The organism is uncultured Actinomyces sp., from assembly GCF_963526355.1.
Lineage (GTDB): Bacteria > Actinomycetota > Actinomycetes > Actinomycetales > Actinomycetaceae > Actinomyces.
The window spans coordinates 1-57,671 of the sequence record NZ_CAUROW010000009.1 but is presented as its reverse complement, the minus strand read 5'-3'; the positions used below and the strand labels follow the sequence as shown (position 1 = coordinate 57,671).

Here is a 57,671-nt window from a genome sequence, read left to right as displayed (position 1 = left end):
ATCTCCCAGATCGACGCCCTCCTGTCCGACGGTGACGCCGTCCTGGTCAAGGGCTCCAACGGTTCAGGCGCCTGGCGTCTGGCCGATCACCTCAAGGAGGTTCGTCCCCGATGACCGCCATCCTCATCTCCGGCATGGTCGGACTGGTGGGCACCCTGCTGGGAACCCCTCTGCTCATCCGCTACCTCCATGTCAAGGAGTACGGGCAGTTTATCCGGCAGGACGGGCCGCAGGGTCACTTCACCAAGCGCGGCACACCCACCATGGGTGGCCTCGTCATCATCATCTCCACCGTTCTGGGCTACTCCTTGGCCAACCTCGCCGAGTTGCGTACGCCGCGCGCCTCCGGGGTCCTGCTGCTCTTCCTCATCGTCGGACTGGGACTCATCGGCTTCCTCGACGATTTCGAGAAGATCTCCAAGCAACGCTCTCTGGGGCTGCGGGCTTGGCAGAAGATCGTGGGGCAGGCGCTCATCGGTGTCGGCTTCTCGGCAGCGGCCCTGAACTTCGCCGACCGCAATGGACTCACCCCGGGATCCACACGGATCTCCTTCGCTCGGGACTCGGTGATCAACCTGGCCTTCGCCGGCAGTGTCGTGGGGCTCATTCTGTTCGTCCTGTGGGCAAACTTCCTCATCACGGCCTGGTCCAACGCTGTCAACCTCACCGACGGTCTTGACGGACTGGCTGCCGGCGCCTCGGCCATGGTGTTCGGCGCCTACACGCTCATCGGCGTGTGGCAGACCAACCAGTCCTGCAACTACGGCCATGAAACCATGGTCCCCACCACCTGCTACCAGGTCAGGGATCCGCGCGACCTGGCGATGATCGCCGCCGCCCTGATGGGTGCCTGCTTCGGGTTCCTGTGGTGGAACGCATCACCTGCCAAGATCTTCATGGGGGACACCGGATCCCTCGCCCTGGGCGGCGCCGTTGCGGGACTGTCGATCCTGACCCGCACCGAGTTCCTCGCCGTCATCCTGGGCGGCCTCTTCCTGGCAGAGGTCATGAGCGACATCATCCAGATCGTCTCGTTCAAGTCGACCGGCCGACGCGTCTTCCGCATGGCTCCACTGCATCACCACTTCGAACTGGGAGGATGGACCGAGGTCAACGTGGTGATCCGCTTCTGGATCATCGCCGGCCTGTGCGTCATCGCGGGACTGGGACTCTTCTATGCCGAGTACCTGCGCCAGCTCACCTTCGGATGAGCCGGGACGTCCAGGTCTCTCCCGCCTGAGCAACCAATGATGCAGAGTCTCTCCACCGGCGAGCCGGTGAGGAGCAGTGAAGAACCAGGAGCGTGAACCCGCACCGTGACCAGTCTGACTGAAGTCCCCGGTGAGTCGACTCGCAGTGCCGGTCCGACCGAGGCACCCGGATGCGCCGCACCCGGTACCGTCACCGGTTCCATCGGATCCTTGTACGACCAGCTCGATGGCGCTCATGTGGCGGTCGTCGGGCTGGGACGCACCGGGCGTGCCGTCGTCGACGCCTTGGCGACCCTGGGGGCCCGCATTCATGTCTTCGATGGCAACGAGGCGTCCATCGAGGCGCTGGACGCTTTTACGCACGCCGCGATGGCCACGTCGGTGGTCTCGACGACTGTGGCCGGTGGTGAGGCGACGGCGGCCGCTCTGGCCCAGTCCCCGGCGCGACTGCTCATCGTCTCCCCCGGGGTTCCGGCCACCGGTCCGGTCCTACGCGCTGCCGAGGCGACCGGTATCGAGACCTGGAGCGAGATCGAGCTGGCCTGGAGACTCCAGCAGGACTCCTCCCGCCCGGACGTCCCCTGGCTCTCTTTGACCGGCACGGACGGCAAGACCACCACCGTCGGTATGCTTTCGGCCATCCTCCAGGCTCAGGGGCTCACGGCTCCAGCAGTCGGTAACATCGGTACCCCTGTCATCGAGGCGGTGCTGGCAGGTAGTGCCGACGTCCTGGCCGTGGAGCTGTCCAGCTTTCAGCTCCACACCACTCGGACCCTCTCGCCGCTGGCATCGGCCTGCCTCAATCTTGCAGCCGATCACCTCGACTGGCACGGTGGCCTGGAGGCCTATGCCGCGGACAAGGCCCGTGTCTACTCCCGCACTCAGGCCGCCGCCGTCTACAACCTCGATGACATCGCCACTGAGAGCATGGTCCGCCGGGCCGACGTCGTCGAGGGGTGCCGCGCCGTCGGCTTCACTCTGGCCGCGCCGGGTCTGGGGCAGGTCGGCATGATCGAGGACCTGCTGGTGGACCGCGCCTTCCACGCCGAGCGCCGCTCCAGCGGTGTCGAGCTCGCCACCACTGCCGACCTGGCGCATCTGGCTCCGGGACGGCGCGCTGAGAACCTGCCTGCCCACCTGCTCGCCGACGCCCTGGCGGCAGCAGCACTGGCCCGGGCTGCGGGCGTGGGTGCCGAGGCGGTCTCAGCGGGTCTGTGCGCCTACAGCCCCGGTGCCCACCGCATTGTCACGGTTGCAGAGGCGAACGGCGTCACCTGGGTCGACGACTCCAAAGCCACCAACCCGCACTCCGCCGAGGCGGCGCTGACCTCTCTGCCGCGAGGAACCGGCGTGTGGATCTGTGGCGGAGACACCAAGGGATCCCAGTTCTTCGACCTGGTCCGTGCAGTGCACCCCCACCTGCGCGGTGCCGTTGTCATCGGCGAGGACCAGAAAGATATTCTGGCCGCACTGGAGCGGGAGGCCCCGGGGCTGCCGGTGACCCGTGTCGGTGATGGCCTGCCTGAGCAGGTCAGCGCTGCTGCGGTCGAGGCCGCTGGCGCCATGGCCCGCAGCGGTGACACCGTCATGTTGGCCCCGGCCTGCGCCTCCTGGGATCAGTTCACCTCCTACGCCCAGCGCGGTGACCTGTTCGCCGCCGAAGCCCAGGCCTACGTCGCCCGTACCACCCGAGCTGCGGACGTCGCACGTCCTTCAGACGCCTCCGGTGTCCAGGAGCGGCTGTGAAGACCCGGCCCACCTCGGCTACCGCTCCTCGCTCGCCGGTATCCGCCTCATCCGGCTCCTCGACGCCGGCCGGACTCGACTCGAACCGGAGCGCGACCAGCGGCGGAAACGGGCGGGCAACAGACCGGACCGAGCGATCCGCCCGGCCCGAACCGGTGAGGAAGCAGCCGAAGCAGTCCGCTCCTCAGACCTCGCAGTCACCGCGTCCATCGGGGCGACAGAAGGGCAGTACTTCGTCCCAGACCGCCTCATCGTCCCCATCGAGGACATCGCTGAGAACCGGCAGTGCAGACGCTGGCGGCTCACGGTCGATGAGCCGGATTGCTCAACTGCGCTCCGCCTGGGGTGGCCGTCTGTCCCGTTGGGGCAAGCGCTTGTCCCGCCCATGGGAGGGTGCGGCGGACTCCAGGTCCCACGGCGCCTCACCGGGGAATCGTCGCGCTTACCGGCCCGAGGACGTGGGCGACCCCGTACGGACCTCCGAGCAGGCGACCCTGACCTATTACAGCCTCCTCGTGTCTACCTTGGTGCTGGAGACCTTCGGACTCATCATGGTCTTCTCCGTGCAGTCGGTAACTGTCGCCGCCAACGGTGGCAACGCCTTCACCGATTTCGCCAAATACCTCATCTTCGCGGTGGTGGGGACCCTGGGCATGGTAGGGGTCTCCCGCATGCCCTTGTCCTGGTTCCCCCGGGTCTCCTGGGTGGTCCTCGGACTGACGATTGCGATGCAGTGCCTGGTTTTCAGCCCCATTGGTGTCAACGTCTACGGCAACCGCAACTGGATCCTGGTACCCGGGATCGGCACGGCACAGCCCTCGGAGTTCATCAAGGTTGCTCTCGCCCTGGTCCTGGGAACACTGGTGACCTGGTACATGGCCAGGCGCAGGGGCCGAGCCGTGGCAGCGGGCTGGGGCGGCGTCGCCACTGCGATCCTGGCGGTTCTCGGGGGCCAGGACTTGGGGACCGTCATCATCCTGGTCCTCATTGTCGCCGGCGCCCTGTGGGTGGGGAGTCTACGAAAACGGTGGTTCGCACTTCTGGGGGCCGGTGGCATACTCCTATTTGCAGCAGCCTCTATGCTCAGCGCCAACCGGCGCGCCCGCATCATCGCCTGGCTCCATCCCGAGGGAGCGGATCCCACCGGCGTGGGCTACCAGCCCAAACATGGCATGTGGGCGCTGGGCACTGGTGGCTGGTTCGGTGTGGGGCCGGGCTCGTCTCGCCAGAAGTGGGGCTACCTCACCCAGGCCGACTCCGACTACATCTTCGCCGTGCTTGGTGAGGAGTTCGGATTGGTGGGAGCCCTCGTCGTCATCATTCTGTTCGCTGTCATCGGCGGCTGCTGCCTGCGCATCATGAGGCGTCACTCCTCCACATACGTCGTCGCCACGACCTCGGCCATCGGCGCCTGGATCGTGGGACAGGCAATTATCAACATGGCGGTCGTCACCGGTGCCCTTCCGGTGCTGGGCGTCCCGCTTCCCCTGGTCAGCCGTGGAGGAACCGCCCTGGTCTCGGTCCTCCTGGCCATCGGGGTGCTTCTAGCCTTCGCCCGTCATGAGCCCGGCGCGCAGGAGGCCCTGTCCACCAGTCCTGGGGCTCTACGTCGTTCCCTGGCCGTGATTGTCCCAAGGAGGAACCGTGCCCGAGACAAGTGACAGCGTCGGCTCGCCCCAGGAAGCGCAACCTGTTCAGCGGAGGCAGCCCCGGCCGTTACGGGTACTGCTGGCCGGTGGCGGTACTGCCGGCCATGTCAACCCGCTGCTGGCCACCGCCGCAGCCCTCCAGGATCCGACCCTGGGTGGGGACCCTCGCACACGGGTCCTCGTCCTGGGGACGGCCGAGGGGCTGGAGAACCGCCTGGTACCCGAGGCCGGTTTCGAGCTGGCTCTCGTTCCGCGCGTCCCCCTGCCCCGGCATCCCAGCGGCGACCTGCTACGTCTGCCGCACCGGTTGGGCAAGGCGATCAGCGCAGCCACTGAAGCCATCGAGACCGTCGAGGCCGACGTCGTCGTAGGCTTCGGCGGATACGTCTCCACCCCCGCCTACCTGGCTGCTCGGAAGGCCGATGTGCCAGTGGTCATCCACGAGCAGAACGCCCGCCCCGGCCTGGCCAACCGGCTGGGCGCCTCGTGGGCCCGCGCGGTCGCCCTGACCTTCACCTCCACCCGCCTCAAGGCGTCCAAGGGGATCACCGAGGTGACCGGGCTGCCACTGCGTCCGGCCATCGCCGAGCTGGTGATACAGCGCTCCACCGCTGAGGGGACTCAACGCGCCCGCGTCGACGGTGCCCAGGCGCTGGGACTCGACCCCGACATGCCCACGCTCCTGGTGACGGGCGGCTCTCTGGGGGCCCAGCACCTCAATGAGGTCCTTGGCGAGTCGCTCAGCTCCCTGCCCCTAGGCCTGCAGGTGCTGCATCTGACCGGTAAGGACAAAGACGCACCGGTGCGCTCCGCCCTGGAGGCGGCGGTGGCCGCCGGAGCGCCTGAGGACCTTACCGAGCGCTACCACGTGCTGGACTACCTGAACACCATGGAGCAGGCGTACGCCTGCGCCGACGGGGTCCTGTGCCGCTCCGGCGCCGGTACGGTCGCTGAGATCACGGCCCTGGGGCTGCCGGCGCTCTACGTGCCTCTGCCCATCGGTAACGGGGAGCAGCGTCTGAATGCCGCCGACGTCCTGGCCTCAGGAGGTGGACGCATGGTGCTCGATGCCGACCTCAAGCCCTCCGACATCCTCGACTTCACGGTGCTCATCTCCGAGCCCGAGCGCCAGGCGGCCATGGCCCGGGCCGCGGCCTCCACCGGCGTCCAGGACGCCGCGACCCGACTGGCCGCTCTCATCCAGCAGTGCGCCTTCACGAATGGCACTCCTACCGATGAGGAGAACGCGGCATGACCGACACCACCACTACGCCACCTTCAGCTCTGCCCGTCTCCCGGACCGGGTCCCGGCAGGACGGTGTGTCCGGCGGCACGCTGGCGGGTGCCTCCTTTCACCTCATCGGCATCGGCGGAGCGGGTATGAGCGTCGTCGCCCAGCTGCTGGCGGCCCGTGGCGCCCGGGTCTCGGGCTCCGACGCTCACGGTGGCCCCGCCTTCGACCACCTGGCCGACCTGGACATCACGACCCACCTGGGCCACGACGCCGCGCAGCTTCCCGCCGAGAGCACCGTCGTGGTCTCCACTGCGATCAAGGAGACCAACCCCGAGCTCATTGAGGCCCGCCGTCGGGGCCAGGAGGTCATCCACCGTTCACAGGCCCTCGCGCTGGCCGCCCGTGGGCTCGATTTCGTCGCCGTGGCCGGTGCGCACGGCAAGACGACGACCTCGGGCATGCTCGCCGAGGCCCTGACGGTCGCCGGGGCCGACCCCTCCTTCGCCATCGGCGGGGTCGTGCGGGCCCTGGGCACCGGGGCCCACCTGGGCGGTGGCTCCGCCCTGGTGGCTGAGGCCGACGAGTCCGACCGCTCCTTTCTCAACTACACGCCCCGCGTGGAGATCGTCACCAACGTCGAGCCCGACCACCTCGACACTTACGGCACCGCCGAGGCCTTCGAGGCGGCCTTCGTCGACTTCGCCCACCGCCTGGTCCCCGGGGGCCTCCTGGTCGCCTGCGCCGCCGATCCCGGTTCGCTGCGCCTGGCACGCACCGCAGCCGCAGAAGGGCTACGCGTGGTCACCTACTCCTTCGGAGGCCTCAACACCCTGCCCGGCGGGATGCTGGTGGGGGAGGGGCACGTCCACCTGACGATCCAGGAACGCGGTGCCGCCTCCACCCGCGCACGGCTGACCCTGATCAGGGCGGCGGACCAGAAGCGCAGCGGCAGCGCCCGCGCGGGGGAACCGGCCCAGAATCAGGTCGAGCTGGTGCTTGCCGTGCCCGGCGACCATGTGGCCCTCAACGCGGCCGGCGCTTGGGCCGCTGGTATCGAGCTCGGTGTCGAGCCGGCTGAGATGGCCCGTGCCCTGGGCTCCTTCGGGGGGACGGGGCGGCGCTTCGAGGACCGGGGACAAGCTGACGGTGTCCGCGTCGTTGACGACTACGCCCACCACCCCACCGAGATCGAGGTGCTGCTGCGCACGGCGCGGGAGGTCGCCCAGGAGCGCGCTGGCCGGGTCCTGGTGCTCTTCCAACCGCACCTGTTCTCCCGCACCCGGGCCTTCGCCGACCGCTTCGGCCAGGCACTGTCCCTGGCTGACGTCGTCGTCATCGCGGATGTCTACCCTGCCAGAGAGGTCCGGGCGGACTTCCCCGATGTCACTGGAGACACGGTCGCTCGACGCGTTCCCGGCGGCAGAGCCACCTTCATCGCGGATCGTCTGGAGGCCGCCCACGCGCTGGCCGCGCAGGCCCGTCCCGGTGACCTGCTGCTGACGGTCGGGGCCGGTGATGTCACCGAGCTCGCTACGACCGTCCTGTCCGACCTGGTGACCCGCGAGGGTGGTGCAGCTGGCTCGCCCACGCAGCGAGGCGGGCACGTATGAGAAAGCCCTCGGCGCCACGCCCCGAGCCGTCCAACCGTTCTGAGGGGACCCCGGCCAGCATTCCCCCGCGCCGCTCAGGCAACTGGCACTCGCGTTCTGCTCGCTCGGTGCAGGGCGGAGCCGGGCGGAATGGCGCGAGGAGATCCCCGCAGGACGCGCAGACTCAGCGCGAGACCGAGCCGCCCGGGGCGGTCGGCCCGGCCCGTCGACCTCGATCGCCGGGTGCCGGTGCGACAGCGGGCTCTCCCGGGGCCGCTGGGAGACCGGCCTCCTCCAAGACCGGCTCACGCCCGGTCGTCTCCAGGAAGCAGGCTGGTGATGACTCGCCTGATGTCCCGTCCACGTCGAGTCGAGGTTCCGAGACGACCGCCGGTCCCGAGAGCGCGCCCGGTGCCGAGCTGACCGTTTTCGGTCGTCGGCAGGTCGCACTGCCTCATGGAGATGACCGGGTCGTCTCCACCGGGCTCGCCGACCGTCTCAAGGAGCGTCAGCAGGCTCTGCGCCGGCTGCGTCTGCGCCGAGTGGCGACGGCCGCCATCGTCGTGCTCGTCGTCGTTCTGGCGACCTGGGCCCTGCTCTTCTCGCCTCTTCTGGGTCTGCAGTCCCAGAGGATCTCTGTCGTCGGATCGGACGGCAGTGTCTCGGACAAGCAGGTTCGTGACGTTCTGTCCCCCTATGCGGGTGACTCGTTACTGCGTCTGGACACCAGCCGGCTCTCCACCCAGGTGAGCGACAAACTGGTCCGGGTGCGTCAGGCACAGGTGACCAGGTCCTGGCCTCGGGGACTGCGGGTGCAGCTGACGATGAGGGTTCCGGTGGCCACCGTTCAAGGATCGGACGGCTACCAGATCCTTGACAACGAAGCCGTGGTGCTCGAGCGGGTCCAAGAGGCGCCAACGGGGCTGGTGACCATCATGCCTGACTCCTCCAACGGTGATGGGGCGACTCAACCCCAGGAAATCTCCGCCAAGCAGGTCGCCGCCGTCACTCAGGTAGTGGGTTCTCTCGCGCCGGAGACTCTGGCTCAGGTCGCCAGCGGTAGCGCCACGGCCTCCGGGCAGGTCACTCTCGCCCTGAACAGCGGAGCCAGTGTGATCTGGGGGGATACCCAGGATAATGCGCTCAAGGCGCAGGTTCTGGCGACCCTCATGGCGACCAGCGCCTCCGTCTACGATGTGTCCTCTCCCCATCGGCCCACGACGCGGTCCCCCGACGCCTCCTCCTCGGAGGTTCCGACGTCGACCCCAACGTCGTGAACATTGCCGGTTGCCGAGTCGGACTCGTACGCAGGACCCGATCGGGCCGCCCGTCTCACGGCGGAACGGGTACTGCGGCGGGTTCGTGGGACGTATGCCGGACCTTCAGGTGGATTGCAGACGGGTTGCATTGACATAGCAGGAAATCCGCAGGCAACTGCACACAAACACGCCGGGCTTCAATACTTCGTGACGTCCGGGAAGTCTCATAGCGTTAAGCCAGTCGTTCGGAGAATGACATAAGTATAGACCTTAACTTGAGGTTGAGGTTTGAGGGGAGTCCTCGACCGGGGGCTCATGACGAAATTCGCGGAGGGACGCCAGTGGTCGAGAGCATGGCTGTGGACGACGCACAGCACTACCAGGCAGAGATCAAGGTCGTCGGAGTCGGCGGCGGCGGTGTCAACGCAGTCAACCGCATGATCGAGGCCGATCTGCGTGGCGTCGAGTTCATCGCCGTGAACACTGACGCCCAGGCCCTGCTCATGTCCGACGCCGATGTCAAGCTCGATGTCGGACGGGACCTGACCCGAGGGCTGGGGGCGGGGGCCGACCCGGCCATCGGCCGCAAGGCTGCCGAGGACCACGAGTCGGAGATCCGTGAGGCTCTTGACGGTTCGGATATGGTGTTCGTCACGGCCGGAGAGGGCGGCGGTACCGGAACCGGGGCCGCCCCTGTGGTCGCCCGCCTGGCCAAGAGCATTGGCGCACTGACCATTGGCGTGGTCACCCGGCCCTTCTCCTTCGAGGGGCGTCGCCGTTCGGCTCAGGCCGAGGATGGTGTCCAGGCGCTGCGTGAGGAGGTCGACACCCTCATCGTCATCCCCAACGACCGTCTTCTGCAGATCGCCGACAAGAACATCTCCGTCGTGGACGCCTTCAAGCAGGCGGATCAGGTGCTCCTCCAGGGCGTTCAGGGCATCACTGAGCTCATCACCACCCCGGGTCTCATCAACGTGGACTTCAACGATGTCAAGTCGGTCATGCAGGGCGCCGGCAGCGCTCTCATGGGTATCGGCTCGGCCACCGGTGAGGGGCGTGCCATCACGGCAACCGAGGAAGCCATCGCCTCGCCGCTGCTGGAGACCTCGATCGACGGCGCTCACGGCGTGCTGCTCTTCTTCCAGGGCGGCTCCGACCTGGGCCTGTTCGAGATGAACGAGGCGGCCAACCTCGTGCGTGAGGCCGTTCATCCTGAGGCGAATATCATTGTCGGCAACGTTGTCGACGGAGCCTTGGGTGACGAGGTGCGCGTGACGGTCATCGCAGCCGGCTTCGACTCCGAGCCGGTGGTCGGTGGCCTTGCTGACCCGGTGACTCGGCTGTCGAGAGTGGTCGCCGCGACACCGGTGCCCCCCTCCTCGATTGAGGATCTGCCGCCTGCGCCGGCTCCTCGTGGCGGTGCCCACGCCGCGCAGAATCCGGTGACTCGTCCTGTCCCGCTGGCTTCGTCGCCGTCAGCTGCGCCTCACCTGTCGGAGGCGGGAGCGGCTGACGCCCTGACATCCGGAAGCATGCCCGCCTATGTCGATGACTCCCGTAGCTCCTACGACGCTGTTGCGGATCAGCAATCGGTCTCCGAACTCGAGGTGCCGCAGGTCATCGGTGTCGATGCCGATGACGACGGCATCGACCTGCCGGACTTCCTGCGCTGAGCGCCACCGATTGAGACCGATTAGAGACCATTGGGAATACAGCAGTACCTCGAGAACAGCGAACCAGTGACGCGTGAGACAAGTATCGCCCAGGCCTCAGACCTGATCGAGGTGGATCTGGGGCCTGGGGCTCGTGGGTACTTCACCACTCGCGGCCAGCAGGGCGGCTCCGTGCCCAGTGGGGGTGAAGGCGGCGCGGAGCCGCAGTCGGAGCGCGGCGATGCGGTCGGCGCCTACGGCGGATGGAACCTTGCGCTCCACGTCGGTGACAACCCCCGGCGCGTTCATGAGCACCGTTGTCGGCTCGAGGAGCTGCTGGGGCTCAGGCAAGGACAGCACCTGGCCTGGATGAACCAGGTCCACTCCAGTGTCGTGGCGGTTGCCCAGGCTGAACGGACTCCCACCGCTGACGCGCTCGTTCTGGATGTACGTGAGACGCGGGCTCCAGCCGGCTGTTGCGTCCTTGTGGCCGATTGCGTGCCCCTCCTGCTCGCCTCTGAGGATGGCTCGCTGGTGGCGGCTGTGCACGCCGGACGACGAGGCATGCTCGACGGCATCGTCCCCGCGACGATCCAGACCCTCCGACGTGCGGGCGCCGCGTCCGCCAACCTCTGGGCCGCCGTCGGACCGGCGATCTGCGGTGCCTGTTACGAGATCCCTGAGCATATGCGCACGTTGTCCGCGCAGCGCGAACCCGCCTGTGCCTCGCGCACGTCCTGGGGTTCTGCCGGCCTCGATGTGGTCTCCGGTGTCGTCGCCCAGCTCGAACGTGCGGGGGTGGGGCACATCGGTGTCGGTCGGTGGTGCACCTACGAGGATCGGCGCTTCTACTCCTATCGACGGGACGGAATCACCGGGCGGCTTGCAGGTGTTGCGGTCCCACGATGATGCGCAGGCTGCTGAATACTTCCTGGGCGTGACCTACCTGAAACCTGAGGTTGGTGACACGCCGGGTTGAGGTCCCCGTGCGGTGTTGCGGGGGCGGATACCGTCGCAGCACATCCGGAACGCAGGGGACCGGACGAACCAAGGAGCGATAGATGGGCGCGTTGCGCAGTATGACCAGCTTCCTCGGCTACTCGGAGCCGGAGGAGGAGACCTACCAGGACAGCTACGAGGCTGCCGACGCCGGTTACGCCGTGCAGGAGCACGAGCAGGACTTCGTTGATGAGGACTACGAGGACTTCGCCGCCCCGGCCACGCCCGAGCCCGCCGCCGTTGCTCCGGACCTTCGCCGTATCGTCACCGTGCACCCCTCGACCTACAACGAGGCTCGGATCATCGGTGAGTCCTTCCGTGACGGTGTGCCCGTCATCATTAACCTCACCGGTATGAGCGAGTCCGATGCGCGTCGCATGGTCGACTTCTCCGCGGGGCTGGTGTTTGGTCTGCACGGCGCCATTGAGCGAGTCACTCCTCGAGTGTTCCTGCTGACCCCCGCCAGTGTTGAGATCGATGGCGGTGAGGTCGCCGAGGCCCGCGGCCGGTTCTTCAACCAGAGCTGAGCTGGTTAGCACGTGGCTCTTGTCTCTGTACTTGCCTGGATCCTGTCGAGCATTCTGAGTCTGTACTTCCTCGTCCTCCTGGTCAGGGTCGTGCTCGACTGGATTCAGGTCTTCGCCCGCCAGTGGCGCCCCAGGGGGCTTGTCCTGGTGATGGCTAATCTTGTGTACGCTCTGACGGACCCGCCTCTGCGGCTGATCCGTCAGAAGGTTCCCATGGCACGCCTGGGAGGGGTCGGCATCGACCTGAGCTTCCTGGTCCTGGTCTTCGGGATCTGGATTTTCCGTTGGTTTCTCGGGCTTCTTTACTGAGCGGGTGTGAAGCCGCGAACGAACCGCTAGAGTGCTGTCCTCACGTCAGCGTGAGATAGCGCTCTTGATGTGGCCTGAACCTTGAGTTCAGGTACTCTGTCCGCATGAGTGACCGGATGCCCGGTGCTCGTGACCTTATCCGTAACGACACCGAGGTGACGACCCATGACGCTGCTGACAGCAGACGACGTCCTCAATAAGAAGTTCCAGGCGACCAAGTTCCGTGAGGGCTACGAGCAGGACGAGGTCGACGAGTTCCTCGACGAGGTAGTCGAGGCAATGCGTCAGCTGGAGGCCGAGAACGCTGACCTCAAGGCCAAGCTCGAGGCCGCCAATCGCCGGGTGGCGCAGCTCGGTGAGGGAGCTGCGATTCCTGCCGCCCCTGTATCCTCAGTCTCTCCGGTGCAGGCCGAGCCGGCTGTATCCGTACCTGCCGTCGCCGGCGAGTCCGGTGGCCAGGGCCCTGCTGCTGCATCCGGCATGCTCGAGCTGGCCCAGCGCCTTCACGATGAGCACGTCGCCAACGGCAAGGCCGAGGGTGAGCGCATCGTCACCGAGGCCCGCTCCACTGGTGAGCAGATCGTGCGCGAGGCCGAGGATCAGCGCAACCGCACCCTCGCCCAGCTGGAGAAGGAGCGTGCCAACCTCGAGCACAAGATCGACGAGCTGCGGCGCTTCGAGTCCGACTACCGCACTCGCCTCAAGAGCTACCTGCAGAACCTACTGGCCAACGTCGAGGACGGCGGCGAGAGCTCGATCTCCGGTCTGTGAACCTCCCTAGCTGACCATCTTCCGGTGCTAGGCCCGGTTAATACTTCGGGGGCTGCCGGCGCAGTTCCTTGTCTCCATCCATAAAGGGTGCTTCGGCTCCTCCAGCCGTTTCTGGCACGGCCTACCGTGAAGGGCGGCGACCCGTGCGGGTCGTCGCCCTTCTCTCGGTGCGCACCGCCCTTCCCGCATCCTTCCTCCCACTGAGTGCAATGCGAGAAAACCTCATGCCAGATCACGTGGAACCGGCGTCCTCCTCCGCGGACGGCGCCGACAACATCGTTTCACTCCCTGTAGACAGTCCGTTCAGTGCCATGGAGAGGACTCTGAGTTCTCAGGACGGCGGCGACGGGGAAGGACGTCGCTCCGGACATCTTCCGGTGGCAGTCCTATGGGCGGTGGCGGTCGTTATCGTCATCGTCGACCAGATCAGCAAGCAGTGGGCGCTCTCGGCTCTGACCGATGGACGGCACATAGCCCTGCTGGGCCAGGTTCTGGGGCTCGTCCTGGTGCGCAATCCTGGAGCCGCCTTCTCCTTCGCGACCGGTCAGACCTGGATCTTCGCGGTCATCGCCTCCTTCGTGGTGGTTATTATCATTCGTGTCTCCCGGCGTCTGTCCTCCTGCTCGTGGGCGGTGGCCCTTGGTCTAGTGCTCGGTGGCGCGGTCGGAAATCTCATCGACCGTCTTTTGCGCGAACCCGGGTTGTTCAGGGGGCACGTCATCGACTTCATCAACTATGGCGGCTATTTTGTGGGGAATGTCGCGGACATCGCGATCGTGCTCGCCGCCATGGGCATCATCGTCCTGTCTCTGGGAGGGTGGGAAATCGATGGAACGCGTGCCGGTGCTAGTGACATCCGGGGCTCGAGGGAGTCTAGGAGCGCAAAGGCCCGACGTAGGGACGATACTGAGCCGTCTTCGTCGACCATGACCACGGACATGACCACGGAGCCGCAGTGAGCCTACGACTTCTGCCGGTCCCCGACGGCTTCGACGGCGATAGAGTCGATGCAGCACTTGCCCGAATGCTCGGCTTGTCCCGCAACCGGATCGGTGAACTGTGCGAGACCGGCTACGTGCGTAGAAACGGCGAGAAACTTGCCAAGTCAGCTCGTCTTCGTGCGGGTGAGCTCCTTGAAATCGACCTGCCCGACCCCGGCCCCGCCGAGCCCCTCCCCACTCCGGTTGAGGGAATGGGGCTGCTCTATGAGGACGAGGACATCGTCGTCGTCGACAAGCCGGCAGGCGTGGCCGCCCATCCCTCCATGGGGTGGGACGGCCCCGACGTCCTCGGCGCTCTCAAGGCCATGCACGTCCGGGTGGCCACCTCCGGTGCCGCCGAGCGTCAGGGTATCGTCTCGCGCCTGGACGTGGGCACCTCGGGCGTCATGATCGTGGCCAAGGGGGAGCGGGCCTACTCGGTGCTCAAACGTGCCTTCCGGGAGCACGCGGTGAACAAGGTCTACCACGCCCTGGTGCAGGGCCACCTCGATCCCTCCAGCGGCACCATCGACGCACCCATCGGCCGCCACCCCAGCCGGGAGTGGAAGATGGCCATCATCGACGGCGGCCGGGAGTCCATCACCCACTACGACGTCATCGAGGCGATGCCCGGGGCCTGCCTGGCCGAGATCCACCTGGAGACGGGGCGCACCCACCAGATCCGCGTCCACATGGCGGCGGTCGGCCATCCCTGCGTCGGAGACGCCACCTATGGTGCCGACCTGGCCATGACAGCGCGCACCGGTCTGATCCGCCAGTGGCTCCACGCCCGTGAGCTCGGCATCGCCCACCCCATCACCGGTGAGCACATGGTTTTCACCTCCGACTACCCCGACGACCTCGTCCATGCCCTCGATATCCTGCGCCTGCCGTGAACAGGATCACCGTGGAGATGAGCGAGCACAGTGACTGATCACCCGCATCGCCCGGCCATGGGCTTCTACGAGCGCTGCGGATACCGGGTCCTCAGCGGCCACCGCTACCTCGACGCAGGCATCTGGCGCCAGGACATGGCCCGCACCGCCAGCGGCATCAGCGCTGGTGACGGTTCCGGCCGCACCACCTAGGGCCGGCCACAGGACACCCGCGCGCATGTGCTCGTGCGGAGAACAGCAGGACCGAGAGGAGACACTCGTGCGGATCGTCATCATCGGCGCCGGGGGCATCGGAGGATGGCTCGGTGCCCGCCTGGCCGCGAGCGGCCAGCAGGTCGGGTTCCTCGTTCACGGCCGCACCCTGGTGGCGCTGCGCACGGGCGGGCTGACGCTGCGCGACTGCACCGGTGGCGAGCCCGGTACCATGACCGCCCGCATCGAGACGCCGCTGGCCAGTGATGACCCGGAGGCTCTCACCGACGCCCTGGGAGGTGAGCCGGACCTGGTCCTCGTGACCACGAAGGTCGATGCGCTGCCGCAGCTGGCTCCCGCGCTCAGACGCCTGACCGGCCCCGCCACCGGCGTCGTCTCCACTCAGAACGGGATCAGCTCGCCCGGACTGCTCGCCGACGCCGTCGGGAAGGAGCACGTCCTGCCCGGAGTCGCCCGCGTCTACTCCGCCATCATCTCGCCCGGAGACGTCCGCACCATCGGCAAAGCCGGATCCCTGGCCCTGGGGGAGTGGGACGGCAGCGCCACCGCTCGCAGCCGCGCCGCCGTCGAGGCCCTGGAGGCGGCCGGCATCCGCGCCTGGGTCCCCGACTCCATCTGGGCGGAGCTGTGGCGCAAGGTCTCCTTCGTCGTCGTCCAGGGCGCACTCGGTGCCGCCACGAACGCCCCCATCGGCGTCCTGCGCAGCGACCTGAGAGACACCTTCATCCGGGCCGTTCACGAGGTCGTCGCCGTCGCCGCGGCACTGGGGCACGACCTGGCCACCGACGACGCCCCCGACCCGGTCGCTGCGGCCCTGCGCATGGCCGACGCCCAGCCGGCCGGCGCCACGACATCGATGCAGCGCGACATCGCCGCCGGCCTGCCCAGTGAGCTCGACGCCCAGCTCGGCGCCCTGTGCCGCGCCGGCGATGAGGCGGGCGTGCCCACCCCCGTACTCGATCTCGCGCACTGCGTTCTGGCTCCGCGAGAGGCTGCTGCCCGAGCGTGCGGCTGATCCCGGAGCGCCTCTCGAACACGGCGGGGATCAGACCACCCGCCGGCGGATTTCTCCCCCGGCTTAGCCGCCACCTCGGCCATGGCCCGTCATGGCCGGGGAAGGACTCGCCTTCCCGCCGGAGGGTGCGCTCGGCCCCTCCAGGGGACAGGGCGCCGGGCGTGCCTAGGATGGGGTCATGGCGGAGATGAGCAGTCAGGAAGATGCAGCCCCCAAGGACGACTTCGTCCACCTCCACGTCCACACCGACTACTCCATGCTGGACGGCGCCGGGAAGATCAAGGACTACGTGGCCGAGGCCAAGCGCCTGGGCCAGCCCGCCCTGGCGATCACCGACCACGGATACATGTTCGGAGCCTACGAGTTCTACGCGGCCGCCAAGGCCGCCGGCATCAAGCCGATCATCGGGGTGGAGGCGTACATGACGCCGGGCACCTCCCGCTTCGACAAGACCCGTGTCTTCTGGGGCGATGAGTCCCAGAGGAGCGACGACGTCTCCGCCCGCGGCTCCTACACGCACATGACACTGCTCTCACGCAACAACGAGGGCCTGCACAACCTCATGCGCATGGACTCCTTCGCCTCCCTGGAGGGCCAGTGGGGCAAGGCGCCGCGTATCGACCGAGAGCTGCTCTCCCGCTACGGGACCGGCCTCATCGGTTCCACCGGCTGCCCATCCTCGGAGGTCCAGACCCGCCTGCGCCTGGGGCAGTGGGACGAGGCCCTGCGCACCGCCGGGGAGCTGCAGGACATCTTCGGCAAGGAGTTCTTCTACGTCGAGCTCATGGACCACGGCCTGGAGATCGAGCAGCGCGTCACCAAGGACCTGTTGCGTCTGGCCCAGAAGCTCGGCGCGCCGCTGCTGGCCACCAACGACTCCCACTACGTGCGTCCCGAGGACCGCACCATCCAGGACGCGATGCTGTGCATCAACTCCGGCTCCGTGCTCTCCGATCCCGACCGCTTCAAGTTCGACGGCGACACCTACTACCTGCGCCCCGGCTCCGAGATGCGCCGCCTCTTCTCCGAGATGCCTCAGGCCTGCGACAACACCCTGCTCGTGGCCGAGCAGTGCGACGTGCACTTCCGCACCGTGGACGAGGGCGCCTCCTTCATGCCGGCCTTCCCCGTCCCCGAGGGGGAGACAGACGAGTCCTGGTTCATCAAGGAGTGCTGGCGCGGCATGGACCGCCGGTTCAACGGTGACATTCCCGAGGACTGCCGCAAGCAGGCCGAGTACGAGATCAGCGTCATCACCCAGATGGGATTCCCCGGCTACTTCCTCGTCGTGGCCGACTACATCAACTGGGCCAAGGCCCACGGCATCCGGGTCGGGCCGGGGCGTGGCTCGGGAGCCGGCTCCATGGTCGCCTACGCCATGGGCATCACCGAGCTCAACCCGCTGCGCCACGGACTCATCTTCGAGCGCTTCCTCAACCCCGAGCGCATCTCCATGCCCGATATCGACGTCGACTTCGACGAGCGCCGGCGCGACGAGGTCATCGAGTACGTGCGTGAGAAGTACGGTGCCGACCGCATCAGCCAGGTCGTCACCTACGGCGTCATCAAGGCCAAGCAGTCCCTGAAGGACTCCAGTCGCGTCATGGGCTACCCCTACGCCGTCGGTGACCGCCTCACCAAGGCCATGCCCCCCTCGGTCCAGGGCAAGGACATCTCCATCAAGGGCATCTTCAACCCCGATGACGACCGCTACGGGGAGGCCGAGGAGTTCCGCAAGCTGCACGCCGAGGACCCCGATGCCCAGAAGATCGTCGAGTTGGCCAAGGGCTTGGAGGGCATGACCCGCCAGTGGGGTGTCCACGCCTGCGCCGTCATCATGTCCTCGGCGACCCTGACCGACATCATCCCCATGATGCAGCGTCTTCAGGACGGCGCCGTCATCACCCAGTTCGACTACCCCACCTGCGAGCACCTGGGCCTGCTCAAGATGGACTTCCTGGGGCTGCGCAACCTCACAGTCATCTCCGACGCCCTGGACAACATCGTCGCCAATGGCAAGCCCGCTCTGGACATCGACCATATCGAGCTCGACGACCGTGGCACCTATGAGCTGCTCTCACGCGGTGAGACCCTGGGCGTCTTCCAGCTCGACGGCGGCGGCATGCGCACTCTTCTGCGCCTGATGAAGCCCGACAACTTCGAGGACATCTCCGCCGTCGGCGCCCTCTACCGGCCTGGCCCCATGGGCGCGGAGTCCCACACCAACTACGCGCTGCGCAAGAACGGTCTGCAGGAGGTCGTCCCGATCCACCCCGAGCTCAAGGAGGCCCTTGAGCCGATCCTGGGAACCACCCACGGCCTCATCGTGTACCAGGAGCAGGTGATGAAGATCGCCACCGACCTGGCGGGCTTCTCCATGGGTAAGGCCGACGCGCTGCGCAAGGCCATGGGTAAGAAGAAGATGGACATCCTGGCCAAGATGTTCGTCGAGTTCGAGGCCGGTATGGTCCAGGCAGGTTTCTCCAAGGAGAGTGTCAAGACCCTGTGGGACGTCGTGGTCCCCTTCGCCAAGTACGCCTTCAATAAGGCCCACTCGGCCGCCTACGGCGTCGTGTCCTACTGGACGGCCTACCTCAAGGCGCACTACCCCACCGAGTACATGGCGGCCCTGCTCACCAGCCAGAAGGACAACAAGGACAAGCTGGCCGTCTACCTGGGGGAGTGCCGCCACATGGGCATCACCGTGCTGCCCCCGGACGTCAATGCCTCACGGGCCCAGTTCTCCGCCGTCAACGAGGACGTGCGCTTCGGACTGTCCGCGGTGCGCAACGTCGGTATCAACGTCGTCGACGCGATCGTGACCGCCCGCCAGGAGAAGGGGGAGTTCACCTCCTTCGAGGACTTCCTCGACAAGGTCCCCGCCGTGGTGTGCAACAAGCGCACCATCGACTCCCTCATCAAGGCCGGTGCCTTCGACTCACTGGGACACACCCGGCGTTCCCTGCAGGCCTGCCATGAGGACTTCGTCGACGAGGTCATTGGCGTCAAGCGCAACGAGGCGGCCGGCCAGTTCGACCTGTTCGCCTCCCTCATGGGCGGACCCGACGACGCTGAGGCTTCCCCCTTCGGCAACGGCCCGGTCTTCTCCTCCGACGTCCCCGACCTTCCGGAGTGGGACAAGAAGGACAAGCTCGCCTATGAGCGCGACATGCTGGGACTCTACGTCTCCGATCATCCCCTCATGGGCCTGGAGGGACTGCTCGGCAAACTTGCGGACAAGGAAATCTCCGAGCTCCACGAGAACGATGAGCTGCCCGACGGCGCCATGGTCACCGTCGCGGGCCTCATCACCTCACTGACCCGTAAGACCACCAAGCAGGGCAACCTGTGGGCCATCGCCCAGGTCGAGGACCTGGCCGGAAGCATTGAGGTGCTCTTCTTCCCCCAGACCTACCAGACCGTCTCCACCATGCTCGCCCCGGACACGGTGGTCACGGTGCGTGGGCGCCTCAATCGGCGCGACGGCCAGGTGGCCCTCTACGCCCAGGAGATGACTATCCCGGACATCTCCAGCGCCGCCCACGAGGCAGTCCTCATCACCCTGCCCACCAACCGCTGCACCGGACCTCTGGTGGAGCAGTTCAAGGACGTGCTCACCAAGCACCCGGGAGGATCCACGGTGCGTCTGACGCTCACCAGCCCGGGGCGCGAGGTACGCACCCAGCTGGACGCCTCGCTGCGGGTGGAGGCGTCACCGGCCTTCTACTCCGACATCAAGGCGTTGCTGGGACCGGGCTGCCTGCGGCACTAGATGCTTCGAAGATCCCTGATGCAGCCGAACTCACACAAGCTGGTTCGAGCATCGAGGGGGCACGGCGGTCGTGATCGGGCCGTGTCCTGAGCGAGGCCCGACAAGTAGCAGGTCAGAGGTGGTCCCAGCCTGTTCCCAGGTACGTCGAGGCCGACTTTGGGGTGTCATCGCGCCTTCGTTGAGAGAACCTCTCAAGGCTACTCCCAGGTGGCGTCTCGTCAGCATCTTGATACGCTCGTGACGTCCGAAAGCAGTCCATGGCTGCATTGTCTACGAGGTTGTTTGATGAGTGACGAGGATCTGAATCCTCCAACGATGACGCAAAGGCTGGAGCAGGAAGGCCCCCCGGAAGAAGAGGAAGTACCCAGAGAGACAACGTCCACCCCGGCCTTCCGAACCTCCCCGGCTACGGTGAAGCGGCGGCAGCGTCATCTGCTCGAACGACTCAGGAAGTCGGTGTCCCGCCAGCCCCATGACACGGGTGAGGGCATGGACAAGGTGGTCTTCGGCATCGCCGCGAGCGCCACCATTGCATTCGTCGCGTGGGGCTTCATCGACCCGCATGGGTTGGGGAGACTCTCCAAGCGGGCCCTGAGCGGAACGATCAGTAACTTCGGGTGGCTCTTCGTCCTGTCCTCGACCCTGTTCGTCGTCTTCATCATCTTCGTGGCCGCATCCCGGTTCGGCAAGATCCCCCTGGGAGGTGACGCCGAAGAGCCCTAGTACAGCACCGGCTCGTGGGTCTCCATGATGTTCGCTACCGGAATGGGTATTGGCCTGATTTTCTATGGGGTCGGCGAGCCGCTGTACTTCTACATGTCGCCCCCTCCGGGTACGGTTGATCCGCAGACGGCCGAGGCCGCCAGCACCGCGATGGGCACCGCCCTGTTCCACTGGACCATCTATCCCTGGGCGATGTACGCACTGGTCGGGCTGGGAATGGCCTACGGGACCTACCGCCTGGGGCGTTCCCAGCTCTTCTCGGCGATGTTCACCTCCCTGTTCGGACGGCAGGCCATCGATGGCATCGGAGGGCGCGTCATCAACATCCTGGCGATCGTCGCCACTCTGTTCGGCTCGGCCTGTTCCCTGGGGCTGGGGGCTCTCCAGATCGGTGGAGGCATGGTGTCGACCAACTTGGTCGACAAGGTGAGTTCCGGGATGCTGGTCGCGATCATCGCGGTTCTGACGGCGTGCTTCGTGGCCTCCGCCATCTCCGGCATCGAGAAGGGCATCCAGTGGCTGTCGAACATCAACATGGTTCTGGCCGTGCTGCTGGCGATCATCGTCTTCATCGGCGGACCCACGCTGTTCATCCTCAACATCATTCCCTCGGCTATCGGTGACTTCATCAAGGAGCTGCCCACCATGGCCTCGCGCACTGCGGCCGTCGGCAACACGGACATGTCCGAGTGGCTGTCCTCCTGGACAATCTTCTACTGGGCCTGGTGGATCTCCTGGACCCCGTTCGTGGGCATGTTCATCGTCCGGATTTCGCGTGGCCGCACCATCCGGCAGTTCGTCACCGGCGTCATGTTCGTGCCCTCGGTCGTCTCCCTCATCTGGTTCGCCATCTTCGGCGGCGGGGCCATCGGTCTCCAGGAACGGGCCGAGCAGGCGGGCAGGACGGTGGATGCCCTCGCCCACCTCAAGACCGATGGCACTCCCGACCTGAATTTCGACACGATCCTGTTCGATCTGCTCAATGCCATGCCTGTGCACAAGGTGGTTCTCATCGTGCTGATGGTTCTGGCGGTCATCCTGGTGGCTATCTTCTTCGTAACCGGTGCCGACTCCGCCTCGATCGTCATGGGTGGCCTGTCGGAGAACGGGGCGACCGACCCGAGCCGCTTCACGGTCGTCTTCTGGGGCGTGGCCACCGGTGGGGTGGCATCAGCCATGCTGCTTGCCGGTGGGGATGATCCTGCTGAGGTCCTCACCGGCCTGCGCGACATCACGATTGTCTCGGCGCTTCCGTTCGTCATCGTCATGCTGCTGCTGTGCGTCTCGCTCTACAAGGACCTCAATAATGACCCGATGCTGCTGAGGCACTCACTGGCCAACCAGGTCCTGGTCGACTCGGTGACCACTGCGGTCACGACCGCAAGCGAGCCTCATGAGGTTGAGACCATCGAGTTGCACACCAGGTTGTCCTCCACCAATGAAAACGGGGATGGCGACCGCGATGACAGCGACCTCTTGACTGCTGCCGACGCAGAGACCGGCAACAAGTAGGGTGCCGACCGCCGTCGGCGTCTCTGGGCGTCTATCTGGCCTGCGTGGGGTCCGGGGAGCGTCCCCCGGACCCCACCTGCTTGACGACTGCGCCGATCTGGCCGTTAGGGTGATTGATAACGACCACGTCGTTGTCGGCGAGGCGGTGGCCACGTCGTGTTTCGAGAATCCCGTTGACCGTGACGTCACCGGACTGGATGGCAATGCGAGCCTCGGCGCCATCCTCCACCAGTCCGGCCAATTTGAGGAACTGTCCGAGTTTGATGTCTCCGGTCACCGAGACAGTCGAGTACTGGGAGGCCGCATACGTCATAGGCTGATCCTTGCAAACAAGATGTGACTGGCGCACATCGAGCCGGGAGGTTCGCATGGCGGGGCTACGAAAGCGTCGTGAGTGAGAGGAGGGTCTCTCGCGGGTGCACGGATGCAAAGGATGCCGAACACGATTTATCACGGTATGGTAACGATGTTCTGATAGCACTACGGAGACGGAGACACCATGAAACATCGAATCATCGCCCAGATGGCGGTGCTCGCACTATCGCTGTCAGCGCCCGTTCTGGCTCTGACTCGTACGCCAGAAGCGGCCGCTGCAGACGGCAACAGCATCCATGTCTCAGCCGAAGGAGGCTCAGACACGGGGGACGGAACTGCTGACAATCCCTTCCAGTCCATTGGGGCGGCCCTCAAGGCGGCGGGAAACGGTGACACCATCGAGCTGTCCAATGGCACCTACCGTGAGGGTGAGCTCGCTGTGGACAAGGGTGTGACCATTAAGGCTGCTGAAGGTGCCAAGCCGGTACTCAACGGTGCCGAGATCCCTACCGACTGGAGCTCCGGGGGTGATGGAAAGTGGTCCACGGGTCGCGATATGGTCCGTTTCTGCACAGTCTGCACCATCAACGCCGACCCGGCCAAGGAGGGCATCGCCGCTCACCCCGAGCAGGTTTTCGTCGATGGTAAGCCCTTGACTCAGGTGCTCAGTCGCGAAGAGGTGACCGACTCCACCTTCTTCGTCGACGACCCCGACCCGGTCACCCTGAAGACCCCTGAGAACAACCGGGACGGCTACAACGTCAAGCCGCACCGGGGCGCCGCCTATGTCATCGGCGTCGATCCCGGCCAGCACCAGGTCGAGGTGGTCCAGCACGCTCGGGCTCTGTCCTTCGATGCAGACAACATCACCCTGTCCGGTCTGACCGTGGAGAAGTACTCCGCGGTCCAGCGTTGGGACTATGAGGACCCTGAGATCGGCACCATTTCCGGGGGTGGCGCGGTCGTGGCCGCTCACGGAAGCCCTCGTATCGAGAACTCGACTTTCCGTTACTCCTCGACCGCGGGTGCGCTGCAGGTCATCGACTCCACCAACGCTGTGGTGACGAACAACCTGTTCGAGAACAATGGATCCAACGCCTTTGGCATCAACGACTCCAGCGGTGTCAAGGTGGAGGGCAACCTGTGGAGGAACAACAACACCTCCGGGTTCATCTCGAAGGACTGCGGTGCCTATTGCACCCTGGCCGACACGAAGATCACGCACTCAAAGAACATCCGCTTCGCCAATAACACCGTGGACTACTCGGCCACAGGCGTTGACGTCTCCGATCCCATGGCCTATGACCAGAATCGCAGTGTGGGTGTTTGGTTTGACGAGGGCGTGATGGACTCCGAGATCATCGGCAACTACTTCGTCAACGTTCCGGTCGCCATCTTCAACGAGGTCTCCTCCAACAACCTCATCGCCTCCAACATCGTGGCCGGGGCCGGCGTGGGCATCCATGTCTCCGGCTCCAATGACACCCGGGTGTGGAACAACACCGTCTCCCATGCGCTCACCAGCCTGTGGGTCCAGGAGGATGCCCGTTCCAACGGCTGTAACGTGCGTAATGCCGAAGGTGCCTGCGTCCAGGTGCAGAAGTGGAGTGCCGAGCACGGACTGAGCTGGGACACCACCAACACCACGATCATGAATAACATCTTCTCCTCCGAGCAGACGGCTCCCAAGCCCGGGGACGAGTGGCGCTACTCGGCTATGGTCCAAGTCATCGGCGGCGCCAACCAGGATGGTTCTCGCGCGGTCTATGCCAACGAGATGGTTGGCGCTATCGACTACAACGTCTATTACCGTCACGAGAACCCTGCAACGCTGTCGACCACGGTCTTGTGGAACTGGGGCGCTGACCGGCAGGCGCAGTCGGTCAACGCAGAGAAGCTCGCCGACTTCACGGCCGACCCGAACGTCAAGTCCGCAGGCAAGGAGACCAACGGTCTGGACCTGCACGGCTCTCCGGAGAACAACCCCTTCTTCGTCAAGGAGTCTGCCAGCCCGATGGACAAGACTTCCGACTTCCACCTCAAGGAGGGCAGTCCCGCCTCCGGCACCGGTCACGCTCTGCCTGAGGACATCGCCAAGACTCTTGGTGTTAATGCCAACGAGGCTGTGAACCGCGGTGCACTGGTCAACATCGCTTGGGGCGGTGGCACCACTCCTGGTGCTGATGACAAAGCCGGCGACAATGCAGGAAACGGCGGCAAGGCCGACAACGGCAACAACGGTGGCAACAACGGTGGTGCTGTTGATAACTCTGGGAACGGCGGCAGCCAGCCCTCTTCCACCGCTGCGTCCAAGGGCGGTGATGGCTCCACTGCCGGCGGTGACGCCACTGGCTCTGCCGGTCAGGGCTCCGAGAGCACCAACCCATCCAACAGTAAGGCGGGCGCCGGACAGAAGAACTCCAGCATCGCCAAGCCCGGTGCCAACGCGGGATCGGGTCGGTGACAGAAGTGCGGCTGATGCGGCCTGAGGTGGCTGCGTCCTGATGTGCTGCCGTACGGTCGGCCGATCAGTGCGGGACGGGGGGTTGGGCTTCGCATGATCTTGTGAGGAGCCCCGCGCAACCCGGATCATCGGTGCATGACATCTCAGACGCTTGCCATCACTGTCGGTGACCGTTTCCCGGTGGGGGAGAGGACGTACCGGCTCACCCCACGACTGGCTCGGTCCACCATTGCAGCACGCTCCGTCCTCACCGACGTCGCTCGGCACCGCGAGGTCATCACCTACGGGGAGCTCAGCGATGCGATAGGACGGAGCGTGCTGCCGCGTCATATGGGGCCATTGCTCAGCATGATCAGCCATGACTGTGCCGCCCGGGGTGAGCCGGACTTGGCTGCGCTGGTGGTCTCAGCGGCCACCGGTGAGGTCGGTACCGGCGATGAGAGCTGGGCGCCTCCTTGCCGGAGCGACTGCTGGGAACGATGGGGCGGTGGAGCCTCATGTCATCCCGCCCTCATGGCTGAGGTGCGTGCGGCGGCTGGGAGGAGATGCGGTGTGCGACGTGTTGGCAGCCCGCCGCCCCGATAGGTGCCTGCATCGAGTGGCGCCGCTGGGATGTGAGTCGCCAGGGCGGCCGGATGGTTTTTCTCATTATTCGAGACGGCGGTGGAGATGGGGTGAGCTCATGGTTTGATACGCTCGACCATCCAGAGCGGCCGAGAGACCTGGTTCCATGACGCCGCAGCAACCCGGTACGCGGGTGCTTCAGCCAGGATCGATGGAGACGATGTGCGAGACAACGAGCCCACCGAGCCCACCGCCACGGCCGGGAGCCGTGGCGACGGCTTGAGTAACACCGAGCCCGGATCCGCCCAGCCGTTGCCCACCGTCAGCCTGGAGCTCTTCCCCCCTCGTCCGGGGAAGGCCGCATCCGCCACCTGGGGCCGCATTGACAGGCTCCTTGCCACTGGGCCCGACTTCGTCTCGGTGACCTACCGGCCCACCTTCGTCACCGAGCCCGCAGGGGGAATCAGCAGTGAGGCGCAGCCGGCGGCGGGGCAGCGCGACGCTGCGCCCCGCGTGCGCGTGGTCCAGGAGCGGACCAATCCGTCCGAGGACGTGCTCGCCCACGTGCTGAAGTCCAGCACCATTCCCCTCATGGCGCATCTGACCTGCATCGGCTACCGCAAGCAGGAGGCCGTCGATATCGTCACCCGCTTCCTTCGCATGGGGGTACGGCGCTTCCTCGCCCTGCGCGGTGACCCCCCTGCCGGTACCCGGGCCGACGACGTCGCCGGGGAGCTGCGCCACGCCGACGACCTCGTCCGGGTCATCCGGGAGGTCGAGGCCGACTTCTTCGGCGACGGCAGGCGTCACGTCACTATCGCCGTGGCCGCCTACCCGGCCACCAACGACCATATCGAGGCCATCGAGGTCCTGGCCGCTAAGCAGACCGCCGGAGCCGACCTGGCGATCACCCAGGTGTTCTACGACGCAGCCGACTATGTGGCGCTGACCAACGCGGCCTCCTACGCAGGGGTGAGCATCCCGATCCTTCCCGGGGTGATCCCTCTGACCGACCTGCGTCGGCTCACCCGCCTTGAGGCACTCACCGGGGTGCGCGTGCCCGACAGCCTGCGATCAGCACTGGGATCGGCCAGCGGCGCCACTCTTGTGGAACGCGGTATTGGTGCGACGCTCGACCTGGCCACGGCGCTGCTGCGCGCTGGGGCTCCCGGACTGCACCTGTACACCTTCAATCGGACCCGTCCGGCCCTCGACGTCATCAGCCACCTGCGGCTGGGTGGCATCCTGGCTGGAGCCGCGCCCGATCGGGAGGTGCGCGACGCCGTTGATCGCGGATACCTCCAGGCCACGCCCGGCCGAGGCCCCTCCTTCCTGCGCTGCGGCTCTCCTGGCGCAGCACTCTCTTCCCGCCACCCCGTCCAGCCCCACACCACCATCACCAAGGAGAATGCATGAGCGTCACCTCTGAGTCGGTCACCCCCGCCTCACCGGCTGAGATCGCTGTGACCGAGTCACAGGTCCCCTCCGCCCCCCTGCCGGGGGCCACCATTCTGGGATACCCCCGTATCGGCAGGGACCGCGAGCTCAAACGCGCCGTGGAGTCCTTCTGGAAGGGGGGCCTGAGCGTCGATGAGCTCAGGCATGCCGCTGCCGAGCTGCGCGGAGCGACCCGCTCGCGCCTGACGGACCTGGGGCTGACTCAGCCCGCCTCGGTGCCGGCGGACTTCACTCTCTACGACCAGGTTCTTCAGGTCACCGCCACCCTGGGGGCCGCGCCCGCCCGTTTCCGTGACCTGCTGGACGCCGACGGCGCCCTCGATCTCGAGGGCTACTTCACGCTGGCCCGCGGTGAGGGCGCCCGTCCGGCCCTGGAGATGACCAAGTGGCTGGACTCCAACTACCACTACCTGGTCCCCGAGATCGACGCCTCCACACCCATCGACTACGTCGACACCGCCATCGCCGACCAGGTCCGTGAGGCCCAGGCCGCGGGGATCGAGGTGCGCCCCGTCGTCGTGGGACCGGTGAGCTACCTGCTCATGGCCAAGCCCTCCGACGAGGCGGCCGAGGGCTTCCACCCCCTGGACCGTCTCAACGACGTCCTGCACGCCTACGGCCACCTCCTCATGGACCTGCACGAGGCCGGTGCCACCTGGGTCCAGCTCGACGAGCCCGCCCTGGTCTCCGACTCCTGGAACGTGGAGCGTCAGCGTGTCCTCGACGCCGTGCGCGACGCCTACACCTGGCTGGGCGCCATCGTGGAGCGCCCCCAGATCTTGGTGGCCGGGACATACGGCTCCCTGGGCGACGCCCTGCCTGTGCTCGGGCAGGCCCCGATCGAGGCCGTGGGCCTCGACCTCGTGGCCGGCACCCTGCCCGAGGCCGGCGACCTGGCCGCCTTGGCGGGCAAGGCCGTCGTCGCCGGTGTCGTCTCGGGACGCAACATCTGGCGCACCGACCTGGATGCAGCGCTGACGACGCTCGAGCAGCTGCGTGAGCGCCTGCCCGAAGGCACCCCCATCACCGTGGCCACATCCACCTCCCTGCAGCACGTGCCCCACGACGTCGAGCGCGAGACCGCCATCGACCCGCAGATCCGTTCCTGGCTCGCCTTCGCCGACCAGAAGGTCGGCGAGGTCATCACCTTGGCCAGGGGGCTGGCTCAGGGCCGCGAGGCCATCGCCGCAGAGCTTGCCCAGGAGGCCGACCTGCGCCATCAGCGCGCCGCCCACCCCGGGGTGCACCGAGACGAGGTTCGCGCCGCCGTTGACGCCGTCACTGAGGGCGACCGAACTCGCGTCCCCTACGCCGAGCGCAAGGTCGCTCAGGACGCGCGTCTGGGTCTGCCCGAGCTGCCCACCACCACCATCGGTTCCTTCCCCCAGACCGCTGAGATCCGTAAGGCCCGCGCCGCCTGGCGCAAGGGTGAGATCGACGATGCCGCCTACGACGCCGCCATGCGCGCCGAGATCGCCAGCGTCGTCGCCCTTCAGGAGCGCCTCGGCCTGGATGTCCTGGTGCACGGCGAGGCCGAGCGCAACGACATGGTCCAGTACTTCGCCGAGCTGCTCGACGGCTTCGTGACCACCGAGCACGGCTGGGTCCAGTCCTACGGATCGCGCTGCACCCGCCCCTCCATCCTGTGGGGGGACGTCGTCCGCCCCGAGCCGATGACGGTGGCCTGGTCGGCCTACGCCCAGTCACTGACCGACAAGCCCCTCAAGGGCATGCTCACCGGCCCGGTGACGATCATGGCGTGGTCCTTCGTGCGCGACGACATCCCGCGGGCCCAGGTCGCCGACCAGCTGGGGCTGGCCCTGCGCGAGGAGGTGGCGGACCTCGAGGCCGCCGGTATCGGCGTCATCCAGGTCGACGAGCCCGCCATCCGCGAGACCCTGCCGCTGCGTCGCGCCGACCGCCCCGCCTACCTGGAGTGGTCCGTCGGCTCCTTCCGACTGGCCACAGCAGGGGCGGCGCCGGCCACCCAGATCCACACCCACCTGTGCTACTCCGAGTTCGACGTCGTCATTGACGCGGTCGACCACCTCGACGCCGACGTCACCTCCATCGAGGCGTCCCGTTCGCGCATGGATATCCTGCCCGCCGTGGCCGAGCACGGTTTCGAGCGTCAGCTCGGCCCGGGCGTGTGGGACATCCACTCCCCGCGCGTTCCCAGCCAGGCCGAGTGCACCGAACTGCTCCAGCGGGCCGTCGACGCCCTGGGGGCGGAGAAGGTCTGGGTCAACCCCGACTGCGGGCTCAAGACCCGCGCCTACGCTGAGACCGAGGCGAGTCTGACCAGCCTCGTGGGCGCCGCCCGCGCCGTGCGCGAGACCCTGTGAGGCACTGACGCGGCTCAAGGCGTCTCGAGCGGTCTGGGAGAGGATGTTTCTCCCAGACCGCCTCGTACGTGGCTGGTGGACGCCGCGTTCAAGCGCGCCATCACATTAGACGGCCCAGGCGGCTGCGTGCGCGGCCGGTAGGCTTGTACGCATGCTCACCCGTACTGATCTGCGCAGTTCCCGACTCGACCCCCGCGAGCTGGCACAGGCTCTTCCCCGGGCCACTCTCGATGTGACCTCCGCTCAGGCCGCCGTGGCTCCGCTGATCGAGGACGTCCGCTCCCGGGGCGCAGCCGCCCTGCGCGATGCCGCCGAGCGCTTCGACGGCGTACGCCCCGTCCACCTTCGTGTGCCCGCCCAGGCCATCGACCAGGCGCTCAGCAACCTGGACCCTGCGGTGCGCGAGGCCCTGGAGATGTCCATCGCCCACAACCGTGCCGGGCACGCTGCTCAGGTGCCTACTGAGCGTACGACCCAGATTGTTCCCGGCGGCGCCATCACCCAACGCTGGATCCCGGTCAGGCGCGTCGGGGTCTACGTCCCCGGAGGCCTGGCCGTCTACCCCTCCAGCGTGGTGATGAACGCGGTGGCCGCCCAGATGGCCGGCGTCGAGCAGATCGCACTGGCCAGCCCGCCCCAGACCGAGTACGGAGGCCTGCCCCATCCCACGATCCTGGCGGCCTGCGCCCTGCTGGGGCTGACCGAGGTCTACGCCGTCGGCGGTGCCCAGGCCATCGCGATGCTCGCCTACGGGGCCCATGCCCAGGACGACACCGATCGCGCCGACGCCGGGGGAGAGACCCTGTGCCAGGGCGTTGACGTCATCACCGGCCCCGGCAACGTGTACGTGGCGGCGGCTAAACGCGCTGTCATGGGGGCGGTGGGGATCGACGCCGAGGCCGGCCCCACCGAGATCGCCGTCCTGGCCGACGCCGGTGCCGACCCCGAGTACGTGGCCGCCGACCTGCTCTCGCAGGCCGAGCACGATCCCAACGCGGGCAGCGTCCTGATCACCGACTCCCCGCAGTTGGCCGACGCCGTCGATGCCGCACTCGAGCGCAGGCTCAACGCGACTCGGCACCGTGACCGGGCCCGCGACGCCCTCAGCGGCCCGCAGTCGGGCACCGTCTTGGTGCGTGACCTTGCTCAGGCCATCGAGGTCGCCGACGCCTATGCCGCCGAGCACCTGGAGATTCAGACGGCTGACGCTCTCGGCGTCGCCCGTCGGATCCGTAATGCCGGCGCCATCTTCGTCGGTCCCCACAGTCCGGTGCCGTTAGGAGATTACCTGGCCGGCTCCAACCACGTCCTGCCCACCGGCGGCACTGCCCGATTCGCCGCCGGACTGAGTGTCATGGCCTTCCTCAAGCCGGTCCAGCTCATCGAGTACAGCGCAGGCGCCCTGGAGGCCCTGACACCTGCGCTGGAGGTCCTGGCGACCTGTGAGGACCTGCCCGCCCACGGTGAGGCCGCTCGCGCCCGCCGGAAGTGAGAAAGGTTTCCAAGAAGGCCATCTGAGACCATCTCGTTACCTTCTGTGACCTTCTCTTCGGTCCATCAAGGAGGGGGTGCCCGCGCGGGGCACCCCCTCCTTGACGTTTAGATCGTTGCAATGACAACGGTTGCTGGCATTGTGAGCCTTTCTCCAACTATCCTGTGGGCGGATAGTTGATCGACACAGTGTTGCAGAACGTTATTCTATTGTTATATTTAGTTGTGACGCACGGTGTGCCGTGCCCGACGGGCTGAGTTCCCACATCCCGTTACCCCCCGGGCACGCCGCACCGAGGCGTTGGTGCCGACCGGATCCGCTCGCTGTACCCGGTGATGCTGGTCGGTGCTGGCCCTACCCCTTGGATCCAGATGGATGGCCTCATGCACTACTCCCCATTCGCCGCCGGAACCGGCCTGTTCGTCGTCTGGTACGTCGCCCCGGCAGGTTCTCCTCCCGCCCTCGTCGCCCGTTTTCTCATCGACTGTGCCGGACTGGTGTTCGTCGCCATCCTGGCCCTCTTCCTGATGACCAATCTCTACGGCACTGCGCGCGGCCTGTTCTCGTACTCGCGGTACACCGTGGGACGTCATGCCTATCGGCGCGGCGGCACAGTGAGCCTGCGAGCCTGATGAGTACGCAGGCATTGTCGTTGCACACGGGGCTCAGCCCCTTGAGTCCCCTGGGAGTTCTCGACCGCGTCGGTTGGTGGGGCGCTCTGGGAATGATCGCCGTCGCCCTCGTCTACACGCTGTTCATGCTGCTCGCCTCTCGAGGGGCTCCAAGGCGCAGTGGCCCCTCGCACCCGGACGCGCCTCTTCTCATTGTCATTCTCATGCCCTGCCTCAACGAGGCGGAGGTGATAGGCGCCAGTGTCAGGCGCCTGACCTCGATCCCCGACCCGGGCCTGCGCATCATGGTCATCGACGACGGTTCCGACGACGACACCGCTCAGGTGGCCGCGCAGGCCGGTGACGAGCGCGTCGAAGTGGTGCGTCGTCGTCCGCCGCACGCCCGCCTGGGAAAGGGCGAGGCCCTCAACGACGCGTTGTCGATCGTGCGATCCCGTAGCACCTCGGTGCCCTCTTCCAGGGTCATCGTTGGGGTCATGGACGCCGATGGCCGTCTCGACCCCCACGCCATCAGCGAGGCCCGCAGGGCATTCGCCCCCCAGGAGGTCGGGGCCGTCCAGATGGGGGTGCGCATCAACAACCGCTTCGGCTCTCTGCTCGCCCGCATGCAGGACATGGAGTTCGTCATCTTCACCGAGGTCTTCCAGCGAGGACGGCGTCGTGTGCGCAGCGTCGGGATGGGTGGGAACGCCCAGTTCGTTCGCCTCAGCGCCCTCGATGCCTTGGGCCCCAGGCCCTGGACCCGATCCCTCACTGAGGACTTCGACCTGGGGATCCGCCTCAATGCCACCGGCTGGACCAACGAGTTCTGGTCCGCGTCCGCTGTGCACCAGCAGGGTGTCACCAGCATGCGACGCCTCATGCGCCAACGAACCCGTTGGTTCCAAGGAAATCTCCAGGCGCTGCATCTGCTGCGCGCCGTCGCCCGGGAGCAGCGGGGGCTGGGGCGCGCCGACACGCTCTGGCAGATCCTCACCCCCTACCTGCTTCTGACCGGGTCCCTGCTGACACTGTCCTTCCTCATCACCATGGTCACAGCCGCAGTGGCGGTGGTTCTGAGGTGGGAGCAGTCATGGGCCTGGCTCGTGGGTGCCTACGTCATCGCTTTCGGGCCCGCACTCGTCTACGCCTGGATCTACTGGCGCATCGAGCGCGGCAATGGCCTGGGCCCGCTCAAGGCGGTGGGCTACTCCCACCTCTTCGTCCTGTACGGGCTCCTTCCCAGCGTCTACGGCTGGCGGGCTGTGGCCAGAGAGCTGACCGGACGGACCGGGTGGGCCAAGACCGCTCGCGAGGCCGAGCCCGCTCAGGCAACCGAGTCCGCCCGGAGCGTGTCGGCCACCGTGCCTCCGGCGACACACCCGGCAACCTGACCAATGAGGAGATGAGATGACTGCAACCACCGGCCCTCAGCATGCAGGAGCACTTGACGGTCTCCGTCGCAGCAGGGGCCTGCGCCGCGGACTGCTGGTTGGCTGCGTCCTGGCACTGATCCTAGGAATCACCGTGTACTGCCATGCCAGAGAAAGCGACACCCAGAAGTGCTCTCAGTGGGAGATCATCTTTGACGGCTACGGCGAAGCCTCGTGCGCCGACGGTCTGCTGCGTCTGAAACCAACGACGGCTGACTCCCATGATAAAACTCATGCGGGATTGGCCAGATCCACCACGGTTGAGATCAAGGCCGGGGAAGTTCAGGCGATCCGCACAACGATGACCACCGTCGAGCAGCTTCGTGAGGACGGCAGCCCCAACGCCTGGGAGGTCGGCTGGCTCCTGTGGAACTACTCCGACAACAACCACTTCTACGCCCTGGCTCTCAAGCCCAACGGCTGGGAGGTCTCCAAGCAGGACCCCGCCTACAAGGGCGCCCAGCGGTTCCTGAGCTCCGGCAGTACGCCCGTCTACCCGCCCGGAACGAGCCATGACGTCATTATCAGCATCGATGCGACCAGCCCCTCGTCGGTCACCTTCTCCATCACAGTCGACGGAAAGGATCTCGGCGAAGTGACCGACTCCGAGTCCCCTTACCGATCCGGCGCCGTGGCGGCCTACTGCGAGGACTCCGACGTCACCTTCACCCCGATCACCGAGGGCGAGTGAGAGCACCTCGCATCGGCTACCGCCCCATCCGTTCACTTCCCAGCCGGATCCACGATCCTGACACTTGAGTAGGAGAACTCATGCCTGCAGACTCCACGCCATCGGACTGCCCCCTGAGGGTCATGCTCGTCTACGGCACCCGTCCGGAGGCGATCAAGCTCGCCCCCCTGGTGGCCGCCATGCGTGACGACGAGCGCTTCAACCCCATCGTCGTCGTCACCGGCCAGCACCGCGAGATGCTCGACCAGGTCCACGAGTTCTTCGGCATTGTCCCCGACGAAGACCTCGACATCCACGCCCCGGGACAGACCCTCACCCAGATCACCAATCGCTCCCTGCAAGGGGTGGGCCAAGCGATCGAGGCGTACCGGCCCGACGCTGTCGTCGTCCAGGGCGACACCACTTCAGCCTTCGCCGCCGCGCTGGCGGCCTTCTACCACGAGATCCCGGTCCTCCACGTCGAAGCCGGCCTGCGCACCGGCAATATCTCCTCTCCCTTCCCCGAGGAGGCCAACCGGCGGCTCATCAGCCAGGTGACCGCCCTGCACCTGTGTCCCACCACCACCAGCCGGGACAACCTGCTGCGCGAGAGCACCGACCCGCAGACTGTCCGCGTTACGGGCAACACGGTCATCGACGCCCTCCTGGTCGCCGTCGACCGCCGGGTTCCGCCCCCGGATGAGAATCTCATGGCGGCACTGGAGGATGTCTCCAGGAGAGTGGTGCTCGTGACCGCCCATCGCCGTGAGTCCTGGGGCGAGCCGATGCGGGCGATCGGACGTGCTGTCACCCGCCTGGCCGAGCAGCACCCTGAGGTGCTCTTTGTTCTACCGATCCACCGCAACCCCAGGGTCCGCGAGGCCCTTCTGCCGCAGATTGCGGGCCACAGCAACATCGTGTGGTGCGACCCGCTGGAATACGGCGCCTTCTGCGCACTGATCGACCGCTGCGACGTCGTCCTCACCGACTCCGGGGGTGTCCAGGAGGAGGCTCCTGCACTGTCCAAACCGGTCCTGGTCATGCGGGACAACACCGAGCGGCCCGAGGCCGTCGCCTTCGGGGTCGCCGAACTGGTCGGAACCGACGAGGACCGCATCGTCGAGCGGGTCTCCACCCTGCTGACCGACGAGGCGGCCTACGCGGCCATGGCCCAGGCGGCCAACCCCTACGGCGACGGACATGCCTGCAAGCGCATCCTGGCCGCCACCGCCGCCCTGTTCGATCGTGGCGTCCCCCTTCCCGAGTTCAACCCCGTTCCCATCTCGTCTCTCAAGGAGAGTTCATGATGTCCCCGATACTCCCCTCGGTCCGACGACGCCGCTGCGCGTTGGCCGTCGTCGCGGTGTGCCTGGGCACCTCCATCGCCTCCGTCGGTCCTGCCCAGGCCACGTCCCAGGCGGCCGTCTCCCAGGCCCCGGTCATGGGCCAGGCGATCGTGGCGAAACCGGTCGGCGGCGCTCAGGACAAGGCCGTTAATGCGGCTAACGACACCGACCCGGCCAAGAAGCCCCTTCCGGCTCCGCCCGAGCCCGGCGCCGCGGCCAAGAAGGAGCTGCCCCTCAAGGGCGATAAGCGGGCCGACGTCGACCTGAACAAGCCCGCGCCCGCCGCGGGTCAGGTCCGGCTGCGCGACCTGACCCAGAACGCCCCGGAACTGCCGGCCGGGGCCGTCAGCTTCTCCGATCAGGAGGCGGGACCGGCCTCGACCCTGGTCCTGTTCGACACGACCGGCGACTACGCCAAGCTGGGGGAGTACTACGCCCTGAGCATGGGAACCCTGGCCAGTCACTCGGGAGCCGTGACGACCCTTCCCGTCAAGGACTACGTGGCCGGCCTGGCCGGCCGCTTCACCAATGTGGTCTACGTCGGCTCCACCTACGACGAGCCCCTGCCGCGGGCCTTCATCGACGACGCCCTCACCGGAAACATCCCGGTGATGTGGTCCGGCTTCAACATCTGGCAGCTGGCCAGGACCGACGCCGACCGCGCCGCCTTCACCCAGCGCTACGGCTGGGATCCCGCCACCTCCTACATCGACTCCTCCGACCGGGTCACCAAGATCAGCTACAACGGTGCCTCCCTGAAGCGCAACGTGCTCAACACCGGTGGAATCGTCGCCCCGCACATCACCCGCGAGCAGGACGTCAAGGTCCTGGGACGTGCGGAGTGCTCCAAGCCCGATGGCGCGGCCACCGCCTGCGCCTCCGTGGCCCAGTCCGGGACCAGCTCCTTCCCCTGGGCCGTCAGCTCCTCGGGGCTGACCTTCATGGGGGAGATCCCGCTGACCTACCTCGGTGAGCAGGACCGGTACATCGCTGCCGCCGACATCCTCCTGGACTTCCTCCAGCCCAACGCCAAGCAGTACCGGCAGGCCGCCGTGCGCCTGGAGGACATCACCCCGGACAGCGACCCTGAGGAGCTGCAGGCGATCGTCGACTACCTCCACAGCGAGAACGTGCCCTTCCAGATGGCGGTCGTGCCGATCTACACCGACCCCAAGGGCACCGAGAATAACGGCGCTCCCAAGGAGCTCACCCTGAAGGACTCCCCGGAGCTGGTGGCCGTCCTCCAGGACGCCGTAGGCAAGGGCGGGACGATCGTCCAGCACGGCACCACCCACCAGTTCGGCACCCTGGACAACCCCTACAACGCTGTCTCCGCCGATGACTTCGAGTTCATCCGCTCGTGGTGCTCGGTGACGAACGACACGAAGGCGCCGGCCGTCGACTGCGAGGACAAGTCCTACGTGCAGATCGGAGGCGCTCTGCCGGGCACCTCCCAGGCATGGGCCGCGGAGCGCGTGGAGCAGGGGCGCCAGATCTTCGGTGAGGTCGGGTTGCCGACTCCGGAGATCTTCGAGACCCCGCACTACTCGGCCACCCGCGAGGCCTACTACGGTATCGGCGAGCAGTACCCGGTACGCTACGAGCGCGAGCTCCTCTACGCCGGCACCCTGACCAGTACCCAGGCCGGTCCGCACGACTACTACGGACAGTTCTTCCCCTACGCGGTCAACGACCCCTACGGGACACACGTCCTGCCGGAGAACCTGGGCAACTTCGAGCCCAATGAGATCAACCAGCACCCGCCGCGCCTGGCACAGGAGGTCGTCGACGCGGCCAAGCTCAACCTGGTGAACACTCACGCCACCGCCAGCTTCTTCTTCCACCCCTACTACCCGCTTCCCGAGCTGAAGAAGATCGTCGCCGGTATTAAGGCCGAGGGATACACCTTCGTCCCTGCCTCAGAACTGAAATGACGACGGACGCTGTCGGACGTGATACCGGGCCGCGTGGAGATCACCACGGTGGAACCGTTCGGTCAGACGATCCCTTGCGAGACGGGAATAATGACGGCATGCCTCTTGAGACCAATCGCAGAAGAGCACTGATGCTCCTGGGCGCCGGAGTCCTGGGAGTGTCAGTGTCCTCCTGCGGTCACGGGCATGCGGCCAGTCCGCCAGCCAGGGGCGACGGGGCGACCACCCACCTGAGCCTTCACCTCACCGACGCCCAGGGCGGTGCGCTCAGCCTCGAGGCACTGCGACGCATCCAGTCCAACGGCAAGGGCGAGGCCGGCTACGACGACGCCCTGTTGGACGCCAAGACCCTGGAAGTCGTCGTCGTCGGGCCGCTCTACCAGGACGAGGACGGGGCCATCGGCATCGACGTACCCACTGGGCGTGCCTGCACCCTGACGATGTCGTGGCCCACCAGCCACGGCTACTCGGCCCTCATGGCGGACCTGCCCGCCTCCGGCGAGCACAACCTCCTGGAGCTGGCGGCCAGGACCCTCCACGACCGTCAGGCCGAGCGCTATCAGCAGGCCGTCGGACAGGGCCTCAAGGGCGCCGATGAGGTCGCGACCCTGCGAACCGCAGCCCAGGAGTCCCTGGACGCCTGTGCCGCAGCCCAGTCCTGGGCTGACAGAGGCCGCCTGGCCACCTCGGCCCTGGAGTCGGCCTCCGGAGCCCAGCTGGCCCTGGATCGGGCGCTGGTGGCCCAGGCCCCGCAGGACGCCATCATCGGGGTGACCTTCACCCGGGTTCCCACTGCCGCCGAGATCGCCGCCGTTCTAGCTTCTAGTGGCCCGGGAGGCGGCAAGCGGAGGGTCTCGGCCCGTCTGGTGATCGGTGACCCCACCGACGCCCACGAGATGGCCGGCTGGCGCACCACGGTGGAGTCCCTGCACGCGCAGGGAGGCTTGGCCCTGGCCCAGATCTGCGACTCCCACGACGTGGCCGCCCTGACCGACCCGGCTTGGGACGCGCGGGTCGACGCCCTCATCAAGGCTCTTCCCTCCGTGGACGCCTGGGAGATCGGGAACGAGCTCGGAGGGGACTGGCTGGGCACAGGGCCGGTCGCCAAGGCCCAGCGCGCGGCCAAGGCGGTGCGCGAGCGCACCAGCGCCACGACGATACTCACCCTGTACTACCAGCTCGGACAGGCCGACCCTGTATACTCCCTGTTCAGCTATGCCGCCAAGGAGATCACCCAGCCGATCAGGGACCTGGTCGACGTCGTCGGCCTGTCCGTCTACCCTCAGCTCCACCCGCTGGGGACTGCTGCTGACCGGGTCCTGACGGCCCTGGATGCCGCCTTCCCGGCCTCCCGCATCGCCGTCACCGAGCTTGGGTACGGCGGCCAGGACCTGAACAACGGTCCGTGGTGGTTCGGATCGACCACTGACCCGGCTGCCGCCCGCACTGCGGTCGCCGAGCACGTCACCGGTGCGGCATTAGGACGTCCCGATGCCTGGGGAGCGCCCTTCTGGTGGTACTACCTCGAGGACCAGGTGGGGACCCCCGGCGGCCAGGTGGCTCCGGCGCTGGCAGCCGCCTCCAACGGTTTTTGATACGACAGCGCCGAATGAGGAACCCCGTGCCCACGCGCCCGGCCCTACCGCTGAGCCAGCACGAAGGGGTGGACCGCTGCCGCACCTGCCCGGCGCAGTAAGGACGCCGCCACAGTGAGCGTCCAGCCGGAATCGCTCCAGTCATCCACCAGGACCACCGTGGCGCCGTGCAGAGACTCAAGCGCCTGCGCCTGCCACTTCTGAAGCGTCAGGCTGCGAGCCACTTCCGCCAGGCGGAACGCCGATCCCACGTCGTGGCGCGGCGGCTCCAGGCCGGTGAGTCCCACGATCCCCAGTGGCCTGGCCCCGAGTCGGTTCGTCACGGCGTGACCCAGCTGGCGGACCAGACGGGGTCGAGAGCGGGAGTCCACGATGACGACGGCGATGCGCTGTTCCGGGACTCCGGTGTCTTCGGCGGTCTCGGAGCCGGGCTCAGAACCGGCCTGGGAGCCGGTGTCGGACCGCCTACCGCTTCGGATGGTCTCACCAAGCCTGTCCACCACCTCCAGCACCAGCGGCCTCAAGGAGACGGGAACCTCACCGTCATGACCGGAGGCCACCAGCTCCCTCAGCGCCCCCGCGGCACCCAGCCCGTCCAGACGGCCCACGGCCATCCCGATCTCCGCCTGCTCGCCGGCACCGATGCGTCCCTTGTACCGTCCTAGTCCTAGGCGATTCATCCCGGTGGGCCACTGACGGCGCGGCCGCAACTCGACTCCGGCACGACTGAGCGCATGGCGAGCGGCATCGATCTGCTCCTCACCGGGAACCTCGGGCAGGACCAGGCCTCCGCACAGGTCACAGGCCTCGCAGCGCCACCCCTGCCGAAGGTGCGGATCATCGAGGCAGGATCTCAGGAAAGCCATCCGGCAGGACGCGGGCGCCCCCGAGGAGTCGGGCACCTCCCCGAGCCGCTCATAGGAAACCATCGCCTCCTGCTCGCTCCGACGGGCGGCATCCACTCGTGCATAGCGCTCGGTGTCGTAGGACCAGGGCTCACCGGTGGACTCCCAGCCGCCACGAACCCTGCGCACGGCGCCGTCGACGTCAAGGACCTTGAGCATGGACTCCAGCCGAGCGCGCCGCAACGACGTGACCGTCTCCAGCGCCGCCGTCGACATCGGTCCGGCCCCCGTGGCCCGTTGCCCCTCCAGCCCGTCCAGGACCGCACGTACCTCCGCCTCGGGAGGGAAGCCCTGCGAGCCGAACCACTCCCAGATGGCGCGCTCCTCAGCACCCGGGAGCAGAATCACCTCGGCCCGCTCCACGCCACGACCGGCACGCCCCACCTGCTGGTAGTAGCTCACCGGTGAGGACGGAGCCCCTATGTGCACCACGAAGGCCAGATCCGGCTTGTCGAAGCCCATTCCCAGGGCCGAGGTGGCCACCAGCGCCCTGATCCGGTTGGCCTTGAGATCCTCCTCCAGGCTCTCTCGCTCGGCGGCGTCCGTCCGTCCCGTGTAAGCGGCCGCCTCCACGCCGGCCCCGATCAGGTACTCGGCGACCTCCAGCGCCGCCGAGACGGTCAGGCAGTAGACGATGCCGCTGCCGGGGGCGTGCCGCAGGTAAGCGGCCAGCCAGGCCAGGCGGGTTGCGGCGTCCGGCAGGGCCTTGACCCCCAGGTGGAGGGAGCTGCGTTCCAGGGGGCCGCGCAGGACCAGGACCTCGGAGCTGTTCGCAGAGCCGTCCGCTGCGGTTGCCGTCGGGGAAGCCCCCAGCTGCTCGGCGACGTCGGCACTGACCCGGGCGTTGGCGGTCGCCGTGGTCGCCAGGACCGGGGTGTGCGGCGGCAGGTCGGCCAGCAACGTGCGAATACGCCGGTAGTCCGGGCGGAAGTCGTGCCCCCAGTCCGAGATGCAGTGGGCCTCGTCGATGACCACCAGTGCGGCTCCGGCCGCCAGGTGCGGCAGGATCTCGTCACGGAACACAGGGTTGTTGAGGCGCTCGGGAGAGACCAGCAGGACATCCACCTCGCCGTCGCGCACCCGGGTCTCGATCTCCTCCCACTGGGTGACGTTGGCCGAGTTCATGGTGACGGCCCGGATTCCAGCGCGCTCGGCGGCGGCGACCTGGTCACGCATAAGGGCCAGCAGCGGCGAGATGATGACGCTCGTTCCGACGACTCCGGACCGGCTACGCGTGCCGGATACGGGTGGTGGCATACCGGGACGCCAGTCTCCCCAGCCCTCGCGCAGCAGCACCGTCGCCACGAAGTACACCGCCGACTTGCCCCATCCCGTGCGCTGGACCACCAGGGCACGGCGGTGGGCGAGGACCAACGCCTCGACCGCCCGCCACTGGTCTTCGCGCAGGTGCGCGTCGCTACGGCCCACGAGCTCGCGCAGGACTGCATCGGCACGCTCACGGATGAGGGAACCGCGCTGCTCAAGGTACTCAGGAATTTCAGGGCCTGGGATCACCATGGGGCCACGGTAGCGCCGGCGATCGTGGAAATCAGGCCTTGGATACCCTTGGCCCATGGACCTCCTCATCATCGCCGTACTGGGCGCTCTGGCCATTGCGGCTGCCTCTCAACTCAGTGACCGCATCGGCGTCGCCCCGGCGCTGATCCTCCTGGCCGGCGGCACGGCGGTGGGCTTCCTGCCCTTCATCCCGGCGATCGAGCTGGACCCCCAGGTGGTCCTGGAAGGAGTCCTTCCCCCTTTGCTGTTCTCGACGGCGGTGAGCATCTCCACCATCAACTTCCGCCGCGAGCTCGCCCCGGTGGCGGTGCTGGCCATCCTGCTGGTGCCCCTGTCCGCGGCAGTGATCGGCGTCGTCCTCACCCTCCTGGTTCCGGGACTCTCCCTGGCCTGGGCCATCGCCATGGGGGCGATCCTCAGTCCCACAGACGCCGTGGCCATCTCCATCGCTCGCCGGTTGGGAGTCTCCCAACGCATCATCACCGTCTTGGAAGGTGAGGGGCTGCTCAACGACGCCACTGCCCTGGTGGTCCTGTCCTCAGCCGTCTCCGCGGCAACGTCGGGAGGCGTCAGCGTCGGCGGCGTCCTGGGCGGCTTCGCCCTGGCGGTCCTCGTGGCCCTGGGCGTGGGCTGGCTCGTCGGCGAGGCGAGTCTACGGGTGCGCTCCCACATCACCGACCCCACCGTGGACACGGTCGTCTCCTTCACCGTCCCCTTCCTCGCGGCGGTCCCGGCCGAGCACATGCACGGCTCGGGCCTCGTGGCAGCCGTTGTCGCCGGGCTCATCACCGGCCACCGCGGCCCCCGGATGCTGCCGCCGGCCCACCGGGTGGCCTCACGCACCAACTGGCACACCGTCGAGCTCACTCTGGAAGGACTCATCTTCCTGGTCATGGGGCTGGAGTTCTTCGGCATCGTGGAGAAGGTCGACGCCTCAGCTCTCGGTGTTGTCAGGGCCATCGCGGTCGCTGTCGTTGCTGGCGCGCTGACCGTCGTCATCCGGGCCCTCGTCGTCGCGCCGATGCTCAAGTTCCTCAGTCACCGGACCGCTCGCTGGGCGATCCACTGGCAGGAGAACGAGGAGGCCATCCACCAGTTCCAGAACCGCTGCTCGGCCATCGTACGTGGAGAGTCCGAGATGCCCCCGGTTCCCTGGGATCGGCGCCCTTTCGCGCAGGTTCAGCGCAGGCTTCGCCGAGAGACCAACCACGAGAGCATCGCCCGACGCGCACGCCGCCTCTCCAGCCGGGTCAGACGCCGGGGCGCCGACCTGGAGTACTTCGCGGCCGAGCCCCTGGGCACACGCGAAGGCGCCGTCATCGTCTGGGCGGGTATGCGCGGCGCCATCACCCTGGCAGCCGCCCAGACCCTGCCGACCACAGCGCCTCACTACCCCTTCCTCCTCCTGGTGTCCATGCTCGTGGCCGCTGGCTCGCTGACGATCCAAGGACTCACGCTGTCCGCACTGGTCCGCGTCGTCAGACCCGCTATGGCCGGCCCCGCCGACGAGGAGGAGAGGGCAGCCGTCATCTCGCTGCTGGTCAACGCCGCCCGCGACGTTGCCGCCGTCGGTACTCACAGCGCTCCCCAGCGCTCCGTACCCACCGTGCCCACCGGTGCCGCAGCCCCCGACACCTCGGGCATTCAGGCGACAACGAGCACTCCCGAGCTGGACAAGGTCTCACCACCCGCCTATGACATCGAGAACAATGAGAGCCTCAATCCATCCCCGGAGCAGCACGGCCTCGTGCGCCGGGAGGGCAATGACATCGTCGTCTCGCCGGGAGCCGTCGCCAAGGCCTGGGCCGACCCCACCTGGCGCCATGATGAGCTCGCCCCCGTGCGCGAGCGCGCCCTGGACATGATCCGGGCCCAGCGCGAGGCCCTCCTCGACGCCGGTGACGAGGGTCTCTACTCGGCCGACTCCCTGGAGCACGCCCTGGACCGCCTCGACTTCCAGGAGATCATGCTGACCAGTGAGCCGCACTGACCACACCCTCAGCAGACACTGCGGCCGCCACCTCGGTGCCGCCGGCACCACCGAATGGGGAGCCCAACCGCGAGAGCGTACCGAGCCGTAGACTCCTGGCGTGAGTGCGAACCTGCCCCTGAGACCGGACCTGGACGGTGAGGCCCCCTACGGGGCCCCGGAGCTCGACGTCCCCGTGCGGCTGAACGTCAACGAGAACCCCTATTCGCCCTCGGCCGCCGTCATCGAGTCGATCGCCACCGCCGTGGCCCAGGCCGCCCAGGGCCTCAACCGCTACCCGGAGCGGGACTTCCCCCGGCTGCGGGCCGCGCTCGCGGACTATCTCAAGGCCGAGTCCGGTGCGCACCTGGCCCCTGAGCAGATCTGGGCGGCCAACGGCTCCAACGAGGTCATGCTCCACGTACTCCAGGCCTTCGGCGGCCTCGGGCGCATCTGCCTGACCTTCACCCCCACCTACTCGATGTACCCCGAGTACGCCCGGGACACACTGACCGACTACGCCACGCGACCGCGCCGGGAGGACTTCACGCTGGATGTGGACGCCGCGGTGACTGCGATCAACGAGCTGCGACCTGCCGTCGTCATTCTGGCCAGCCCTAACAACCCGACCGGAACAGCCCTGCCACTGGAGGACATCGGGCGGATCCTCGAGGCGGCACGCGGTCACGGCCCCATACTCGGAGCCGAGATCGGCTCACCGGCCCGGGCCAGTGACTGCGTCGTCGTCATCGACGAGGCCTACGCCGAGTTCCGCCGTCCGGGCGTGCCCAGCGCCCTGGAACTGGTAGGGCCGGCCAACCCGCACCTGGCCGTCACCCGCACCATGTCCAAGGCCTTCGGGGCCGCCGGCCTGCGTCTGGGCTACCTGGCCGCCGACCGCGCCCTGGTCGACGCCCTGCGCGTGGTGCGCCTGCCCTATCACCTCTCCGCCGTCACCCAGGCCGCCGCGCTGGCCGCCCTATCCCACCGTGACGAGCTCATGGCTCAGGTGGCCTCCTTGCGCAATGAGCGTGATGCCTTCGTGTACTGGCTGCGGGCCCAGGGCCTGACCGCTCACGAGTCGGACGCCAACTTCGTCCTGTTCGGCCCGTTCCCGGACCGTGACGCCGTCTGGCGGACTCTGCTCGACGCCGGGGTCCTCATCCGCGTCGTCGGTCCCGAGGGGTTCCTACGGGCCAGTATCGGAACACCCGAGGAAATGGACCGACTGCGCAGCGCCCTGGCCGCTGCCATCGGGATCTGAGACCGATGCCGGCCGCGGACGGTACGCAGGACCTGTAGGGTTGTTACCGGTTGAGACACCTATGAAGAGAACCAGTACCGCTGAAATCCGCTACATCCGATGCTGAGGAAGCACACATGAGCCGTACCGCGCGTATCGAGCGAGCCACAAGCGAGTCCAGCGTCGTCATCGAGATCAACCTCGACGGCACCGGCCGGACCGACATCTCCACCACCGTTCCCTTCTACGACCACATGCTCACCGCCCTGGGGCGCCACTCACTCATCGACCTGACCGTGCGCGCCACCGGCGACATCGACATCGACGTGCACCACACCGTGGAGGACACCGCCATCTGCATCGGCGAGGCTCTGCGCGTGGCGCTGGGGGACAAGCGCGGTATCCGCCGCTTCGGCGAGGCCAGTGTTCCCCTGGATGAGGCCCTGGCCCACGCCGTCGTCGACATCTCCGGGCGTCCCTACCTGGTGCACGAGGGCGAGTCGGAGGCCTTCGTCCACCATCTCATCGGCGGGCACTTCACCGGCTCGATGGTGCGCCACGTCCTGGAGGCCATCGCCTACCATGCAGGCATCTGCCTGCACGTGCGCGTCCTGTCCGGGCGCGACCCCCACCACATCGCCGAGGCCGAGTTCAAGGCCTTGGCTCGTGCCCTGCGCGCCGCCGTGGAAAACGACCCCCGCGTCGAGACCATCCCGTCCACGAAGGGGACCCTGTGATGGACCACACTTCCCAGTCCGGCGAGAACCGCAACGACGGCCAGGACCACCGGCGCGACCTGGACGCCGAGTTCGCAGCCCTTATGGACGACGTCGATATCCCTGATGACCTCTCGGCGGCCGACGGCCTCGAGGCACCGGAAGGCCCTCATCGCGGGACGGGCTCAGCGAATGCGGTGGGTACCTCAACTGTCCCGGTCACCGGTCAGGAGGAGACGACGCCTGAGGTCATCAACCCCGACGACGTCCCCCACAACACCTATTACTCCCTCAACGACGGGGAAGAGCCCTCAGAAAAAGCCGTCCGGCTCACCGACGCCCAGGAGGCGGAGATCGCGGCGGCGGCAGACTTGCTGAGCTCTTTGAGCCCCGGCGATTCCGATGAGCAGGCACCCAAAGCGGTCAAGGTCGCCATTGTCATGACGCCGCTGAACCGGGCAGACGGTTTGGCGGGGATGTGCTCGCTCATGGACCTGGACTGCACCGTGGTGCCCTCCTCCAGTGGTGCCTTCGCGGTCAAGCAGTTCGTCTCGGCCCACTCGGACTGGGACGTGGCCGAGTTGCTCGGCGGATCCGACTCCGAACCCGCTGAGGCCGCGGAGCTTGCCGCCCAGCTCTCCCGCCTGTCACGAGCCGGCGCGGTCCTCATGACCGCCGACCTGGCCACCGACGTCGGCATCGAGTCCGGCCTGTCCGGGACGATCACCGCCCGTCACTTCACCAACGGCCAGCCCGGGGAGGAGGCATCGGCAGGACTCCTCCTGGCCTCCATGGACCAGGTCGTCGAGGACGTGCTCCTGGGCGTCATCGACGCCGAATCCGTCCCTGGAGCCGTGAGGTCCTCGGAGATCAAGGCACCCAGGGCGATGCGCTGGTTCGGTCGTGGACTTCGTCGTCCCCCGCAGTGACGTCACCGTTACCGTTCGCGGCTTGCAATTCACAGCATGAGCCGGCTGCGGCTTCTAGCTCGCGTATGAGCTGGTCCGCTGACCGCCCTTCTGATCCGAGGCGATACACGAAAAACCTCGCTTTCCGGCATTCCATCCTGCCTCGCCAGGTCCCAGGACCGACGTACTCGGATTGACCGCCCCGTACTGCTGAGCTGCCTCTGGTGTGCAGGTGGATCGCACGTTGGGGTCGGAGGCCAGGTCGTCGTCGCTGGAGCCCGTGGTGCTCTCCGCCAGTGTTCCCACCTGAAAGACCTCCCAGGAGTGAGGCTCGTTGCAATCCACCTTCCGTGCGGTGGTCTGCCCCGAGATGGAGGTGGTGCCCGTTAAACAACTGCCTACCGGATGCGGTGGGGTGGAGGCGACGTCCTGGCCCGAGGACGTGTGGCCGGCCGATGCTTCTGTGCTCGATGCCGCTCCCGTAGCGCCGGTGGTGGGAGTCAGCCAGATTCCCGTCAACCAGGCGGCACCCAGGCCGATGAACAGGCCGGCAGCTGCTCCCAAGGCGCCGGCACGCAGACCGATCTGGCGGCGCTCGCGAGCGTTGAGCCGGAGTGGCCGGCCGGTGCCGGCCGCTATCGGACTGTTCGCCGAGGCGTTCAAGGAGCCGGGTGACGCCATCGGCATCGGCGGTTGCTCGTGCTGCTCCAGCCACCCGGATGCTGCCGGGGCCGCGGACCGTGCCGAGTGGGCGGAACCCGTGGATGACCCTGATAGTGCTCCGGAGACGCCGGGCAGGTGAGTGTTGGAGAGATTGAGCGGGCTGCTGCCCGACCCTGCTGAATCCGACACCCCGTGATCGGGAGGAGGCGGCGCTAGACCGGCCTCAACCAGCTGCAAGGAGGTCACCGGCCCACCGACGGCCAGGTCACCTGTCCCGAGTTGGTCACGAACCTGCCCTAGGGCGTTAGTGAGTTCTGTGCCATTGCGGTAGCGATCCTTCGGATCGGGAGCCATGGCCTTGCTCAGCACCGGAAGTAGGAGCTCTGGAACGTTAGGGTCGTTGAGGTTCAGGGGCTCGTCGAGGGAACGGACGATTGCGGGCAAGCTGCGCTGTACGCCGTCGGGACCTCGTCTGGGGCCCCGACCCGTCAGAAGGGCGAAGAGCACCGCGCCCATGGACCAGACGTCGCCCTCGGGGCCGGGGCTGGCCAGCATGAAGGCCTCCGGTGCGGCGAAGTCGGGGGTGAGGCACTCCAGGGTGACTGTGGGGTCCTGGCCCTCGCGTTGGACGGAGGCGATGCCAAAGTCCGACAAGCGCGGTGAGCCGTAGGAGTCCAGAAGGATATTGGCGGGTTTGATGTCACGGTGCATGACACCGGCCGCGTGAGCTGCGCTCAGTGCTGAGGCCGCAGCCTCCACCAGCGCCACGGCATCGGATGCCGGAGTCGGGCCACGCGAGACGAGGTCGTAAAGGCTACCGCCTGCGCACAGCTCCATGACGAGGTAGGGGCGCAGGTCGGGCAGCTTGCCGGTGTCGACCAGTGAGACCACATGGGGGTGCCCTGAGATTCGGGAGGCGGCCTGTACCTCCCGCATGAACCGTCGTTCGTTGCGCGGATCGTCCAGAGGTCGGGAGTCCACCTTGACGGCGACCGGGCGCTCAAGGGAGTCCTGTACGCCGGCGTAGACCGTTGCAAAACCTCCGCGCCCCAGTACCGACTTGATCCGAACGCCGGGGATGGAGAAGGGCGCAGCGCTGTGTGTGCTGGTGGACTCTCGCGGTCCTGAGGCCGATGACGCGGACAACTGGTTCGCGGAAGGCGGCGGTGGTGGTGCCGGCGGTGGTGGTGCGTCGCCGGAGGAGAACTGCATGCTCACAGGTGCATCCTCGCCCATGTTGGAGGTTTGCGAAAGAAAAGCGGGTGTCCGGGTCAGGACCGGCCACCAGGTGCCGTATCACCGCCCGGCGTGTCGAGACGTGTCAGATGTGTGCGCGCTGTGATGGAACAGTGGTGCAAGTGCGGCAGATGGCGGGCCTGCCCACGATGGCGCTTGCTCTGCGGAGTGGAGGATGTCCCGGAACGATCTGCCGGGACGGTAGGGTATGTCACATGCAAGCGCCCTGCGTCACCATCTTGTCCTACGGATCCGGCAACGTTCGCTCGGCCGTTCGCGCTTTGGAGCGAGTGGGTGCGAGGGTGACGCTGACCAGCGATCCTCGGAAGGTGACTGATGCTGACGGGCTGGTCGTTCCCGGTGTCGGCGCCTTCGGTGCGGTGATGGGTCAACTGCGAAAGGTCGACGCGCCGCGTCTCATCGAGCAGCGCCTGGCCGGCGGGCGTCCGGTCCTGGGAATCTGCGTGGGTATGCAGGTCATGTTCGACCGCTCCGAGGAACATGCAACCACGGCAGAGGGGCTGGGCCAGTGGCCTGGAACCGTCAGTCGGCTGCGGGCCGAGGTCGTCCCGCACGTGGGATGGAGCCGGGTCCGTCCTCCCGAGGGCTCCGTGCTGTTCGACGGCATCGCCGAGGAGCGTTTCTACTTCGTCCACTCCTACGCGGCCACCCAGGACCCCGCCGAGTTGCTCGGTCCCGGTCCCACTCGGCCACCCCGAGCCACCTGGGCGACTCACGGACAGGACTTCATTGCCGCCGTGGAGAACGGGGCCCTGTGCGCCACGCAGTTCCATCCCGAGAAATCCGGTGACGCGGGGGCCCAGCTTCTGCGTAACTGGCTGACGACCCTCTGAACCCATCTGAGCCGATTCAAGACCATCGCAGGAGAAAAGCATGCTCACCCTACTTCCCGCCGTCGATGTCGCCGACGGCAAGGCCGTCCGGCTCCTTCAAGGAGAGGTCGGCTCCGAGACGGACTACGGCAGCCCCGTCGACGCCGCCCGGGACTGGGTGCGGGCCGGGGCCGAGTGGATCCACCTGGTGGACCTCGACGCGGCCTTCGGCCGCGGATCCAATTCAGAGCTGCTCTCACGCATCGTCGGTGAGGTAGGCAGCAAGGTGGAGCTCTCCGGAGGCATCCGCGATGATGCTTCGCTGGCCCGGGCTCTGGCGGCAGGTGCCGCTCGGGTCAACCTGGGCACGGCGGCACTGGAGAACCCCGAGTGGACCGAACGGGTCATTGCCGAGCATGGCGACAGGATCGCCGTCGGCCTCGACGTGCGCGGCACGACCCTGGCGGCCCGCGGTTGGACCAAGGAGGGCGGTGATCTGTGGGAGACCCTTGAGCGTCTCGATGCCGCCGGATGCGCTCGCTACGTCGTCACCGACGTCACTCGTGACGGAACCCTGAGCGGCCCCAACATCACATTGCTCACTGACGTGTGTCGGCGCACTGCCGCTCCGGTCGTCGCCTCGGGCGGTATCGCTCACCTTGATGACCTGATCGCACTGCGGCGCCTGACCCCGCTCGGACTGGAGGGGGCGATCGTCGGAAAGGCGCTCTACAACGGCAACTTCACTCTCCGGGATGCATTGGCCGTCGCCGGCGATGAGGAGGAACGCGAGCCGTCGAAGACGCACCTCTGATCTCTTCTCTGCCCTCTGCCTGACGGCGCTCGGCAGCGTGGTGGCCGCTATCGGCGTCCAGGACGCTTCGGGCGTTGCCAGTGTCTGATAACGCCCCGCAGCGCGGTGGCGAAGACGACGCCAGTGACCGCCAGGTAGGGGCCATAGTGCTGGCGGGTAATTGGTCCCAGTGGCCTGCCCAGTGTCTTGATGATGGCGGTAGAGGCCGCCATGCGCGCAGCCCGCTCTCCGGCCGCGTGAATGACGACCGAGGGCAGAGGCAGGTCACGTCGCCCGGACTCGGCGGCGAAGAGCTTCACCGGAATCCCGGTCAGTGCCTGCTTCCAGTATCCGCGGGGGCCTTGACTCAGGTAACGGGAGGTCGCCGTCCTCATCGCCGGTGTGGTCCACGGCGCGGGAGGCTGGTGTCCTCCCCGGGTGAGCAGATGGGTAACCACGATCCCGGCAACGGATCCTGCCACGACCATCACCGTGCGGCGCCACATCCGCTCAGGGTGGGTCAGTCCCAGCCACACCTGGCTCATCTCCGCCATGATCGGAAAGGAGATGGCCTCGGCCATGCCCCAGACGAACATCACAGCATCACCGCGGCCGCCCTCCATCGCGGCGCACAGGACGCTGAAGACATCTGAGACCGGCTCGGGCTTGCGGGGGCGCTTGAGCATCTCCACGATCTGCTCACGTGCCTGGTCGCTGACACCCTCCACGTCATCGCTGGGAGCGATCGGTTCTCCCACGCGGACCTCAACAGGGGAGTAACGGGGCAAGCTCCCCTTCTTGGGCATCATCTCGCGCGTCCCCACCAGCGCAACCGGTAGTACGGGGATCCCGAAGTCTCGTGCGAGCCGGGCGGCCCCGGAGTGGAAGCGGCCCACGTCCCCGTCCGTGGAACGGGTGCCTTCGGGGAAGATGAGAATGCTCATCGACTCCGCCACCCGGTTGGCCAAGGTACCTCGCAGCTCCTCGTAAGCGCCCTCGCCGTCGCGTCGTACCGGGTAGGCGCCCAGCAGCCCCCTGGCCACGAGGCGACGCGAGCGACGGGTGAACCAGTAGTCCTGTGCAGCGACCGTCACCACCCGCATGAGTGTCGGGGAGGCGCTCATCATGGCGATCGTGTCCACATGGGAACCATGGTTGGCGACGACGACGTAAGGGCCGTCGGCCTCGAACTCGCCCTCGACCTGCACGCCCCCGAACGAGGCGATGACGGCTGACCAGAAGCGCTGACGCAGTACCGCGCGCCAGGTGACCTTCTGGGGCGTTTGCACAATCGATCGCAGGCGGCGTCCCGCCGAGGCGATCTCGGTCGGACCTGGAATCGAGGGTGTCTGAGGGGACATCGGACTACCTTTCCGTGGGTGGTGCAGGCGATGGAGGAGACGATGTTGAGGAGGCGACTCGGAATCGGAGAGACGGGATGGGGCTGGTACGGGGGTCAGTCATCCCAGAACGGCGGCCAGAGGCAGAACCAGGAGCAGGGAGTCGACTCGGTCCAGGATCCCTCCGAACCCGGGCAGCCAGGCGCCGGCGTCCTTGACCCCGGCGGTGCGCTTGACGAGGGACTCCAGAAGGTCGCCCAGGACGCCGCCCAAACCGACGGCGATCACCAGGCCGGGAGTGATGTGGCCGAGCAGAATGAGAATGAGGATGGTCCCGATGACGGCCCCCGCCAGTCCACCGAGCGTCTTGTTCGGGGACAAGGGGGACAGCGGGCGGCGCGCCCAGGCCAATGGGCGCAGGAAGGTACCACCGGCCCATGCGGCCACATCGGCGGCCGCAGCCGCGAAGGCGATGAGAAACGCGTCGTGCCATAGCACTACGAGGTGCGCCAGGGACCAGGGGATCCAGATCGATGCAAAACCGGCAATCGTCGCTCTCCTCAGGCCGTGTTCGACGTCGCCGGCCAGGACTGCGGGTACAGTGCACACGAGCACTATCAGCGGGGCGAGCGCCATGAGGTCTGGGCGCAACCAGGCAGCCAACGGATAGATCACCGCCAGTGACGCCAACATCATGGTCTCCGCCTTGGGCAGCCGAGTGAGTTGGGAGAGCTCACGCACCGACTGGAGCCCGAGGGCAGCGGCGAGCAGCGCCGTCGTCCCCCGCCCGACCCAGATAGGAATGCCGACCGCCGGGATGATGACGGCCCATGTGGTCCAGCGACGGCGCAGCTCCGCTTTACGGGACAGGGCAACACCGATGCCGGCCAGAAGCAGGATCGCCATGGCCGTAGCCGCGAGGAACACCGCTCGACCCGTGAGGACCCACCCCGCCCCGGGAATGGTCACGGTCCACGAGCGGCTGCCGCCCACGATCCAGTCGATCACCCCGCCGTCGGAGTTTCCGTTGCTGGTCCATGCGATCACTTGGGTGCTCACGAGCCGGCTCCCGGGGCGAGCTCCTCTTCAGGGGCGATGCGCCCGATGTGGCTGATGTCCTGCGGCGGTGGCGGTGCCATGGCATCGGCCATGGCCGGACCGATACGCCCGGCGAGCGCGGAGGCGGTGCGCGCCAGCCGCATGCAGGCCGTCACCACGGAGCCCATGATGATGACCCAGGCGATTATCGCCAGGTACTGGGGTAAGGCGGCCGCTACGACCGCCGCCAGGCACCGCTCGGTCTTACCGAACGGCCCACCGTTGAGCCTGGCAGCGCCAGCACCTGCGGCGGCCAGGGAGACGAAGGTCGGTAGCGTTGCTGCTGCCAGGGCGATCAGCGTCAGATAGACCGTGGTGGTCGATGAACCGGTGCGTAGGGCGAGGCCCACCAGACCGGCCATGATGAGCAGGTCAGAGACCCGATCGCCGATCTCGTTGAGGACGAAGCCGAAGGGCCTCGAGACACCTCGCGCCCGAGCCACGGCTCCGTCCAGATTCGCGCCCCCGAGCCGGGCGGCCAACAGGACGAATGCCAGGGGCCACCAGCCCATAACCAGTGCCCCGCAGCCCAGTGCGGCGGCGATGACACCGACCATGGTCCATACGTCAGGAGAGATGCCGCGGCGCACCGAGGCCTGGATGATGACCCCCAACCGTCGGGTGTACCAGTACTTCAATGAGTAGAGCGATGCCACCGCAACAGGGTATCGATCCAAGACCTCGAGGGGGCACGATCGGTTCCGAAGTCACTGGGTAGTAATGCCCTTGGTCCGGACGCGCTACGGTGAGTGCCATGTGCAGGTCTTCGGATACTCAGATGCCAATCCCACAGCCCGGGGGTACGCGCAGGCCCGCCCCCGAGACGGCTCCTCAGGTGGCCGCAGCCATGGCCGCCCGGGCCAGGCTGGAGCGTCTTCTCGCCGCACCTTCACCCTTTGCCGACGATGACGGAGCGATGCGTCCGGAGGTCAGCGCAGCGTTGGAGGCCACCGACCTGCCCCGTCACCAGTACCTCGACCGGTTGTGGGCTGTCCTTGTAGGCGGCCGGCTGATCGTCCCCGTCGCCGCTCACGCCCTGCTCGGCCGCTCGATGCCGAGCGGCTCGCAGAGTGTGGGCCTGTCGCGCGAAGGTCCGCTTGAGGTCCCGGCCCATGAGGTGCATACCACCGACGCCTGCCAGGACGCGGCGACCCTGGCGGTGAGCCTGCCCGACGGTCACATCGCCCTGCCGGTCTTCACCAGCGCCGGGGCCATGAGTCGGTGGCGCAGCGACGTGCGCCCCGTACCCGTCTCGCCCCAAAGGGCGGCCCAGGTCGCATGCCTGTCCACGGACCAGCTGTGGGTGCTCGACCCCGGCAGCCGGGATCTGCGCCTGCCGCGTCCTGCCGTGGTGGCCCTGGCCGGGGGAGAGTCGTGGGCGCCGTCGTGGCGCAATGAGCCCGTTCAGGCAGAGGTACGTGCCCAGCTTGAGGATGTCGATGGCGTCACCGGCGTGGCCTTCGGACCCGGAGAGGACGCTGAGCTGCGGGTCTTCATTCGTATCGATGCCGCGGGTGGACGGGCCTCCGTGGCCCGGAGCCTGGAAGACTGCCAGTATGTCATGGTCAACCCGGCCTGGGGCGATCTCATCGACACCGTGGAGCTGTGCCCGCTACCGGCCTGACCCGGTCCTGCTCGCCGCCTTTCGCAGCCTTCACGAGCAGGGCCGCAACCCTGTCAGGAGCGTCCCAGAATCGTGGTGCTCCACTGGCCGACCTGACCGTAGTGGTCGTCCAGCGGGCCGGCCACCTGGTTGAAACGGGTGACGACCTCGCGCAAGGTCTGAGCATCCTGCTCACGTCCGTCGTCCTGCGCGATCTGAGCCGCAGCCTCCGCAATCGCACGGATCTGAGCCAAGTCCCGCGTGGAGACCATCACCTGGTTGGAACCCGGGTCTCTCGTGGTGCTCCAGTCAGCACCTGCCTGGCTCGAGGGGGAGCGAGCACCTTCCGTCTGACCATGTGGGTCCGGGATCCTCGCAACACTGTTCCATTCCATGGGTCCGGAGCGTAAGGCATCCGGCATGACCGGGCCACCGAAGGAATATGTGTTGAAATAGTACCGATGATCACTGCTCTGACCGCCGCATCTCGTCGCCGGACGCGCGGTGCCCACGTACCCGTTAGCCGACCGGATTCGGCCGACGACGTAGTGAGCACGACCACTGCCCAGGAACCTGCGACGGGTGACATCCAAAGCCTCGAGGAGAGCCGTGAGCCCCTGGTGAGTGTCCGAGATCTTAGCGTCGGATATAACAATCAGCCGGTCTGCGCTCCGGCGACCTTCGATCTGCTCGCCGGCCAGGTCTTGGCGTTGGTCGGGGTTAATGGGGCCGGTAAGTCGACGATTCTGCGCAACTGTTGCGGACTGCTGCAACCGCTGGACGGCCGGGTGCGGGTGCTCGGTCGTGTGCCGGATCCTCGCTCGGGCGCTCAGCGCGCCGCGGTGGCCACCGACCTGGGGCAGGAGTCCTTCTTTCCCACACTGACCGTTGCCGAGCATCTTCAGCTCGTGTGCTTCGGGCACGGCGTCGCCGACGCCGATGATGTTGTCGCCGATCTGTTGGATGACCTGGAGCTGGGGCGGTTGGCGGGGCACCTTCCCGATGAGCTCTCCTCGGGGCAGCGGCGCCGCCTTGCGCTGGCATCGGTCCTGGTCCGCCCTCACAGGCTGCTGGCCCTTGACGAGCCCGAGCAGCGCTTGGACCGAGTGACCCGGTTGCTGTTGGCGGACCGTCTTGTCGAGGAGCGCGAGTCCGGTGGGGGAGTGCTCATGGTCTCTCACGACCCTGAGATTGTGGAGGAGACTGCCACCCAGGTGCTCCTCGTCGGCCGTGACACCAGGTTGCTGAGTGTGGCCGATGGTGTGCGCGCCATCGAGGAGGGCCTGCAGTGACGATCCAGGGTTCCTCACGGGTGCAAGCCGCCTCGACCGGGTCGGAGATGAAGTCCTTTCCCGATGGCGCTGATCTGAGGCGGTGGACTGCGCGCCGTACCCGACGGCATCGTCGCGGGGCGTGGGCGCTCGTAGGCGATATCTACTCCGGGCTCCTGGCGATCACCATCGTTGGAATGATCCTGGCCCCGCACCTGCGTCGGCTGGTCGTCACTCGTTCCTCCGCGACGAGCCGGGACATCGGTCTGAGACTGCTCGATCTGGACCCGGGCTGGCTGCTGCTGATCCTCATGCTGCTGCTTGCCGCACTTGTGCTCGGTCCGCTCCACCGGCTCGGTCCGCTCTTCCTTCGTCCTCATGAGGCGGCCTGGTGGCTGCCGATGCCCGGGGGGCGGGGCAGCCTCCTGGTGCCGGTGGCGCGTGTCGAGTACTTCCTGGCGGCTGTCGTGGGTGCTGTGATGGGTGTGCTGCCTGCCGCGGTGGCTGGGGGCGGGTGGTTGGCAGCCGTCGTGTGGCCGGCCTTGCTGGCGGCGGAATTCTGCCTGGTGCTCTCCGGGCTCATCGTGGCGCAGGTCCAGGGGCACGGTGTGGCGCGTCTTCGCGGGATCCTGATCCTGACCGGAGCAGCTGTCTGCATGGCCGGCGTCATCCTTCCCTTCCCGCGATCAGTGCCTGGGCATGCCTCGGTCGCAGCCCTGGCCGGGGTGCTGGGCGTCGTCGGCGTGCTGCAGTGGAGGCGGGTACGGCTCAGCCTGGGACAGGTGCATGACGCCGCGCTTCTCGATGTCGTCGCCCGATCCTTCGGCGCCCACGTCTGCCTGCTCTCCCTCGACTCCAGGGCTCTGGGGCGCCTGCTCTCACCGCCACTTTCCCGACCCGGCCGCCTCGCCCCGCTTCGGTGGGCCCGGTTCTCCAGCCGGATGCCCCGAGCCGTCAGGGTCGTGGTGTGTGTTGCTCAGGCGGACTGGCTGCTGCTGCGTCGTCAGTCCTGGCGCCTGCTCCAGCTGGGGGCTGGCTTGACCGTCGCGGCTGCGCCCTTCCTGTCCGGCTCTGTGAGCAGCGCGCTGCGCGTGATCGCCTACCTCACCGGTGGCTGGATCGCGACCCTGGCCGTTGCCGAACCGGCTCGTCAGGCCTGGTTCGACGGTGTTCCCGACGCCTCCTGGCCGGCGCCGCCCTGGATGGTTCGGACGGGGCATCTACTCGTGCCTGCTGTTCTCATGAGCGCGTGGTCCGTACTGAGCCTGGTGCCCGCCATGGTGGCCCTTGGCATTACGGCGACCTGGAAGGATCTCGGGGTCGTGGCCGCCCTGGCTCTTGTGAGCGGCTGGGCCTGGGCCGGGGTGGCGCTGCGCTCCGGGTACCGGACGATGCCCGACTTCGCAGCTGGACTCATCACCTCGCCCATGGGGTCTCTGCCCCCGGGGATGGTGCAGATGCTCACGGCCGGTCCTGACGCGGCGCTCGTCGGGACGCTGGCGACGGCACTCGTCGCCTGCACCATCATTGTGCCGACGACGACGGTGCTCTGCATTCAGACCGCCGCCACCGCCGTCGTCATCCTGTGGGGGATCCGGACCAATCGATGGGCCTCCTGACGCTCCGATCCGCCTCGTACGTGGGAGGACTCACGTCGGTAGTGTTGGAGACGTTTGGGAATCGTACCGACGTGCTGGTAGCATCCCTCATTGACCAACCGGGGTTCTCCCCGGTGCGCAAGCGGAGCGATCCCACCTGGGTTCCTTCACGGGAATCGGGTTCATGCAAGGGCACAGGGCCCTTCGCGGTCGCCTCTCGGCCACAGCCGGGCGGCACCGTGCTCGAATCGAGGCCTCCGACCTGCGCGGCAGGGACGGGGGCCTTTCCCCGTTCCGCAACCATCCGTGACTCAGAGTGAGGAACCGACATCAGCGAGCCCCGTATCAACGAACGGATCCGCGTTCCCGAAGTGCGTCTCGTCGGCCCCAGCGGCGAGCAGGTCGGCGTCGTCCGCGTGGAGGACGCCCTGCGTCTGGCTGAGGAGGCCGACCTCGACCTGGTCGAGGTGGCCCCCGACGCTCGCCCTCCGGTGTGCAAGCTCATGGACTACGGCAAGTTCAAGTACGAGTCGGCCATGAAGGCGCGTGACGCGCGACGCAACCAGGCAAACACCCAGCTCAAGGAGATCCAGTTCCGCCCCAAGATCGATGAGCACGACTACGCCACCAAGCGCGGCCACGTCGAGCGATTCCTCAAGGGCGGGGACAAGGTCAAGTGCATCGTCCGCTTCCGTGGCCGTGAGCAGTCCCGGCCCGAGCTCGGGATCAGGCTCCTCCAGGGCCTGGCCGAGGAGATGGCCGAGTTGGGCACCATCGAGTCCCACCCCCGCCAGGACGGCCGCAACATGGTCATGGTCCTGGCCCCGGTCCGTAAGAAGGCCGAGGTCAAGTCCGATCAGCGCCGCCGTCGCGAGGAGGCCCGTGCCGCCCGACGTGCCGAGAAGCACGCGGGACGGGCGCCCAAGGGCGCCAAGGCCTCAGGCAGGGAGCTTGCCAGCGAGAACGCCTGAGGGTACCCGACGGTGCTCTCGACACTCACCTGACACCCAACGACCCACCCCCTCACCACCGTGAGCGGGGTCCGCAGTCCCGGTGACCACCCGTCTTCCAGGGACCGAGAAGAGGAAATTACCCATGCCGAAGAACAAGACGCACTCCGGTGCCAAGAAGCGCTTCCGGGTTACCGGCAGCGGAAAGCTCATGCGCGAGCAGGCCAACAAGCGCCACCTGCTGGAGGTCAAGTCCTCCCGCCGCAAGCGCAAGCTGTCCCAGGACCAGCCGGTCGCTCCGGCCGACGTCCGCCAGGTCAAGAAGCTGCTCGGTCGCTGACCGCCCAACCCACCAAGGAGTCTCACCATGGCACGTGTGAAGCGGGCTGTTAACGCCCAGAAGAAGCGTCGTTCCGTTCTCGAGAAGGCCTCGGGCTACCGCGGCCAGCGCTCGCGCCTCTACCGCAAGGCCAAGGAGCAGGTCACCCACTCCGGCGTCTACGCGTTCCGCGACCGTCGCGCCCGCAAGGGTGACTTCCGTCGCCTGTGGATCCAGCGCATCAATGCTGCCGCCCGCGCCGAGGGGCTGACCTACAACCGCTTCATCCAGGGTCTTGGCCTGGCCGGCGTGGAGATCGACCGCCGTATGCTCGCCGAGCTGGCAGTCAATGAGCCCGAGGGCTTCAAAGCCCTCGTGGAGGTCGCCCGCAAGGCCCTCCCCGAGGACGTCAACGCCCCCAAGG

At 67.2% G+C, this 57,671-nt stretch carries 46 protein-coding genes, 2 pseudogenes and 1 riboswitch (1 of these 49 running past the window's edge); of the genes and pseudogenes, 41 read left to right on the top strand and 7 right to left on the bottom strand.

What is annotated here, in order from left to right:
• The 18 genes and pseudogenes from murF to RWR81_RS03990 form a co-directional block, all read left to right on the top strand.
• Positions 1-114, top strand: partial view of a UDP-N-acetylmuramoyl-tripeptide--D-alanyl-D-alanine ligase gene (murF, locus tag RWR81_RS04075; protein ID WP_314454775.1) — the 3' portion only. The gene continues 1,338 nt to the left of window position 1, outside the view; only the last 114 of its 1,452 coding nucleotides appear in the window; its start codon lies off the left edge, out of view; it ends in the stop codon at positions 112-114.
• On the top strand, positions 111-1,211 hold the full coding sequence (gene mraY, locus RWR81_RS04070; RefSeq protein ID WP_314454773.1) for a phospho-N-acetylmuramoyl-pentapeptide-transferase: 1,101 nt from the start codon (positions 111-113) through the stop codon (positions 1,209-1,211). Before murF ends, mraY begins: the two co-directional genes overlap by 4 nt.
• Positions 1,212-1,316: 105 nt before the next feature.
• Positions 1,317-2,957, top strand: a complete 1,641-nt coding sequence (murD, locus tag RWR81_RS04065; RefSeq protein ID WP_399497971.1) for a UDP-N-acetylmuramoyl-L-alanine--D-glutamate ligase — start codon at positions 1,317-1,319, stop codon at positions 2,955-2,957.
• A 311-nt stretch (positions 2,958-3,268) separates the two neighbouring features.
• Positions 3,269-4,618, top strand: coding sequence for a putative peptidoglycan glycosyltransferase FtsW (locus RWR81_RS04060; RefSeq protein ID WP_314454770.1), 1,350 nt, complete (start codon positions 3,269-3,271; stop codon positions 4,616-4,618).
• A complete protein-coding gene (locus RWR81_RS04055; protein WP_314454766.1) occupies positions 4,602-5,861 on the top strand; it encodes a UDP-N-acetylglucosamine--N-acetylmuramyl-(pentapeptide) pyrophosphoryl-undecaprenol N-acetylglucosamine transferase in 1,260 nt (419 codons plus the stop codon). The genes RWR81_RS04060 and RWR81_RS04055 overlap by 17 nt, the downstream gene beginning before the upstream one ends.
• A complete protein-coding gene (locus tag RWR81_RS04050; protein WP_314454763.1) occupies positions 5,858-7,450 on the top strand; it encodes a UDP-N-acetylmuramate--L-alanine ligase in 1,593 nt (530 codons plus the stop codon). Before RWR81_RS04055 ends, RWR81_RS04050 begins: the two co-directional genes overlap by 4 nt.
• Positions 7,447-8,706 (top strand): FtsQ-type POTRA domain-containing protein, encoded by a 1,260-nt coding sequence (locus tag RWR81_RS04045; protein ID WP_314454760.1) that lies wholly within the window; start codon positions 7,447-7,449, stop codon positions 8,704-8,706. The genes RWR81_RS04050 and RWR81_RS04045 overlap by 4 nt, the downstream gene beginning before the upstream one ends.
• A 335-nt stretch (positions 8,707-9,041) precedes the next feature.
• Entirely contained in the window at positions 9,042-10,361 is a 1,320-nt protein-coding gene (gene ftsZ, locus RWR81_RS04040) for a cell division protein FtsZ (RefSeq protein ID WP_314454757.1), read from the top strand.
• A 66-nt stretch (positions 10,362-10,427) separates the two neighbouring features.
• Positions 10,428-11,249: a polyphenol oxidase family protein gene (locus RWR81_RS04035; RefSeq protein ID WP_314454753.1), complete on the top strand. Its 822-nt coding sequence runs from the start codon at positions 10,428-10,430 to the stop codon at positions 11,247-11,249.
• Positions 11,250-11,401: 152 nt separating this feature from the next.
• Positions 11,402-11,866 (top strand): cell division protein SepF, encoded by a 465-nt coding sequence (locus RWR81_RS04030; RefSeq protein WP_314454750.1) that lies wholly within the window; start codon positions 11,402-11,404, stop codon positions 11,864-11,866.
• Between the two features lie 12 nt (positions 11,867-11,878).
• The gene (locus RWR81_RS04025; protein WP_314454747.1) at positions 11,879-12,175 is read left to right on the top strand and encodes a YggT family protein; all 297 of its coding nucleotides are present in this window, start codon (positions 11,879-11,881) and stop codon (positions 12,173-12,175) included.
• Positions 12,176-12,340: 165 nt separating this feature from the next.
• On the top strand, positions 12,341-12,946 hold the full coding sequence (locus RWR81_RS04020) for a DivIVA domain-containing protein (RefSeq protein WP_314454744.1): 606 nt from the start codon (positions 12,341-12,343) through the stop codon (positions 12,944-12,946).
• A gap of 224 nt (positions 12,947-13,170) precedes the next feature.
• The gene (gene lspA / locus RWR81_RS04015; RefSeq protein WP_314454741.1) at positions 13,171-13,905 is read left to right on the top strand and encodes a signal peptidase II; all 735 of its coding nucleotides are present in this window, start codon (positions 13,171-13,173) and stop codon (positions 13,903-13,905) included.
• Positions 13,902-14,822, top strand: a complete 921-nt coding sequence (locus tag RWR81_RS04010; protein ID WP_314454738.1) for an RluA family pseudouridine synthase — start codon at positions 13,902-13,904, stop codon at positions 14,820-14,822. Before lspA ends, RWR81_RS04010 begins: the two co-directional genes overlap by 4 nt.
• 30 nt (positions 14,823-14,852) lie before the next feature.
• Positions 14,853-15,014, top strand: coding sequence for a hypothetical protein (locus tag RWR81_RS04005; RefSeq protein WP_399497967.1), 162 nt, complete (start codon positions 14,853-14,855; stop codon positions 15,012-15,014).
• A 67-nt stretch (positions 15,015-15,081) separates the two neighbouring features.
• Positions 15,082-16,050, top strand: a complete 969-nt coding sequence (locus RWR81_RS04000; protein ID WP_314454735.1) for a 2-dehydropantoate 2-reductase — start codon at positions 15,082-15,084, stop codon at positions 16,048-16,050.
• A gap of 178 nt (positions 16,051-16,228) precedes the next feature.
• Complete coding sequence (dnaE, locus tag RWR81_RS03995; protein ID WP_314454732.1) at positions 16,229-19,822, top strand: DNA polymerase III subunit alpha; 3,594 nt, start codon at positions 16,229-16,231, stop codon at positions 19,820-19,822.
• A gap of 285 nt (positions 19,823-20,107) precedes the next feature.
• Positions 20,108-22,057: pseudogene (locus tag RWR81_RS03990) on the top strand (BCCT family transporter).
• 31 nt (positions 22,058-22,088) lie between these two features.
• Here the strand turns inward: RWR81_RS03990 and RWR81_RS03985 are convergent.
• Positions 22,089-22,370, bottom strand: coding sequence for an RNA-binding S4 domain-containing protein (locus tag RWR81_RS03985; RefSeq protein ID WP_314454730.1), 282 nt, complete (start codon positions 22,368-22,370; stop codon positions 22,089-22,091).
• Positions 22,371-22,556: 186 nt separating this feature from the next.
• Between RWR81_RS03985 and RWR81_RS03980 the strand changes: the two genes are divergently transcribed.
• The 11 genes from RWR81_RS03980 (at position 22,557) to RWR81_RS03930 (ending at position 38,284) form a co-directional block, all read left to right on the top strand.
• Positions 22,557-24,836, top strand: coding sequence for a right-handed parallel beta-helix repeat-containing protein (locus RWR81_RS03980; protein ID WP_314454727.1), 2,280 nt, complete (start codon positions 22,557-22,559; stop codon positions 24,834-24,836).
• A 135-nt stretch (positions 24,837-24,971) separates the two neighbouring features.
• Positions 24,972-25,421: a hypothetical protein gene (locus RWR81_RS03975; protein WP_314454724.1), complete on the top strand. Its 450-nt coding sequence runs from the start codon at positions 24,972-24,974 to the stop codon at positions 25,419-25,421.
• A 112-nt stretch (positions 25,422-25,533) separates the two neighbouring features.
• Positions 25,534-25,627, top strand: a riboswitch (SAM riboswitch).
• Entirely contained in the window at positions 25,623-26,816 is a 1,194-nt protein-coding gene (locus RWR81_RS03970; RefSeq protein ID WP_314454721.1) for a methylenetetrahydrofolate reductase, read from the top strand. It overlaps the preceding riboswitch by 5 nt.
• On the top strand, positions 26,813-29,203 hold the full coding sequence (metE, locus tag RWR81_RS03965) for a 5-methyltetrahydropteroyltriglutamate--homocysteine S-methyltransferase (RefSeq protein WP_314454718.1): 2,391 nt from the start codon (positions 26,813-26,815) through the stop codon (positions 29,201-29,203). Before RWR81_RS03970 ends, metE begins: the two co-directional genes overlap by 4 nt.
• 151 nt (positions 29,204-29,354) lie before the next feature.
• Positions 29,355-30,695 (top strand): histidinol dehydrogenase, encoded by a 1,341-nt coding sequence (gene hisD, locus RWR81_RS03960; protein ID WP_314454717.1) that lies wholly within the window; start codon positions 29,355-29,357, stop codon positions 30,693-30,695.
• Positions 30,696-31,078: 383 nt separating this feature from the next.
• Positions 31,079-31,327, top strand: a complete 249-nt coding sequence (locus tag RWR81_RS03955; RefSeq protein ID WP_314454714.1) for a hypothetical protein — start codon at positions 31,079-31,081, stop codon at positions 31,325-31,327.
• Entirely contained in the window at positions 31,327-32,700 is a 1,374-nt protein-coding gene (locus RWR81_RS03950; RefSeq protein WP_314454711.1) for a glycosyltransferase family 2 protein, read from the top strand. The genes RWR81_RS03955 and RWR81_RS03950 overlap by 1 nt, the downstream gene beginning before the upstream one ends.
• Positions 32,701-32,716: 16 nt before the next feature.
• A complete protein-coding gene (locus RWR81_RS03945) occupies positions 32,717-33,430 on the top strand; it encodes a hypothetical protein (RefSeq protein ID WP_314454709.1) in 714 nt (237 codons plus the stop codon).
• Between the two features lie 80 nt (positions 33,431-33,510).
• Positions 33,511-34,716, top strand: a complete 1,206-nt coding sequence (gene wecB, locus RWR81_RS03940) for a non-hydrolyzing UDP-N-acetylglucosamine 2-epimerase (protein WP_314454706.1) — start codon at positions 33,511-33,513, stop codon at positions 34,714-34,716.
• The gene (locus RWR81_RS03935; protein ID WP_314454703.1) at positions 34,713-36,689 is read left to right on the top strand and encodes a polysaccharide deacetylase family protein; all 1,977 of its coding nucleotides are present in this window, start codon (positions 34,713-34,715) and stop codon (positions 36,687-36,689) included. Before wecB ends, RWR81_RS03935 begins: the two co-directional genes overlap by 4 nt.
• 98 nt (positions 36,690-36,787) lie before the next feature.
• Complete coding sequence (locus RWR81_RS03930; protein ID WP_314454700.1) at positions 36,788-38,284, top strand: Tat pathway signal sequence; 1,497 nt, start codon at positions 36,788-36,790, stop codon at positions 38,282-38,284.
• 44 nt (positions 38,285-38,328) lie between these two features.
• Here RWR81_RS03930 and RWR81_RS03925 read toward each other — a convergent pair whose 3' ends face one another.
• Positions 38,329-40,707 (bottom strand): DEAD/DEAH box helicase, encoded by a 2,379-nt coding sequence (locus RWR81_RS03925; protein WP_314454698.1) that lies wholly within the window; start codon positions 40,705-40,707, stop codon positions 38,329-38,331.
• A 55-nt stretch (positions 40,708-40,762) separates the two neighbouring features.
• Here RWR81_RS03925 and RWR81_RS03920 point away from each other — a divergent pair, with 55 nt between their 5' ends.
• From RWR81_RS03920 to RWR81_RS03905, 4 genes are all read left to right on the top strand, one after another.
• Positions 40,763-42,697 (top strand): sodium:proton antiporter, encoded by a 1,935-nt coding sequence (locus RWR81_RS03920; RefSeq protein WP_314454695.1) that lies wholly within the window; start codon positions 40,763-40,765, stop codon positions 42,695-42,697.
• Between the two features lie 100 nt (positions 42,698-42,797).
• Positions 42,798-43,940, top strand: a complete 1,143-nt coding sequence (locus RWR81_RS03915; protein WP_314454692.1) for a histidinol-phosphate transaminase — start codon at positions 42,798-42,800, stop codon at positions 43,938-43,940.
• A gap of 116 nt (positions 43,941-44,056) precedes the next feature.
• Positions 44,057-44,656 (top strand): imidazoleglycerol-phosphate dehydratase HisB, encoded by a 600-nt coding sequence (gene hisB, locus RWR81_RS03910; RefSeq protein ID WP_314454690.1) that lies wholly within the window; start codon positions 44,057-44,059, stop codon positions 44,654-44,656.
• On the top strand, positions 44,656-45,564 hold the full coding sequence (locus RWR81_RS03905) for a hypothetical protein (RefSeq protein WP_314454816.1): 909 nt from the start codon (positions 44,656-44,658) through the stop codon (positions 45,562-45,564). Before hisB ends, RWR81_RS03905 begins: the two co-directional genes overlap by 1 nt.
• Positions 45,565-45,618: 54 nt before the next feature.
• Here RWR81_RS03905 and RWR81_RS03900 read toward each other — a convergent pair whose 3' ends face one another.
• Positions 45,619-47,418: a protein kinase domain-containing protein gene (locus tag RWR81_RS03900; RefSeq protein ID WP_314454813.1), complete on the bottom strand. Its 1,800-nt coding sequence runs from the start codon at positions 47,416-47,418 to the stop codon at positions 45,619-45,621.
• 239 nt (positions 47,419-47,657) lie between these two features.
• On the opposite strand from RWR81_RS03900, the gene hisH reads away from it, so the two are divergent.
• Together hisH and priA are read left to right on the top strand one after the other, a co-directional pair.
• Positions 47,658-48,296, top strand: a complete 639-nt coding sequence (hisH, locus tag RWR81_RS03895) for an imidazole glycerol phosphate synthase subunit HisH (protein ID WP_314454687.1) — start codon at positions 47,658-47,660, stop codon at positions 48,294-48,296.
• Between the two features lie 40 nt (positions 48,297-48,336).
• Entirely contained in the window at positions 48,337-49,089 is a 753-nt protein-coding gene (gene priA, locus RWR81_RS03890) for a bifunctional 1-(5-phosphoribosyl)-5-((5-phosphoribosylamino)methylideneamino)imidazole-4-carboxamide isomerase/phosphoribosylanthranilate isomerase PriA (protein WP_314454684.1), read from the top strand.
• A gap of 47 nt (positions 49,090-49,136) precedes the next feature.
• On the opposite strand, the gene RWR81_RS03885 is transcribed toward priA, so the two are convergent.
• The 3 genes from RWR81_RS03885 to RWR81_RS03875 form a co-directional block, all read right to left on the bottom strand.
• Positions 49,137-50,429: a lysophospholipid acyltransferase family protein gene (locus RWR81_RS03885; RefSeq protein WP_314454681.1), complete on the bottom strand. Its 1,293-nt coding sequence runs from the start codon at positions 50,427-50,429 to the stop codon at positions 49,137-49,139.
• Positions 50,430-50,528: 99 nt separating this feature from the next.
• Entirely contained in the window at positions 50,529-51,467 is a 939-nt protein-coding gene (locus RWR81_RS03880) for a phosphatidate cytidylyltransferase (RefSeq protein ID WP_314454678.1), read from the bottom strand.
• Complete coding sequence (locus RWR81_RS03875) at positions 51,464-52,162, bottom strand: CDP-alcohol phosphatidyltransferase family protein (RefSeq protein WP_314454675.1); 699 nt, start codon at positions 52,160-52,162, stop codon at positions 51,464-51,466. Before RWR81_RS03875 ends, RWR81_RS03880 begins: the two co-directional genes overlap by 4 nt.
• A gap of 191 nt (positions 52,163-52,353) precedes the next feature.
• On the opposite strand from RWR81_RS03875, the gene RWR81_RS03870 reads away from it, so the two are divergent.
• Positions 52,354-53,130 carry an SseB family protein gene (locus tag RWR81_RS03870; RefSeq protein ID WP_314454812.1) on the top strand — a complete coding sequence of 259 codons (777 nt, stop codon included), beginning with the start codon at positions 52,354-52,356 and terminating at the stop codon, positions 53,128-53,130.
• A 53-nt stretch (positions 53,131-53,183) separates the two neighbouring features.
• Here RWR81_RS03870 and RWR81_RS03865 read toward each other — a convergent pair whose 3' ends face one another.
• Positions 53,184-53,504: a hypothetical protein gene (locus RWR81_RS03865; RefSeq protein WP_314454672.1), complete on the bottom strand. Its 321-nt coding sequence runs from the start codon at positions 53,502-53,504 to the stop codon at positions 53,184-53,186.
• A gap of 66 nt (positions 53,505-53,570) precedes the next feature.
• Here RWR81_RS03865 and RWR81_RS03860 point away from each other — a divergent pair, with 66 nt between their 5' ends.
• The 5 genes and pseudogenes from RWR81_RS03860 to rplT form a co-directional block, all read left to right on the top strand.
• Positions 53,571-54,401, top strand: coding sequence for an ATP-binding cassette domain-containing protein (locus RWR81_RS03860; RefSeq protein ID WP_399497960.1), 831 nt, complete (start codon positions 53,571-53,573; stop codon positions 54,399-54,401).
• Positions 54,398-55,999: a DUF6297 family protein gene (locus tag RWR81_RS03855; protein WP_314454666.1), complete on the top strand. Its 1,602-nt coding sequence runs from the start codon at positions 54,398-54,400 to the stop codon at positions 55,997-55,999. Before RWR81_RS03860 ends, RWR81_RS03855 begins: the two co-directional genes overlap by 4 nt.
• 308 nt (positions 56,000-56,307) lie before the next feature.
• Positions 56,308-56,817: pseudogene (infC, locus tag RWR81_RS03850) on the top strand (translation initiation factor IF-3); the annotation flags it as partial.
• A gap of 256 nt (positions 56,818-57,073) precedes the next feature.
• Positions 57,074-57,268: a 50S ribosomal protein L35 gene (gene rpmI, locus RWR81_RS03845; protein ID WP_003780493.1), complete on the top strand. Its 195-nt coding sequence runs from the start codon at positions 57,074-57,076 to the stop codon at positions 57,266-57,268.
• 27 nt (positions 57,269-57,295) lie between these two features.
• On the top strand, positions 57,296-57,671 hold a 376-nt coding region (rplT, locus tag RWR81_RS03840), incomplete at its 3' end, for a 50S ribosomal protein L20 (RefSeq protein ID WP_314454663.1).

Coding starts and splice junctions, on each gene's coding strand:
- mraY (WP_314454773.1), top strand. CDS start 111: ATGACCGCCATCCTCATCTCCGGCATGGTCGGACTGGTGGGCACCCTG.
- RWR81_RS04060 (WP_314454770.1), top strand. CDS start 3,269: ATGAGCCGGATTGCTCAACTGCGCTCCGCCTGGGGTGGCCGTCTGTCC.
- RWR81_RS04050 (WP_314454763.1), top strand. CDS start 5,858: ATGACCGACACCACCACTACGCCACCTTCAGCTCTGCCCGTCTCCCGG.
- RWR81_RS04045 (WP_314454760.1), top strand. CDS start 7,447: ATGAGAAAGCCCTCGGCGCCACGCCCCGAGCCGTCCAACCGTTCTGAG.
- ftsZ (WP_314454757.1), top strand. CDS start 9,042: ATGGCTGTGGACGACGCACAGCACTACCAGGCAGAGATCAAGGTCGTC.
- RWR81_RS04030 (WP_314454750.1), top strand. CDS start 11,402: ATGGGCGCGTTGCGCAGTATGACCAGCTTCCTCGGCTACTCGGAGCCG.
- RWR81_RS04020 (WP_314454744.1), top strand. CDS start 12,341: ATGACGCTGCTGACAGCAGACGACGTCCTCAATAAGAAGTTCCAGGCG.
- lspA (WP_314454741.1), top strand. CDS start 13,171: ATGCCAGATCACGTGGAACCGGCGTCCTCCTCCGCGGACGGCGCCGAC.
- dnaE (WP_314454732.1), top strand. CDS start 16,229: ATGGCGGAGATGAGCAGTCAGGAAGATGCAGCCCCCAAGGACGACTTC.
- RWR81_RS03985 (WP_314454730.1), bottom strand. CDS start 22,370: ATGACGTATGCGGCCTCCCAGTACTCGACTGTCTCGGTGACCGGAGAC.
- RWR81_RS03980 (WP_314454727.1), top strand. CDS start 22,557: ATGAAACATCGAATCATCGCCCAGATGGCGGTGCTCGCACTATCGCTG.
- RWR81_RS03975 (WP_314454724.1), top strand. CDS start 24,972: ATGACATCTCAGACGCTTGCCATCACTGTCGGTGACCGTTTCCCGGTG.
- metE (WP_314454718.1), top strand. CDS start 26,813: ATGAGCGTCACCTCTGAGTCGGTCACCCCCGCCTCACCGGCTGAGATC.
- hisD (WP_314454717.1), top strand. CDS start 29,355: ATGCTCACCCGTACTGATCTGCGCAGTTCCCGACTCGACCCCCGCGAG.
- RWR81_RS03955 (WP_314454714.1), top strand. CDS start 31,079: ATGCACTACTCCCCATTCGCCGCCGGAACCGGCCTGTTCGTCGTCTGG.
- RWR81_RS03950 (WP_314454711.1), top strand. CDS start 31,327: ATGAGTACGCAGGCATTGTCGTTGCACACGGGGCTCAGCCCCTTGAGT.
- RWR81_RS03945 (WP_314454709.1), top strand. CDS start 32,717: ATGACTGCAACCACCGGCCCTCAGCATGCAGGAGCACTTGACGGTCTC.
- wecB (WP_314454706.1), top strand. CDS start 33,511: ATGCCTGCAGACTCCACGCCATCGGACTGCCCCCTGAGGGTCATGCTC.
- RWR81_RS03935 (WP_314454703.1), top strand. CDS start 34,713: ATGATGTCCCCGATACTCCCCTCGGTCCGACGACGCCGCTGCGCGTTG.
- RWR81_RS03930 (WP_314454700.1), top strand. CDS start 36,788: ATGCCTCTTGAGACCAATCGCAGAAGAGCACTGATGCTCCTGGGCGCC.
- RWR81_RS03925 (WP_314454698.1), bottom strand. CDS start 40,707: ATGGTGATCCCAGGCCCTGAAATTCCTGAGTACCTTGAGCAGCGCGGT.
- RWR81_RS03920 (WP_314454695.1), top strand. CDS start 40,763: ATGGACCTCCTCATCATCGCCGTACTGGGCGCTCTGGCCATTGCGGCT.
- hisB (WP_314454690.1), top strand. CDS start 44,057: ATGAGCCGTACCGCGCGTATCGAGCGAGCCACAAGCGAGTCCAGCGTC.
- RWR81_RS03905 (WP_314454816.1), top strand. CDS start 44,656: ATGGACCACACTTCCCAGTCCGGCGAGAACCGCAACGACGGCCAGGAC.
- RWR81_RS03900 (WP_314454813.1), bottom strand. CDS start 47,418: ATGCAGTTCTCCTCCGGCGACGCACCACCACCGCCGGCACCACCACCG.
- hisH (WP_314454687.1), top strand. CDS start 47,658: ATGCAAGCGCCCTGCGTCACCATCTTGTCCTACGGATCCGGCAACGTT.
- priA (WP_314454684.1), top strand. CDS start 48,337: ATGCTCACCCTACTTCCCGCCGTCGATGTCGCCGACGGCAAGGCCGTC.
- RWR81_RS03885 (WP_314454681.1), bottom strand. CDS start 50,429: ATGTCCCCTCAGACACCCTCGATTCCAGGTCCGACCGAGATCGCCTCG.
- RWR81_RS03870 (WP_314454812.1), top strand. CDS start 52,354: ATGGCCGCCCGGGCCAGGCTGGAGCGTCTTCTCGCCGCACCTTCACCC.
- RWR81_RS03865 (WP_314454672.1), bottom strand. CDS start 53,504: ATGGAATGGAACAGTGTTGCGAGGATCCCGGACCCACATGGTCAGACG.
- RWR81_RS03860 (WP_399497960.1), top strand. CDS start 53,571: ATGATCACTGCTCTGACCGCCGCATCTCGTCGCCGGACGCGCGGTGCC.
- rpmI (WP_003780493.1), top strand. CDS start 57,074: ATGCCGAAGAACAAGACGCACTCCGGTGCCAAGAAGCGCTTCCGGGTT.